General features: G+C 71.8%; 48 protein-coding genes and 1 pseudogene (1 of these 49 running past the window's edge). 6 read left to right on the top strand and 43 right to left on the bottom strand.

Translation table 11 applies throughout. The annotated features are described in order from the left end of the window. Positions 1 to 145 carry the 3' end of an SRPBCC family protein gene (locus tag AC3ET3_RS17805; protein ID WP_432157177.1) on the top strand. The gene continues 314 nt to the left of window position 1, outside the view, so 145 of the gene's 459 nt are visible here — the last part of the coding sequence; the start codon falls outside the window, past its left edge; the stop codon is at positions 143 to 145. Positions 146 to 344: 199 nt separating this feature from the next. Here the strand turns inward: AC3ET3_RS17805 and AC3ET3_RS17800 are convergent, their stop codons facing one another. The 5 genes from AC3ET3_RS17800 to rpe form a co-directional block, all read right to left on the bottom strand. Next, entirely contained in the window at positions 345 to 797 is a 453-nt protein-coding gene (locus tag AC3ET3_RS17800; protein ID WP_432137548.1) for an Lrp/AsnC family transcriptional regulator, read from the bottom strand. A gap of 17 nt (positions 798 to 814) precedes the next feature. After that, entirely contained in the window at positions 815 to 2275 is a 1461-nt protein-coding gene (locus tag AC3ET3_RS17795; protein WP_432137547.1) for an amino acid permease, read from the bottom strand. 379 nt (positions 2276 to 2654) lie between these two features. Further along, the gene (locus AC3ET3_RS17790) at positions 2655 to 4097 is read right to left on the bottom strand and encodes a GuaB1 family IMP dehydrogenase-related protein (RefSeq protein ID WP_432137546.1); all 1443 of its coding nucleotides are present in this window, start codon (positions 4095 to 4097) and stop codon (positions 2655 to 2657) included. A 435-nt stretch (positions 4098 to 4532) separates the two neighbouring features. Beyond that, the gene (locus AC3ET3_RS17785) at positions 4533 to 5576 is read right to left on the bottom strand and encodes a sugar-binding transcriptional regulator (protein ID WP_432137545.1); all 1044 of its coding nucleotides are present in this window, start codon (positions 5574 to 5576) and stop codon (positions 4533 to 4535) included. A 78-nt stretch (positions 5577 to 5654) separates the two neighbouring features. Next, positions 5655 to 6341: a ribulose-phosphate 3-epimerase gene (gene rpe / locus AC3ET3_RS17780; protein WP_432137544.1), complete on the bottom strand. Its 687-nt coding sequence runs from the start codon at positions 6339 to 6341 to the stop codon at positions 5655 to 5657. A 149-nt stretch (positions 6342 to 6490) separates the two neighbouring features. Here rpe and AC3ET3_RS17775 point away from each other — a divergent pair, with 149 nt between their 5' ends. Next, positions 6491 to 8629, top strand: coding sequence for an MMPL family transporter (locus tag AC3ET3_RS17775; RefSeq protein WP_432137543.1), 2139 nt, complete (start codon positions 6491 to 6493; stop codon positions 8627 to 8629). Positions 8630 to 8703: 74 nt separating this feature from the next. On the opposite strand, the gene AC3ET3_RS17770 is transcribed toward AC3ET3_RS17775, so the two are convergent. Beyond that, positions 8704 to 10131: an RsmB/NOP family class I SAM-dependent RNA methyltransferase gene (locus AC3ET3_RS17770; protein ID WP_432137542.1), complete on the bottom strand. Its 1428-nt coding sequence runs from the start codon at positions 10129 to 10131 to the stop codon at positions 8704 to 8706. Positions 10132 to 10251: 120 nt separating this feature from the next. Beyond that, positions 10252 to 11184, bottom strand: a complete 933-nt coding sequence (fmt, locus tag AC3ET3_RS17765) for a methionyl-tRNA formyltransferase (protein ID WP_432137541.1) — start codon at positions 11182 to 11184, stop codon at positions 10252 to 10254. A 249-nt stretch (positions 11185 to 11433) separates the two neighbouring features. On the opposite strand from fmt, the gene AC3ET3_RS17760 reads away from it, so the two are divergent. After that, positions 11434 to 11976, top strand: coding sequence for a hypothetical protein (locus AC3ET3_RS17760; RefSeq protein WP_432137540.1), 543 nt, complete (start codon positions 11434 to 11436; stop codon positions 11974 to 11976). Positions 11977 to 12687: 711 nt separating this feature from the next. Here AC3ET3_RS17760 and AC3ET3_RS17755 read toward each other — a convergent pair. The 14 genes and pseudogenes from AC3ET3_RS17755 to pyrR all read right to left on the bottom strand — a co-directional run. Continuing rightward, positions 12688 to 14790 (bottom strand): annotated as a pseudogene (locus AC3ET3_RS17755) (primosomal protein N'); the annotation flags it as partial. A gap of 108 nt (positions 14791 to 14898) precedes the next feature. Beyond that, positions 14899 to 16122: a methionine adenosyltransferase gene (gene metK / locus AC3ET3_RS17750; RefSeq protein WP_432137539.1), complete on the bottom strand. Its 1224-nt coding sequence runs from the start codon at positions 16120 to 16122 to the stop codon at positions 14899 to 14901. Positions 16123 to 16361: 239 nt separating this feature from the next. Further along, positions 16362 to 17564, bottom strand: a complete 1203-nt coding sequence (gene coaBC, locus AC3ET3_RS17745; RefSeq protein ID WP_432137538.1) for a bifunctional phosphopantothenoylcysteine decarboxylase/phosphopantothenate--cysteine ligase CoaBC — start codon at positions 17562 to 17564, stop codon at positions 16362 to 16364. A gap of 101 nt (positions 17565 to 17665) precedes the next feature. Next, positions 17666 to 17938 (bottom strand): DNA-directed RNA polymerase subunit omega, encoded by a 273-nt coding sequence (rpoZ, locus tag AC3ET3_RS17740; protein WP_009187588.1) that lies wholly within the window; start codon positions 17936 to 17938, stop codon positions 17666 to 17668. Positions 17939 to 17990: 52 nt separating this feature from the next. After that, positions 17991 to 18599, bottom strand: coding sequence for a guanylate kinase (gene gmk / locus AC3ET3_RS17735; protein WP_488187264.1), 609 nt, complete (start codon positions 18597 to 18599; stop codon positions 17991 to 17993). Between the two features lie 9 nt (positions 18600 to 18608). Then, positions 18609 to 18932: an integration host factor gene (locus tag AC3ET3_RS17730; RefSeq protein ID WP_003977346.1), complete on the bottom strand. Its 324-nt coding sequence runs from the start codon at positions 18930 to 18932 to the stop codon at positions 18609 to 18611. A 288-nt stretch (positions 18933 to 19220) separates the two neighbouring features. After that, positions 19221 to 20084 (bottom strand): orotidine-5'-phosphate decarboxylase, encoded by an 864-nt coding sequence (pyrF, locus tag AC3ET3_RS17725; RefSeq protein ID WP_432137536.1) that lies wholly within the window; start codon positions 20082 to 20084, stop codon positions 19221 to 19223. Continuing rightward, positions 20081 to 21187: a quinone-dependent dihydroorotate dehydrogenase gene (locus AC3ET3_RS17720; RefSeq protein WP_435612454.1), complete on the bottom strand. Its 1107-nt coding sequence runs from the start codon at positions 21185 to 21187 to the stop codon at positions 20081 to 20083. The genes pyrF and AC3ET3_RS17720 overlap by 4 nt, the downstream gene beginning before the upstream one ends. Positions 21188 to 21266: 79 nt before the next feature. Next, positions 21267 to 24584, bottom strand: a complete 3318-nt coding sequence (carB, locus tag AC3ET3_RS17715) for a carbamoyl-phosphate synthase large subunit (RefSeq protein WP_432137534.1) — start codon at positions 24582 to 24584, stop codon at positions 21267 to 21269. After that, complete coding sequence (gene carA, locus AC3ET3_RS17710) at positions 24577 to 25734, bottom strand: glutamine-hydrolyzing carbamoyl-phosphate synthase small subunit (protein ID WP_432137533.1); 1158 nt, start codon at positions 25732 to 25734, stop codon at positions 24577 to 24579. The genes carB and carA overlap by 8 nt, the downstream gene beginning before the upstream one ends. Next, complete coding sequence (locus AC3ET3_RS17705; RefSeq protein ID WP_435612453.1) at positions 25731 to 26309, bottom strand: PH-like domain-containing protein; 579 nt, start codon at positions 26307 to 26309, stop codon at positions 25731 to 25733. The genes carA and AC3ET3_RS17705 overlap by 4 nt, the downstream gene beginning before the upstream one ends. After that, the gene (locus AC3ET3_RS17700) at positions 26306 to 27592 is read right to left on the bottom strand and encodes a dihydroorotase (protein ID WP_435612452.1); all 1287 of its coding nucleotides are present in this window, start codon (positions 27590 to 27592) and stop codon (positions 26306 to 26308) included. The genes AC3ET3_RS17705 and AC3ET3_RS17700 overlap by 4 nt, the downstream gene beginning before the upstream one ends. Positions 27593 to 27596: 4 nt before the next feature. Next, the gene (locus AC3ET3_RS17695; RefSeq protein ID WP_432157181.1) at positions 27597 to 28592 is read right to left on the bottom strand and encodes an aspartate carbamoyltransferase catalytic subunit; all 996 of its coding nucleotides are present in this window, start codon (positions 28590 to 28592) and stop codon (positions 27597 to 27599) included. A 93-nt stretch (positions 28593 to 28685) separates the two neighbouring features. Continuing rightward, positions 28686 to 29258, bottom strand: a complete 573-nt coding sequence (pyrR, locus tag AC3ET3_RS17690) for a bifunctional pyr operon transcriptional regulator/uracil phosphoribosyltransferase PyrR (protein ID WP_432137529.1) — start codon at positions 29256 to 29258, stop codon at positions 28686 to 28688. A 311-nt stretch (positions 29259 to 29569) separates the two neighbouring features. Here pyrR and bldD point away from each other — a divergent pair, with 311 nt between their 5' ends. Further along, entirely contained in the window at positions 29570 to 30070 is a 501-nt protein-coding gene (gene bldD / locus AC3ET3_RS17685) for a transcriptional regulator BldD (RefSeq protein WP_432137528.1), read from the top strand. 42 nt (positions 30071 to 30112) lie between these two features. Here bldD and nusB read toward each other — a convergent pair whose 3' ends face one another. The 18 genes from nusB to AC3ET3_RS17595 all read right to left on the bottom strand — a co-directional run bounded on the left by nusB (position 30113) and on the right by AC3ET3_RS17595 (position 48961). Further along, a complete protein-coding gene (nusB, locus tag AC3ET3_RS17680; RefSeq protein ID WP_435612451.1) occupies positions 30113 to 30547 on the bottom strand; it encodes a transcription antitermination factor NusB in 435 nt (144 codons plus the stop codon). 2 nt (positions 30548 to 30549) lie between these two features. Further along, positions 30550 to 31116, bottom strand: coding sequence for an elongation factor P (gene efp, locus AC3ET3_RS17675; RefSeq protein WP_006131211.1), 567 nt, complete (start codon positions 31114 to 31116; stop codon positions 30550 to 30552). Between the two features lie 210 nt (positions 31117 to 31326). Continuing rightward, a complete protein-coding gene (locus AC3ET3_RS17670) occupies positions 31327 to 32433 on the bottom strand; it encodes an aminopeptidase P family protein (RefSeq protein WP_432139825.1) in 1107 nt (368 codons plus the stop codon). Positions 32434 to 32563: 130 nt separating this feature from the next. Further along, positions 32564 to 33487 carry a Pro-rich N-terminal domain-containing protein gene (locus AC3ET3_RS17665; protein ID WP_432139824.1) on the bottom strand — a complete coding sequence of 308 codons (924 nt, stop codon included), beginning with the start codon at positions 33485 to 33487 and terminating at the stop codon, positions 32564 to 32566. Between the two features lie 232 nt (positions 33488 to 33719). Beyond that, positions 33720 to 34811 (bottom strand): 3-dehydroquinate synthase, encoded by a 1092-nt coding sequence (aroB, locus tag AC3ET3_RS17660; protein WP_432139823.1) that lies wholly within the window; start codon positions 34809 to 34811, stop codon positions 33720 to 33722. Continuing rightward, positions 34808 to 35323 (bottom strand): shikimate kinase, encoded by a 516-nt coding sequence (locus tag AC3ET3_RS17655; protein WP_432139822.1) that lies wholly within the window; start codon positions 35321 to 35323, stop codon positions 34808 to 34810. Before AC3ET3_RS17655 ends, aroB begins: the two co-directional genes overlap by 4 nt. Then, positions 35320 to 36504: a chorismate synthase gene (aroC, locus tag AC3ET3_RS17650; protein ID WP_432158836.1), complete on the bottom strand. Its 1185-nt coding sequence runs from the start codon at positions 36502 to 36504 to the stop codon at positions 35320 to 35322. The genes AC3ET3_RS17655 and aroC overlap by 4 nt, the downstream gene beginning before the upstream one ends. Positions 36505 to 36667: 163 nt before the next feature. Continuing rightward, entirely contained in the window at positions 36668 to 37519 is an 852-nt protein-coding gene (locus AC3ET3_RS17645; protein WP_432139820.1) for a shikimate dehydrogenase, read from the bottom strand. Between the two features lie 20 nt (positions 37520 to 37539). Then, on the bottom strand, positions 37540 to 39339 hold the full coding sequence (gene mltG, locus AC3ET3_RS17640) for an endolytic transglycosylase MltG (protein ID WP_432139819.1): 1800 nt from the start codon (positions 39337 to 39339) through the stop codon (positions 37540 to 37542). A 125-nt stretch (positions 39340 to 39464) separates the two neighbouring features. Next, the gene (gene ruvX / locus AC3ET3_RS17635; protein ID WP_432139818.1) at positions 39465 to 39929 is read right to left on the bottom strand and encodes a Holliday junction resolvase RuvX; all 465 of its coding nucleotides are present in this window, start codon (positions 39927 to 39929) and stop codon (positions 39465 to 39467) included. Between the two features lie 2 nt (positions 39930 to 39931). Continuing rightward, positions 39932 to 42604, bottom strand: coding sequence for an alanine--tRNA ligase (gene alaS, locus AC3ET3_RS17630; RefSeq protein ID WP_432139817.1), 2673 nt, complete (start codon positions 42602 to 42604; stop codon positions 39932 to 39934). Beyond that, positions 42604 to 42966, bottom strand: a complete 363-nt coding sequence (locus tag AC3ET3_RS17625) for a hypothetical protein (RefSeq protein ID WP_432139816.1) — start codon at positions 42964 to 42966, stop codon at positions 42604 to 42606. Before AC3ET3_RS17625 ends, alaS begins: the two co-directional genes overlap by 1 nt. Positions 42967 to 42975: 9 nt before the next feature. Then, positions 42976 to 43401 carry a DUF948 domain-containing protein gene (locus AC3ET3_RS17620; RefSeq protein ID WP_432139815.1) on the bottom strand — a complete coding sequence of 142 codons (426 nt, stop codon included), beginning with the start codon at positions 43399 to 43401 and terminating at the stop codon, positions 42976 to 42978. 195 nt (positions 43402 to 43596) lie between these two features. Further along, complete coding sequence (gene rpsD / locus AC3ET3_RS17615) at positions 43597 to 44211, bottom strand: 30S ribosomal protein S4 (RefSeq protein ID WP_398863023.1); 615 nt, start codon at positions 44209 to 44211, stop codon at positions 43597 to 43599. A gap of 298 nt (positions 44212 to 44509) precedes the next feature. Continuing rightward, positions 44510 to 45865 (bottom strand): replication-associated recombination protein A, encoded by a 1356-nt coding sequence (locus AC3ET3_RS17610; RefSeq protein WP_432139814.1) that lies wholly within the window; start codon positions 45863 to 45865, stop codon positions 44510 to 44512. A 203-nt stretch (positions 45866 to 46068) separates the two neighbouring features. Next, on the bottom strand, positions 46069 to 46728 hold the full coding sequence (locus AC3ET3_RS17605; protein WP_435612450.1) for a vitamin K epoxide reductase family protein: 660 nt from the start codon (positions 46726 to 46728) through the stop codon (positions 46069 to 46071). Positions 46729 to 46968: 240 nt separating this feature from the next. Then, on the bottom strand, positions 46969 to 48231 hold the full coding sequence (gene hisS, locus AC3ET3_RS17600; protein WP_435612449.1) for a histidine--tRNA ligase: 1263 nt from the start codon (positions 48229 to 48231) through the stop codon (positions 46969 to 46971). 13 nt (positions 48232 to 48244) lie between these two features. Beyond that, the gene (locus tag AC3ET3_RS17595; RefSeq protein WP_435612448.1) at positions 48245 to 48961 is read right to left on the bottom strand and encodes an MBL fold metallo-hydrolase; all 717 of its coding nucleotides are present in this window, start codon (positions 48959 to 48961) and stop codon (positions 48245 to 48247) included. Positions 48962 to 49090: 129 nt separating this feature from the next. Between AC3ET3_RS17595 and AC3ET3_RS17590 the strand changes: the two genes are divergently transcribed. Together AC3ET3_RS17590 and AC3ET3_RS17585 are read left to right on the top strand one after the other, a co-directional pair. Continuing rightward, entirely contained in the window at positions 49091 to 49909 is an 819-nt protein-coding gene (locus AC3ET3_RS17590) for a peptidylprolyl isomerase (RefSeq protein WP_432139810.1), read from the top strand. 144 nt (positions 49910 to 50053) lie between these two features. Further along, positions 50054 to 51283, top strand: a complete 1230-nt coding sequence (locus AC3ET3_RS17585; RefSeq protein WP_432139809.1) for a DUF349 domain-containing protein — start codon at positions 50054 to 50056, stop codon at positions 51281 to 51283. A 107-nt stretch (positions 51284 to 51390) separates the two neighbouring features. On the opposite strand, the gene AC3ET3_RS17580 is transcribed toward AC3ET3_RS17585, so the two are convergent. From AC3ET3_RS17580 to secD, 4 genes are all read right to left on the bottom strand, one after another. Continuing rightward, complete coding sequence (locus AC3ET3_RS17580; protein WP_432139808.1) at positions 51391 to 53928, bottom strand: RelA/SpoT family protein; 2538 nt, start codon at positions 53926 to 53928, stop codon at positions 51391 to 51393. Between the two features lie 184 nt (positions 53929 to 54112). Next, entirely contained in the window at positions 54113 to 54661 is a 549-nt protein-coding gene (locus AC3ET3_RS17575; protein ID WP_432139807.1) for an adenine phosphoribosyltransferase, read from the bottom strand. Beyond that, positions 54658 to 55746, bottom strand: a complete 1089-nt coding sequence (gene secF / locus AC3ET3_RS17570) for a protein translocase subunit SecF (RefSeq protein WP_435612447.1) — start codon at positions 55744 to 55746, stop codon at positions 54658 to 54660. The genes AC3ET3_RS17575 and secF overlap by 4 nt, the downstream gene beginning before the upstream one ends. Before the next feature lie 2 nt (positions 55747 to 55748). After that, positions 55749 to 57533 carry a protein translocase subunit SecD gene (gene secD, locus AC3ET3_RS17565; RefSeq protein ID WP_435612446.1) on the bottom strand — a complete coding sequence of 595 codons (1785 nt, stop codon included), beginning with the start codon at positions 57531 to 57533 and terminating at the stop codon, positions 55749 to 55751. Between the last annotated feature and the right edge of the window lie 138 nt (positions 57534 to 57671).

The raw sequence follows: 57671 nt of genomic DNA, 5'->3' as shown, positions 1-57671 counted from the left end.
GGGGCGCACACTCCTGCGGGCCGAGACGCGGGCGGTCTTCCCCGGGCCGCTGGGCCGGCTCTACCGGCTGCTGGTGATCGGGACGCGCGGGCATGTGCTGGCGGTGCGGCGCCTGCTGGCCGAGGTCCGCCGGCACGCGGAGTGAGCCCGGCGCGCGGAACGCGCGCGGTGACGGTTGCCGCTCCGCGCGGTACGGCCCGGCTCAGCGGGTGGCACACGGCCCACGGGAGGGGGCTCGGCACCGCTCACCAGCTCGGCACGGTGCACCGCCCCCGGCCCTGCGCTGCCGGCCCGCGCGGCACCCGGCCCATGCGGCGAGCAGCCCCCCGCGACGGCCGGCCCGCTCAGGTGGGCGAGCCGGAGGAGTAGCGGCGCAGCAGCGGTGAGAGCACCAGCACGGACCTGGTGCGCTCCACGAACGGCTCACCGGCGATGCGCTCCAGCACCCGTTCGAAGTGCCGCATGTCGGCGGCGAAGACCTGGGCGACGGCGTCCGCGTCCCCGGTGACGGTCGACGCGGACACCACCTCCTGGTAGCGCTCCAGGCCCCGCTGGATGGTCTCCGGCGAGGTGTTGCGCCGGCAGTAGATCTCGACGAACCCCTCGGTCTCCCAGCCGAGCGCCGCCGGGTCGACGCGGACGGTGAAGCCGGTGATGGCGCCGGTCGCCCGCAGCCTGTCCACGCGCCGCTTGACGGCGGGCGCGGACAGGCCGACCATCTGCCCGATGTCCGCGTAGGAGCGGCGGGCGTCCTCGGCGAGGGCGTGCACGATGCGTTCGTCGAGATCGTTCAGCACGGTGGGTCGATCACTTCTCAGATGTTCGCGAGTCGGGAACGGCGGTGGCCGTACACGAAGTAGAACACGAGCCCGACGGCCATCCAGACACCGAAGACCACCCAGGTGACGGCGGAGAGGCTGGCCATCATCCAGACGCAGAAGGCGAAGCCCACCGCCGGCAGCAGGGGCGACAGCGGCACCCGGAAGGTGCGCGGCATCTCCGGGCGGGTCCGGCGCAGCACCACGACGGCCACGTTGACGAGCGCGAAGGCGAACAGCGTGCCGATGCTGGTGGCGTCGGCGAGCTGGCCCAGCGGAACGGCCGCCGCGAGCACTCCGCAGAACAGGGACACGATGACCGTGTTGTGCCGGGGCGCACCCGTCTTCGGGTGGACCTTGCCGAACACCTTGGGCACCAGGCCGTCGCGGGACATCGCGAAGAGGATGCGGGTCTGGCCGTACAGCACGGTCAGCACGACGCTGGCGATGGCGACGACCGCGCACAGGGCGAGCACGGTGCCCCAGACCGTCTGGCCGGTGACCTCGCTCATGATCTTGGCGAGGGCGGCCTCGGAGTCGCCGAACCGCTGCCAGGGCTGGGCGCCGACGGCGACGGCCGCGACGAGGACGTACAGCGCGGTCACGATGACCAGCGAGAGCATGATCGCGCGGGGCAGGTCGCGCTGCGCGTTCTTCGCCTCCTCACCGGCGGTGGAGGCGGCGTCGAAACCGATGTACGAGAAGAACAGCGTCGCACCGGCCGCGCTGACGCCGGCCATGCCCAGCGGCATGAAGTGGTCGTAGTTGCCGGAGCGGAAGCCCTGCACGCCGATCGCGCAGAACAGCACCAGCGCGGCGATCTTCACGACGACCATGACGGTGTTGGCGCGGGCGGACTCGCGGGCGCCGCCGAGCAGGAAGGCCATGGCGAGCAGGACCACGATCAGCGCGGGCAGGTTGAAGACACCGCCGTCACCGGGCGGCGCGGACAGCGCGTCGGGGATGGTGACACCGATCGTGCCGTCGAGCAGCTCGTTGAGGTACTCGCCCCAGCCGACGGCGACGGCGGCCACCGACACGCCGTACTCCAGGACCAGGCACCAGCCGCAGATCCAGGCGATCAGCTCGCCCATCGTTGCGTATGCGTACGAGTAGGAGGAGCCGGCGACGGGGATGGTGCCGGCCAGTTCCGCGTAGGACAGGGCCGAGAACAGGGCGGTCAGACCGGCGATGACGAAGGACAGGGTGACCGCCGGGCCGGCCTTGGGCACGGCCTCGCCGAGCACCACGAAGATGCCGGTGCCGAGGGTGGCGCCGATGCTGATCATCGTGAGCTGCCACAGCCCCAGGGAGCGCCGCAGGGACCCTCCCTCCCCCTGGCCACCCTCGGCGACCAGGCGTTCCACGGGCTTGCGGCGCATGAGGCGGGCGCCGATCCCGGGGGACGGCGGGGTGGACAGGGGGCGCTGCTGCGGGGGTGCGCCTTGGTCGAGCACGCGCTGACTCCTTCGTCGCTGCGGTCGGGCGACGGGGACCGGTGGACACTGCGGGAACCCACCGAGCGGGGTCCCCGCCACGCCACGTACAGCGCAGAACCCTATGAGCTGGGACGTTGCCCCTGTAATGCAGCAACCTTGCGCGTATCCGCATGATCATTGCGTTCATCGCCAGGTCGCGGACATTCGTTGCACGGGGGCGATGGAGCGTTGCGGATGCCGACGGACCGGACGCCGGACGAGACCAGGGCGTCCGTCCCGGACACGCCGACGGCCCCCGTCCTCCACCGGAGCGGGAGGGACGGGGGCCGACGGGAGGAGCGGAGGCCGCCTCGGAGGGACTGGCCCTCTCGGGACGGACAGAGGCCGTCGCGGAGGGTCAGTTCCAGCTGGCGTGCAGGGGCTTGCCCTCGGCGTAGCCGGCGGCGCTCTGGATGCCGACCACGGCCTTCTCGGCGAACTCCTCGAGGGAGCCGGCCCCGGCGTAGGTGCAGGACGAGCGGACGCCCGCGATGATCGAGTCGATCAGGTCCTCGACGCCGGGGCGGGCCGGGTCGAGGAACATGCGGGAGGTGGAGATGCCCTCCTCGAACAGGGCCTTGCGGGCGCGGTCGTAGGCCGACTCCTCGGACGTGCGGTTGCGCACCGCGCGGGCGGACGCCATGCCGAAGGACTCCTTGTACGCACGGCCCTGGGCGTCGTGCTGGAGGTCGCCCGGCGACTCGTAGGTGCCCGCGAACCAGGAGCCGATCATGACGTTGGAGGCCCCGGCGGCCAGTGCCATGGCGACGTCGCGCGGGTGCCGGACACCGCCGTCGGCCCAGACGTGCTTGCCGTACTTCCTCGCCTCGGCAGCGCACTCCAGCACCGCGGAGAACTGCGGCCGGCCGACGCCCGTCATCATCCGGGTGGTGCACATGGCGCCCGGGCCGACCCCGACCTTGATGATGTCCGCACCCGCGTCGACCAGGTCCTTGACGCCTTCGGCGGAGACGATGTTGCCGGCGACGATCGGCACCTGCGGGTCGAGCGCCCGGACCACCTTGACGGCGCTGATCATCGACTCCTGGTGGCCGTGCGCCGTGTCGATGACGAGGGTGTCGACGCCCGCGTCGAGCAGTTGCTTGGCCTTGCCCGCCACGTCGCCGTTGATGCCGACGGCGGCGGCGACGCGCAGCCTGCCGTTCCGGTCGACGGCCGGCGTGTAGAGGGTGGCGCGCAGGGCGCCCTTGCGGGTGAGGATGCCGGCGAGCCTGCCGTTCTCGTCCACGGCCGGGGCGTAGCGCCGGTTGGCGGTGTCGAGGGTGTTGAAGGCCTCGCGGGGGTCCATGCCGGCGTCGATCAGCAGCAGGTCCTTGGACATGACCACTTCGAGCTGGGTGAAGCGGTCGACGCCGCTGAGGTCCCGGTCGGTGACCACGCCGACGGGCCGGCCGTCCTCGTCCACCACGACACCGGCGTTGTGCGCGCGCTTGGGCAGCAGGGCCAGCGCGTCGGCGACGGTCTGGTGCGGGGCGAGCACGATGGGGGTGTCGAGGACGAGGTGGCGGCTCTTGACCCAGGCAATCACCTCGGTGATCACCTCGAGGGGGATGTCCTGCGGGATCACGACGAGTCCGCCGCGCCGCGCGACGGTCTCCGCCATCCGCCGCCCGGCGATGGCCGTCATGTTGGCGACGACCAGCGGGATCGTGGTCCCCGTGCCGTCCGGGGAGGAGAGGTCCACGCCCTGACGCGAGCCGACCGCGGAGCGGCTCGGCACCATGAAGACGTCGTCGTACGTCAGGTCGTAGGCGGGCTGGATGTCGTTGAGGAAACGCACGTGCTGCACATCCCAGTCGATCAGAGGTGACCCCCTGACAGGTGTGCCAGGGGGAAAAGAGCACGTACTTCAGTGTCCCATGGCCAGGGGCCCGGCATACCCCGTCATAACATCCAGGCTGGTCAGGACCCCTCTAGGAGGAACCTCCAAGGGCCGGCGCCACCGAACGGCCGCGATGTCGCCCCGTCCGCCCGGGACCCGCGCGGTCGCGGCGGAGCGGCCGGACCCGCCGGGGAGCGGGTCGGCCCCCGTACCACGTCCCGCCGGCCCCGCAGGCCGTACCGCGTCCCGCCGGCCAGCCCGGCCCCCGTACCGCGTCCCGTCGGCCCGCCCGGCAGGACGGGGCCGCACCGGAGCGCCCGGCGGTCGAAGCGCGGCAGCGCGCCGGCGGTGCTGCCACGGCCCGTCCGGTCCAGCGGAACCCATCACACACCGTCAGGCGCCGTCCGGGTCAGCCCGGTTGAGCGCGGGACGGGGGGTCGAGCCGGCCGCCATCAGGAAGTCGGCGGCGGAGGTGTCCGTCACCAGGCTGGTGACGAGCCCCGACCGCAGGACGGCGTCGATCGCGGGAGCCTTGCGCTGCCCGCCCGCGATCGCGACGACCTCCGGAACACGGCGGAGCTGCTCCGCCTTCACGGTGATGCAGCGCTCCCCCAGGTCCCGCCCGATCCGGCGTCCTTCGGCGTCGAAGAGGTGCGCGGCCATCTCGGCGGCGACACCGAGCGAGGCGTAGTGCGCCCGTTCCTCGTCGCTGAGCATGTCGTGCACCGTCGAGATGCCCGGCTCCCAGGAGCCGATGGAGACGCAGGCGACCGTGACCTTGTCGAAGTACTCGAAGGCCCGGGCGATCCCGGTCTGGTGGCGCAGGGCGGCCGCGGTGGCGGCGTCCGGCAGCAGCATCGGCGCGTAGATGGGGTGGGCGTCCCCGCCGGACACCTGGGCGGCGCGGCGCACGGCCTCGACCGAGCCGCGCTCGGAGGTCCCGGCGTCGTACACGCCCGTCAGCTGCACGACCGTGCAGGGCGGCAGCCGGTCCAGCGCCGCCGCCATGTGGATGGTGGACCGGCCCCAGGCCAGCCCGAGCACGTCCCCCTCGTTGACCAGCTCGCCGAGCAGGTCGGCGGCCACCTCCCCCAGGTTCTCCGGATCCGGGGTCTCCTCCGCCTCGGCCGGGGACTCCACCACGACGGCGTGCCGGAGACCGTAGCGGGCGCGGAGCGCGTCGGAGCGCTCCGCGTCCAGTTCGGCCGGCACGCGGATCTCGATCCGTACGAGATCCCGTTCCAGGGCCGTCTCCAGCACCCGCGCCACCTTGAACCGGCTGACGCCGAACTCCTCCGCGATCTGGATCTTGGATTTGCCCTCTAGGTAGAAGCGGCGGGCCATGGCCGCCGCCTGCACCAGCTCAGCGGGTCCCATCCGCATGGCTGACCGGCCCGCCGACATACCCGACACGGCGATCTCCTCACTGCTGTTCACATTCTGGATTCGCCGTTCATCCTCGCAGATTCGGCGCCGTCGATCAGCCCTGGTGGGAGCCGTTCACTTTGCTGTGGCTCAGTGGTCGCACGCCCAGCTCGCCCCGGCGGTCGCCGCCTCCGCCCGCGCGCGCAGGGCGCGCACCGCCTCCGCCGGGTCCTCGGCACCGTACACGGCGGAGCCGGCGACGAAGACGTCCGCGCCCGCCTCGGCGCACCGCTCGATCGTCGAGGCGGAGACCCCGCCGTCCACCTGGAGCCACAGCTGCAGGCCGTGCTTGCTGATCAACTCGCGGGTACGGCGGATCTTCGGAAGCATGATGTCGAGGAACGCCTGGCCTCCGAATCCGGGCTCGACCGTCATGATCAGCAGCATGTCGAGTTCGGGGAGGAGGTCCTCGTACGGCTCGATGGGCGTCGCGGGCTTCAGGGCCATGGAGGCGCGCGCGCCCTTCGCCCGGATCTCCCGGGCCAGCCGCACGGGAGCGGCGGCGGCCTCGACGTGGAAGGTGACAGAGGAGGCACCGGCTTCCACGTACTGCGGAGCCCAGCGGTCGGGGGCCTCGATCATCAGGTGGCAGTCCAGCGGGGTGTCCGTCGCGCGGGCCAGTGATTCCACGACCGGAACGCCGAGCGTGAGGTTCGGGACGAAATGGTTGTCCATCACGTCGACGTGGAGCATGTCGGCTCCGGCGACCGCCGTCGCCTCGTCCGCGAGGCGGGCGAAGTCGGCGGACAGGATGCTGGGGTTGATCTGCGCGGCCATGTGCCAAGCCTGCCATGTCCCCGAGGGGTCCGACGCATCGGGCTCCGGCGGTACTGTCGTGCGGCGACCGCGGGTCGTCGGTGGCCTGGCGCACCGGCGCACCGGAGCCGCGCGTGTCCCGGTCCCGCGCCCCTCCCAGGGAGTTGCTCATGAGGCGTCTTGAGGCGTGGAAGCAGGCTTCGGTCGGGTTCGTGTGCGGGCGGCGGTCGAAGTGGGTCGTCGTCGGGTTGTGGGTGGTGGTGCTGCTCGTCGCGGCGCCTTTCGGGGCGAAACTGAACGACGCGCAGGACAACGACGCGCAGTCGTGGCTGCCGGGGTCCGCGGAGTCCACCCAGGTGCTGGAGGCGTCCGAGGAGTTCCGGCCGGAGCAGATCCCGGCGGTGGTGGTGTACGCCCGCGACAGCGGCCTCACCGCCGCGGACCGGGCGCGGATCGCCGAGGACGTACGGCAGCTGCGGACCCTGGAGGACCACGGCGTGCGCGGCGACGAGACCCGCGGCCCGGTCTTCGACCGGCCCGCCGATCCGCGCGCCGCCCAGGTCTTCGTACCGATCACCATGGACGCCAGCGGCTGGCAGCGCATCGCCCCCGCCGTCGACTCCATCCGCGCCGAGGTCGACGACGGCGCGCCCGGGTTGTCCGTGCACATCACCGGACCGGGCGGTACGTCCGCGGACTTCGCCGAGGCGTTCGAGGGCATCGACTCCACGCTGCTGTTCGCCGCGATGGGCGTGGTGATCGTGATGCTGCTGATCACCTACCGCAGTCCCACGCTGCTGCTGGTGCCGCTGCTCGGGGTGGTGGCCGCCCTGTTCACCGCGCAGGCGCTGATCTACCTCCTCGCCCGGCACGGCGGCCTGACCGTCAACGGCCAGAGTGCGGGCATCCTCACGGTGCTGGTCTTCGGCGCGGGCACCGACTACGCGCTGCTGCTGGTCGCCCGTTACCGAGAGGAACTGCGCCGCCACGAGGACCGGCACGAGGCGATGCGGCTGGCGCTGCACCGGGCGGGTCCCGCGGTGCTCGCCTCGGGCCTCACGGTCGTGCTGAGCATGCTCGTCCTGCTGGTGGCCGAGATGAACTCCACGCGCGGTCTCGGTCCCGTCGCGGCCATCGGCGTGACCGTCGCCCTGCTGGCCATGCTCACGCTGTTCCCGGCGCTGCTGCTGGTCTTCGGCCGCTGGATCTTCTGGCCGGTGGTACCGCACTACGGGACACCCGACCCCACGGAGCGCGGGCTGTGGGCGCGCATGGGCCGCCGGATCGCCCGCCGCCCGCGTCTGGTGTGGGGTGTCACGGCGGCGGCCCTGGCGGCGCTGTCCCTCGGTCTGTTCCAGCTGCGGGCGGAGGGCATCCGCAACGCCGACGCCTTCACCGACAAGCCCGACTCGATCGTCGGCCAGGAGGTGTCCGCGCGGTACTTTCCGGCCGGCACCGGCGATCCGCTGGTCATCGTCTCCGACGTCGGCAAGGCCGAGCGGGTGGGCCGTGTGGTGGCCGCGGATCCGGGCGTCGTGCCGAGCAGCATCCGGGTGCCGCCGGGTGCGGCGCCGGAGCACGACGGCCGGGTGCTCCTGGAGGCGACCCTGACCGACCCCGCCGACAGCGCCGCCGCGAAGGCGACCGTGGACCGGGTGCGCGACGCCGTGCACGCCGTGCCCGGCGCCGACGCCCAGGTCGGCGGCGGCACGGCGGCCCTGCTGGACATGGACAGGGCCCAGACCCACGACAACTATCTGGTCATCCCGCTCGTCCTGGCGGTGGTGCTGCTGGTGCTCGCGGTCCTGCTGCGCGCCCTGGTGGCCCCGTTGCTGCTGATCGGCACGGTCATGCTGTCCCTGGCGACGGCGCTGGGGCTGAGTGCGCTCGCCTTCCGGTACGTCTTCGACTACGCGGGCGAGGACGTGGCCTTCCCGCTGTTCGTCTTCGTGTTCCTGGTGGCCCTGGGCATCGACTACAACATCTTCCTGACCACCCGGATCCGTGAGGAGGCGATCCGCCAGGGCACCCGGCCGGGCGTGGTGACCGGGCTCGCCGCCACCGGCGCGGTGATCACCTCGGCGGGCCTGGTCCTGGCGGGCACCTTCGCCGCCCTCGGCACGCTGCCCATGGTCGGTTTCGCGGAGATCGGCTTCGCGGTCGCCCTCGGTGTCCTGCTCGACACCTTCATCATCCGCTCGGTCCTGGTCACGGCCCTCTTCCTGGACACCGGGAAGAAGGTGTGGTGGCCCCACCCGCTGGCACGGCGCGACGGGGCCGCCCGGCAGGACGCCCGGCAGGACGCCTGACAGGCGCCGCCACCAGGGCCTTCACCCGGTCGAGCACCCGGCGCGCCGGTCACCACCCTCCCCGGACAGAACACCTAGCCGGTCCGCCGGATCAGCGCCAGGTACATCGCGTCGGTCCCGTGGAGGTGCGGCCACAGCTGCACGTCGGGGCCCTCCCCCAGCTCCGGCACGCCCGGCAGCAGGGGCCGCGCGTCGATCAGGTCGGTCCCGGGGTACTGCTTGAGCACGTCCGCGACGACGGCCCGGGTCTCCGCGAGGTGGGGCGAGCAGGTGGCGTACCCGACGACGCCGCCGACCCGTACGGCCTCCAGTGCGGAGCGCAGCAGGCCGCGCTGCAGCGGGGCGAACCCGTCGAGGTCCTCCGGCCGGCGCCGCCATCTGGCCTCGGGCCGCCTGCGCAGTGCGCCGAGCCCGGTGCAGGGCACGTCCACCAGCACTCGGTCGAAGGAGCCGGGCCGCCACGGCGGGCGGGTGCCGTCGGCGGCGATGACCTGGTAGGGCCCCGGGTTCCCGGCGAGGGCCCGCGCGACCAGTCCCGCCCGGTGCGGCTGCTTCTCCGAGGCGAGCAGGGTGGCCCCGCGCGCGGCGGCGAGTGCTCCCAGCAGCGCCGCCTTGCCGCCGGGCCCCGCACACCCGTCGAGCCATCGCTCGTCGGGCCCTTCGAGGGGCGCGTCGGCCAGGGCCAGGGCCACCAGCTGGCTGCCCTCGTCCTGGACGCCGGCCCGGCCCTGCCGTACGGCCTCGACGGCGCCGGGCTCGCCGCCCTCGGTGAGCCGTACCGCGTACGGGGACCAGCGGCCGGGGGCAGCGGCGTCCTCGTCCAGCAGTTCTTCGGGGGTGGCGCGGCCGGGACGGGCGACCAGGGTCACCTCGGGCCGCTCGTTGTCCGCCGCCAGCAGCTTCTCGATGCCGGCCCGGCCGCCGCCGAGGGAGTCCCACAGCGCGGAGACGACCCAGCGGGGGTGCGAGTGGACGACGGCGAGGTGCTCCTCGGGGTCCTCGTCGTAGGGCGGCGCGACCCGGGCCAGCCAGCCGTCGAGGTCGTCCTGGGCGATCTTGCGCAGTACGGCGTTGACGAACTTGGCGCGCCCGTCCCCGAGCACCACCCGCGCCAGTTCCACGGTCGCGGAGACGGCGGCGTGGGCCGGGATCCGCGTCCCGAGCAGCTGGTGCGCCCCGAGGCCGAGCACGTCCAGCACCGGCGGGTCGACCTCCCGCAGGGGCCGGTCGACGCAGGCGGCGATGATCGCGTCGTACGTCCCCTGCCGCCGGAGCGTGCCGTACACCAGCTCGGTGGCCAGCGCCGCGTCCCGGCCGTCGAACCGCTCGGGGCCCTCCTGCTCGCGTGCCTTGCGCAGCAGCGGCGGCAGCACGAGGTTGGCGTAGGCGTCCCGCTCGTCCACCGCGCGCAGCGCCTCGAAGGCGAGGATGCGCACGGGGTCCTTCTGGGGCCGGCGGTAGGGCTTGCCGGGGCGGCGGGGACGGCGGGACTGATCGCTCACGAAAAAGGTGCTCCGGATCGCAGAACGGACTGGGCACCCAGCGTACGCCGGGCCTCGCGTGCCCCGTCGCGGTGCCCTGGCCCGCGCTCGCCCCACCGGAGCACAGGCGGGTCGCCGGCCCTAGCTGCCGACGTGCTCGCCCTCGGCGATGCGCACGCCGCGCGCCCAGTCGGCGGCCCGCATCGGCTTCTTGCCCTGCGCCTGCACCCACACCAGCTCCACGGCGTACGACCCGGTGCCGGCATGGACGCTGTTCTTGCCGACGGCGAGCTGCCCGGGAGCGAGGTCGGTCCGCTCGGGGACCGGGGTGACCTGGATCAGCTTGAGCCGCTCGCCGCGGAAGACGGTCCAGGCGCCGGGGGCCGGAGTGCAGCCGCGTACCACCCGGTCGACGCGCAGCGCCGGGGCTGTCCAGTCGACCTGGGCGTCCTCGACGGTGATCTTGGGGGCGAGGCTGATGCCCTCGCCCGGCTGCGGTACCGCCTTCAGGGAGCCGTCCTCGATGCCGTCCATGGTGGCGGCGAGCAGTCCGGCACCGGCGAAGGCGAGCCGGGTCAGCAGGTCGCCGCTGGTGTCGGTGGGCCGGATCTCCTCGGTGACGGTGCCGTAGACGGGCCCGGAGTCCAGACCCTCCTCGATGAGGAAGGTGGAGGCGCCGGTGATCTCGTCGCCCGCCATGAGGGAGTGCTGCACGGGCGCGGCTCCGCGCCAGGCGGGCAGCAGCGAGAAGTGCAGGTTCACCCAGCCGTGCGCGGGGATGTCCAGGGCGACCCGGGGCAGCAGGGCCCCGTAGGCGACGACGGGGCAGCAGTCCGGCGCGATCTCCCCGAGCCGCTCCAGGAAACCGGGGTCGCGCGGCCGGGCGGGCTTGAGCACCTCGATCCCGGCCTCCTCCGCCCGCTGCGCCACGGGCGACGCGATGAGCCGACGGCCCCGCCCCGCGGGAGCGTCGGGACGGGTGACGACGGCGGCCACCTCGTGCCGCCCGGAGGCGATCAGAGCGTCCAGAGCGGGAACGGCGACCTCGGGGGTACCGGCGAAGACAAGCTTCATGGAAGAGCACGGGCCTCTCGGACGGAAGGACGACGGGCGACACACCAGTTTATGATCCCCGGCACACGACCGGGGCCCCGGCCGGAGCCGGGAGGCACCGACCGGCGCCGGGAGGCCTCGTGGGGATGCCCGGCCGGGGGGCGTATGCATATGCCCATACGCCCCCTACCGTGACCAACACGAGCGGACGGGCGTTGGTCAAGAAAGAGTTGACCTCTTTCTCCCAACGCCGGTTCGAGAGGCTTGTTCATGGCCGACCACGCAACCCACGACGCCCAGGCCCGGGCCAGCCTGCACTTGCTGGTGCGGGACATCGAGCGGGTCCGCCGGCAGGTGGACGCGCTGCGTACCCTCACCGCCCAGCTGGGCAACGTCTACCGCCCGCGCCGCTCCGGCCCGTCCACGGGCTTCGTCGTCTACGGACGCGCGCCCGCTCCCACCGTCCGTCTCGCCCAGGAGCTGCGGGACAGCGTCGAAACCCTGGTCACCGCGGCGGTGGACTTCGACCGCTCGCTCGGCTTCTCGTGGGACGCCGTGGGCTCGGCCCTGGGCGTCACCAAGCAGGCGGTGCACCGGCGTTACGGCGCCCGGCGTGCCGCGGCCCAGGCGCCGGCCGAGCCGGACCGGACCGCGGAGCCGTCCAGCGCCCGCACGGTCAACGTGGGCACCGGCATCTCTCCGGTCCCCACCGTCCCCGCGGCCCGCTCCATGCCCACCCAGCCGACGGCGGGCAGCCCGGCCCTGCGCGACGACGTCAGGCCGACCGCGCTCCCCGGCCCCCGCAACGGCTGACCCGAGCAGTCCCCGACCTCACCCGCCCTCCCGGCTGACCGGGAGGGCGGTCCCCTCCCGGCTGACCGGGAGGGCGGTCCCCTCCCGGGCGCCCACCGCGAGAAACGCCCTCCCCGCCGAAGGGGATGCTGCGCCCGAAGTGCCCGCACCGGACCGGGAACCCACGCTCGAGACACTCCCGCCGGCCCCGGCGCACCAGCGCATGCACGGGCCGCAGCACCTGCACCTCCAGACACCCGCACCGGCAGCGGCACCTGCACCCGCACCGGCCGCAGCACTCGCATCCCAGACACACCCGCACCGGCCCGGCGCCTGCGCCCCCCACACCGGCAGCAGCACCCGGACCCCGGACACCCGCCCCGGGCCACACGACCGGCCGGAGACGCCGCACGGGCTCCAACCCCTGTGCCGGCGGCGCCCACGCCGCCACCGGTGCCGTCGCCCGCCCCCGAGCCGGGAACCGCCACTCCGGGACGGAAACCGCCACTCCGGCCACCACCCGCCCCGGCACCGCCGCCCGCCCCCGCCCCGTCACCCGATGTCCGGCGGATCCACCCGCACCCACACCCGCGCCGCCTCACCCCCGGCACCCGCACCCGCACCGGAACCCGCGGCCGGTGTCCCCGCACCGGTACCGGCACCCGCGGACCACCCGCCCCGACGACCACCCCCGACGCCCGTGTCGGCGCTCCGGACGCCGGCCGTGGGGCCTCCGCCTCCCCGGGCCGTGCGGGCCGCCTGAGCGGCCTTCAGGGCGGCGGCCAGGGCGGCGCCCCGTCCCGGTGGCACACGGATCAGGGCGCGCTCCCACTGTTCGCCGGGGGGCGGGGCGCCGGGCCGCCGGGGCCGGCCGGCCGGAGTGACCGGGAGCGGGACCGGCCCCAGCACCTCCGCCTCGGGCGGCAGCTCCACGGTGTCGAGGAACCCGGCGACCGCGTCCCCGGCCCCCGACACCGCCGCCATCCGCGAGACGGGTGGAAAGCCGAGCTCGGCGCGGTCCGCCAGCTCGCGCACCGCGTGTCCTACCGGATCCCAGCGCACCAGCGCCTGCACCGGCCGCAGCGTCGGCTCGGCCACCACCACCACGTTCCCGCCGGCGTCCTGCGGCCGGACCAGGGCTGCGGCCGCGATCCACCGGCGCAGCGCGTCCTCCCCGGCCCGCAGGTCGGGCCGTCCGAGCATGGCCCAGCCGTCCAGCAGCAGGGCCGCCGCGTACCCGCCCTCGGCCACGGGCTCCGCTCCGGGAGTGCTGACGACCAGCGCGGGGGTGTCCGGCACGGTGTCCAGCACGTGCTCCCGTCCCGAGGTGCGCACCGGCACGGCCGGGAAGGCGCGCCCCAGTTCCTCGGCGGTGCGCCGCGCGCCCACGATCTGGGCCCGCAGCCGGAAGGCCCCGCATTCCGGGCAGTGCCAGTCCGACTCCCCGCGTCCGCACCAGCCGCACGCCAGGGCGCCCGCGTCCCGTGCCTCCAGCGGGCCGGAGCAGTGCCGGCACCGGGCCGGCTCCCGGCAGCGGGCGCAGGCCATGCGCGGCACGTAGCCCCGCCGGGGCACCTGCACCAGCACCGGCCCGCCGCGCAGCCCGTCCCGGACCGCCTGCCAGGCCAGGGTCGGCAGCCGGGCGGCACGCGCCGCCTCGTCCCGCGCCAGGTCCTGGTCGCCGACCGTGCGCACCAGCGGGGCGGCCCGCCGGATCTCGTCCCGTGAGGCGACCAGCGGCCGCGCCCACCCGCTCTCCACCAGTTGGGCGGCCTCGACGGTGCAGCTCCAGCCGCCCGCCAGGAAGGCGCAGCCGTCCTGTGCGGCCCGCAGCAGCAGCACGTCGCGAGCGTGGGGCTGCGGCGCGTGCGGCTCGCTGTGGCTGTCGTCGCCGTCGTCCCACACGACGACCAGTCCGAGGTCGCGGACGGGCGCGAACATGGCGGCCCGGGTGCCCACGACCGCCCGCACCGACCCCCGTCGCACCGCGAGCCACTCCCGGTAGCGCTTCTCGGGCCCGGCGTCGGCGGTCAGCAGCGCGTGCCGCCCCTCCCCCAGCAGCGCCGTGAGGGCGGCGTCGACCCGCGCCGCGGCCCGCCCGTCCGGCACGACGACGAGCGCGCCGCGTCCCGAGGCCAGCGTGGCGGCGACAGTGCGGGCCAGTTCGTCGCTCCACCGCGGCCCGGGCAGCGCGTGCCACACGGCGCGCGGCGCGCCGCCCGAGGCGAGCGATTCGAGGAACGCCGTGCCGTGTTCGTACCGCGCCCAGGAGCCCGGTTGCGGAGCGGGCGGCGGCGGCAGCGGTGCGGGGGAGGGCCGCTGCTCGGCCCGTGCGTTGCGCGGCGGTACGGCCAGTTGCAGCACGTCGGCGAGGCTGCCGGCGTAGCGGTCGGCGACGGCGCGGGTGAGGCGCAGCAGCTCGGGGCCGAGCACCGGTTCGGGTGAGACCACCTGGGCGAGCGCGGCGAGCGGTCCGGAGTAGTCGCTCTCGGCGATCCGCTCGACGAGGAACCCGTCGATGAGCCCACCGCCCTCGCGCCGGCCTTCGCGGACGCGGTGCCGGCCGGCCCCGAACCGTACCCGTACCCGTACCCCCGGCTGCGCGTCGGCGTCCAGTTCGGCCGGCACTGCGTAGTCGAAGTAGCGGTCGAGGTGGAGTACGCCCTTGTCGACGAGCACCCGGGCCACCGGGAGCCGCTCCGCCAGCGCGGCCCCCCGCCAGGTGCGCGGCTTGGCGCGGGGTGCCTTGGCCTTGCGCAGGCTCTCCCGGATCAGCGCGAGCTGCTCGGGCGGCGCCCCGTCCGCGCCGTCACCGGTGCCGTTGTCGCTGCTCACGCTTGCATTCTTACCAAACGCCACTGACATCGGGTGCCGGGCGGAGCGGGCCGTGGAACGCCGAGGCCCGGCACCCCGAAGAGTGCCGGGCCTGCGAGGCTGCGGGGCCTAGAGTCCGGCGGCCTGGCGCAGGGCCTCCACGCGGTCCGTGGTCTCCCAGGTGAAGTCGGGCAGCTCACGGCCGAAGTGGCCGTAGGCGGCGGTCTGTGCGTAGATCGGGCGGAGCAGGTCGAGGTCGCGGATGATCGCGGCCGGGCGGAGGTCGAAGACCTCGTCGATGGCCTTCTCGATCTTCTCGGGGTCGACCTTGTGGGTGCCGAAGGTCTCGACGAACAGGCCGACGGGCTCGGCCTTGCCGATCGCGTAGGCGACCTGGACCTCACAGCGGGAGGCCAGGCCCGCCGCCACCACGTTCTTGGCGACCCAGCGCATGGCGTACGCCGCCGAGCGGTCCACCTTGGACGGGTCCTTGCCGGAGAAGGCGCCGCCGCCGTGGCGGGCCATACCGCCGTAGGTGTCGATAATGATCTTGCGGCCGGTCAGGCCGGCGTCACCCATCGGGCCGCCGATCTCGAAGCGGCCGGTCGGGTTGACCAGCAGGCGGTAGTCGTCGGTGTCGAGCTTGATGCCCTCGTCGAGCAGCGCCTTCAGCTCCGGTTCCACGACGAACTCGCGGATGTCGGGGGCCAGCAGCGAGTCCAGGTCGATGTCGCTGGCGTGCTGGGAGGAGACCACGACCGTGTCGAGGCGGACCGCCTTGTCACCGTCGTACTCGATGGTGACCTGGGTCTTGCCGTCGGGGCGCAGGTAGGGGATCGTGCCGTTCTTGCGCACGTCCGACAGGCGCTTGGACAGGCGGTGCGCCAGGAAGATCGGCAGCGGCATCAGGGTGGGCGTCTCGTCGGTGGCGTAGCCGAACATCAGGCCCTGGTCACCGGCGCCCTGCTGGTCCAGCTCGTCTCCCTGGTCCCCTCGGGAGGCACCTTCGACGCGCGCCTCGTAGGCGGCGTCGACGCCCTGCGCGATGTCCGGGGACTGCGCGCCGATGGACACCGACACGCCGCAGGAGGCGCCGTCGAAGCCCTTCTTGGAGGAGTCGTAGCCGATGTCGAGGACCTTGTTGCGCACCAGCGTCGCGATGTCCGCGTACGCCTTGGTCGTGACCTCGCCGGCCACGTGCACCAGACCGGTGGTGATCAGCGTCTCGACGGCGACCCGGGAGGTCGGGTCCTCGCGCAGAAGCGCGTCGAGAATGGTGTCGCTGATCTGGTCAGCGATCTTGTCGGGGTGACCCTCGGTCACGGACTCCGAGGTGAACAGGCGACGGGACACAACGCTCCCTGTGGTTGCAGCGGCTGCTGGCTGATCATTGGCGGACGCGACGGAGGCTGCGCCCGGCGTCGTCCGGGAACAGTTTATCGGTCGTGCCCGACCACGGGTCCCCCTGTCTCGCCTCTCGGGAGCGCTGTGACCTGCGGCACGGGCATTGTGTCAATGCTGTCTGCCGTTGGCCAGGGCCGCCACACCGAAAGCGGTGAGACCGGGGGGATCCTCGGAGCCGCATCAAAAGGTCACCCCAGCCGCCGTGTCACCAGGTCCCACACGATTTCGGCCAGGGCCTCCTTGGGTCCGTGCGGCACGGGGGTCTCGGTGCCGTCGGCGCCCAGGACGACCGCCTCGTTGTCCTCGGCGCCGAAGGTCCTGCGCTCCCCCACCTCGTTCACCACCAGCAGATCGCAGCCCTTGCGCTCCAGCTTGCGCCGCCCGTTGGCGAGCACGTCGTCGGTCTCGGCGGCGAAGCCGACGACGACCTGGCCGGGGCGGGCACGGTCGGCCGAGAGCTCCGCGAGGATGTCCGGATTCCGCACCAGAACGATCGGCTCCGGCTCTTCGCCGTCCCTCTTCTTGATCTTTCCGGTGGCGTAGACGGCGGGGCGGAAGTCGGCGACGGCGGCGGCCATCACCACCGCGTCGGCGTCGGCGGCGGCCTTGAGGACGGACTCGCGCAGTTGCACGGCGGTGCCGACCTGGACCACGTCGACCCCGGCCGGATCGGGCAGGCCGGTGTTGGCCGCGATCAGCGTGACCCGGGCGCCGCGGGCGGCGGCGGTGCGGGCGAGGGCGTAGCCCTGCTTGCCGGAGGAGCGGTTGCCGAGGAAGCGCACGGGATCGAGGGGTTCCCTGGTGCCGCCTGCGCTGACCACGACGTGCCGGCCGGTGAGGTCGGGTCGGCGGACTCCCCGGGCGAGGACCCGGCGGCAGGTGTCGAAGATCTCGGCCGGGTCGGGCAGCCGGCCCTTGCCGGTGTCGACGCCGGTGAGCCGGCCGACCGCCGGCTCGATCACCAGGGCACCGCGGCGGCGCAGCGTCGCCACGTTCTCCTGGGTGGCCGAGTGCTCCCACATCTCGGTGTGCATGGCGGGGGCGAAGACGACCGGGCAGCGGGCCGTGAGCAGGGTGTTGGTCAGCAGGTCGTCGGCGATGCCGTGGGCGGCCCGGGCGAGCGTGTCGGCGGTCGCCGGGGCGACGACGACCAGGTCGGCGTGCTGGCCGATCCGCACGTGCGGCACCTGGTGGACATCGTCCCAGACCTCCGTCGAGACGGGGTTGCCGGACAGGGCCGACCAGGTGGCCGCTCCGACGAAGTGGAGCGCCGAGGCGGTGGGCACGACGCGTACATCATGACCGGACTCGGTGAATCTGCGCAGCAGCTCGCACGCCTTGTAGGCGGCGATTCCGCCGCTGACCCCCAGAACGACCTTCGGCTTGGCCACCGTCTCTCCCCGGCCTCGGAAACATACGACTCCACTACACACCACAGGCCCGGCAGTCGCGCTGCCGGGCCTGTGGAAAAAGCTACTGCGAGCCGATCGTATTACTGCACCGGGCCCTCGATGGCCTCGGACGTCAGCAGACCCGCGTTGATCTCCCGCAGGGCGATCGAGAGCGGCTTCTCGTGGACGTGGGTGTCGACGAGCGGACCGACGTACTCGAGGAGGCCCTCGCCGAGCTGCGAGTAGTACGCGTTGATCTGGCGGGCCCGCTTGGCCGCGTAGATCACGAGGCTGTACTTCGAGTCGGTGGCCTCGAGGAGCTCGTCGATCGGCGGGTTGATGATGCCCTCGGGCGCGGAGATGGAAGAGGACACGCTCTACCTTCCGATGGGTGGGAAAAGATCGATCGTGATCACATGCTCGCGATCACACAACATCCATCAAGGCTAGCAGCTCGCGCGCCACATCCTCGACGGAGGTGTTGACCAGGGTCTCGTCGAACTCCGGCTCGGCCGCCAGCTCGACCTTGGCCGCGTCCAGACGGCGCTCGATGACCTCGGGCGCCTCGGTGCCCCGCCCGGTGAGTCTGCGCACGAGCTCTTCCCAGGAGGGAGGGGCCAGGAACACCAGCTGGGCCTCGGGCATGGACTCGCGGACCTGCCGTGCGCCCTGGAGGTCGATCTCCAGCAGGACCGGCTCACCTGCCTCCAGCCGTTCCAGCACGGCACGGCGGGGCGTGCCGTAGCGGTTGCCGGCGAACTCGGCCCACTCCAGCAGCTCGCCGTTGGCGATCAGCTTGTCCATCTCGTCGTCCGTGACGAAGAAGTAGTGGACTCCGTGCCGCTCGCCGGGGCGGGGCTTGCGGGTCGTCGCCGACACCGAGAGCCAGACCTCGGGGTGTTCCTTGCGCATATGGGCGACGACCGTGCTCTTGCCGACCCCGGAGGGGCCGGAGAGCACGGTCAGCCGCGGACGTTCACTCATGCAGCGATTATTCCAGCAATCCCGGAGTGCCCGGGACTCCCTTCCCGGCAGTGCCCGGGATCAGGAACCGGTGCTGCCGAACTCACGCTCCAGGGAGGCGATCTGGTTGGAGCCGAGGCCGCGCACGCGCCGGCTCTCGGAGATGCCGAGTCGCTCCATGATCTGCTTGGCGCGGACCTTGCCCACGCCCGGCAGGGACTCCAGCAGGGCGGAGACCTTCATCTTGCCGATGACGTCGTTCTCCTGGCCCTGCTTGATGACCTCGTGCAGGGAGGCGCCGGAGTGCTTGAGTCGATTCTTGACCTCGGCCCGCTCCCGGCGAGCCGCGGCGGCCTTTTCGAGCGCGGCTGCGCGCTGTTCGGGGGTAAGGGGCGGAAGAGCCACGCCTACGTCACCTCGGATGTCGAACTGTCGGATACGGACCGGTGAGGAACCTAGTCGCCCCACACCTGGGGAGCCACGAGCAACACGCTTGCCCGCCGACTCACGTCGGAGACTAGCGGTCAAGTCCGCCAGAGTCAGCGAGAACAGAGGAAAAGTCCTGGTCAGCCTCCGTCAGGACGGACATTTAAGACATATTGCCCCGGATTTGAGGGTGTATTCAGACTCGGGTCACCACGAGGCCGCCCGTCCGCCGGCCCGAGCGGCCGGTCGAACGGGCGGTCGAAGGGGTCAGGCGGACGCCACCGCGTCCCGCACCTCGTCGGCGAACCGGTCCGCGGCGTCACGCAGAGCGACCACGTCGGGACCGTGCCGCAGCACACCGCGGCTGACGTTCGGCACCACGTTGCGCACGGCCGCGCCGAAGACCCGGGGCAGATCGGCCGCCGTCGCCCCCTGGGCGCCGATACCGGGCGCCAGCAGAGGTCCGTTGATGTCCAGGTCGTACGACGACAGGTCACCCAGCGTGGCGCCCACCACCGCGCCGAAGGACCCCAGGGGCCGGTCGTCCCCGTTCTCGGCGGCCAGATGACGCAGCACGGTCGCGCCCACGTCCGGGCCGCCGCGGTCGTCCCCGCGCACCGCGTGCTGCACCTCGCCGCCCTCCGGGTTGGAGGTCAGCGCCAGCACGAACAACCCGGCGCCGGTCTCGCGCGCCAGCGACACCGCCGGTGCCAGTGATCCGTAGCCGAGGTACGGGGAGACCGTCAGCGCGTCCGAGAAGAGCGGGGCGTCCTCACGCAGGAAGGCCTCGGCGTACGCGGCCATGGTCGAGCCGATGTCGCCGCGCTTGGCGTCCATCACGACCAGCGCGCCGGCCGAGCGGGCCTGGGCGACCGACTCCTCCAGCACGGCCACGCCCCGGGAGCCGAAGCGCTCGAAGAAGGCGCTCTGCGGCTTGAGCACGGCGACCCGGTCGGCCAGCGCCTCCACGACGGTGCGGCTGAACCGCTCCAGGCCGGCCACGTCGTCGTCCAGGCCCCACTGGGCCAGCAGGGAGGCGTGCGGGTCGATGCCCACGCACAGCGGCCCACGCTCGTCCATGGCACGGCGCAGCCGGGCACCGAAGGGTTCCAGGACCGTCCTGCCGGTCATCGGGGCTTCCTCACGTCGGCGCCGACCGCGTCGGCGAGGGTGGCGTACGGGCTGTTGCGCAGGCGCGCGGCCAGGCCCTTGTGGACGGCGCGGCCCCAGAAGGGACCCTCGTAGACGAACGCGCTGTAGCCCTGGACCAGCGTGGCGCCCGCCAGGATGCGCTGCCAGGCGTCCTCGGCGTTCTCGACGCCGCCGACGCCCACCAGGGTGATGCGGTCGCCCACGCGCGCGTACAGGCGGCGCAGGACCTCCAGGGAGCGCTCCTTGAGCGGGGCGCCGGACAGCCCGCCGGCCTCCTTCACCAGCGCGGGGTCGGAGGACAGTCCGAGCCCCTCGCGCGCGATGGTGGTGTTGGTGGCGATGATGCCGTCCAGCCCGAGTTCGACGGCCAGGTCGGCGACGGCGTCGACGTCCTCGTCGGCCAGGTCGGGAGCGATCTTCACCAGGAGCGGGACGCGGCGGCCGGGGACCGCGCGGTCGGCCGCCTCGCGCACGGCCGTCAGCAGCGGCCGCAGCGCCTCGGTCGCCTGCAGGTCGCGCAGGCCCGGCGTGTTGGGCGAGGACACGTTGACGACCAGGTAGTCGGCGTACGGTGCCAGCCGCTCGGCCGACTTCACGTAGTCCCCGACGGCCTCCGCCTCGGGGACGACCTTGGTCTTGCCGATGTTGACGCCCACGACGGTGCGGAAGACGGGCGTACGGCCGGCCAGACGGGCGGCGACCGCCAGTGAGCCGTCGTTGTTGAAGCCCATGCGGTTGATCAGCGCCCGGTCGGCGACCAGGCGGAACAGCCGCTGCCTGGGGTTGCCGGGCTGCGGCTCGCCGGTGACCGTGCCGATCTCGACGTGGTCGAAGCCCAGCATGGACATGCCGTCGATGGCGACGGCGTTCTTGTCGAAGCCGGCGGCGAGCCCGAAGGGACCGTGCATGCGCAGGCCGAACGCCTCGGTGCGCAGTTCCCGGTAGCGGGGGGCCAGCGCGGCCGCGACGAAGGTGCGCAGCACGGGGACGCGGGCGGCCAGCCGGATCCAGCGGAAGGCGAGGTGGTGGGCCCGCTCCGGGTCCATCCGCCGGAAGACCAGGCGGAAGAAGAGCTTGTACATCAGTATGTCCTCGTCGAAAAGCTGTGGGAGAGCCTCATGAAGAGGGGGACACCGTTTCCGGTGTCCCCCTCTTCGGCTGCTAGTCGCGGGCCGCGGTCAGGTGTTCCGCGTGTTCCTGGAGTGAACGGACGCCCACCTCGCCGCGGTTCAGGGCGTCGATGCCCTGGACGGCGGCGGCGAGCGCCTGGACCGTGGTCAGGCACGGCACCGAGCGGGCGACGGCCGCCGTACGGATCTCGTAGCCGTCGAGGCGGCCTCCGGTGCCGTACGGGGTGTTGACGATGAGGTCGACCTCGCCGTCGTGGATGAGCTGGACGATGGTCCGCTCACCGTTGGGTCCGGTGCCCTCGGACTGCTTGCGCACCACGGTGGCGTTGAGGCCGTTGCGCTTGAGGACCTCGGCGGTGCCCGAGGTGGCGAGCAGTTCGAAGCCGTGGGCGACCAGCTCGCGCGCCGGGAAGATCATCGACCGCTTGTCGCGGTTGGCGACCGAGATGAAGGCCCGGCCCTTGGTCGGCAGCGCGCCGTAGGCGCCGGCCTGCGACTTGGCGTACGCCGTGCCGAAGACCGAGTCGATGCCCATGACCTCGCCGGTGGAGCGCATCTCCGGGCCGAGGACGGTGTCCACGCCGCGGCCGGAGGTGTCCCGGAAGCGGCTCCAGGGCATCACGGCCTCCTTGACGGAGATCGGCGCGTCCAGCGGCAGCTCGCCGCCGTCGCCGCTCTTCGGCAGCAGGCCCTCCTCGCGCAGCTGGGCGATGGTGGCGCCGAGCGAGATCCGGGCGGCGGCCTTGGCCAGCGGCACCGCGGTCGCCTTGGAGGTGAAGGGCACGGTGCGCGAGGCGCGCGGGTTGGCCTCCAGCACGTACAGGATGTCGCCGGCCATCGCGAACTGGATGTTGATCAGGCCGCGCACCCCGACGCCCTTGGCGATCGCCTCGGTGGAGGTGCGCAGGCGCTTGATGTCGAAGCCGCCCAGGGTGATCGGGGGCAGCGCGCACGCCGAGTCGCCGGAGTGGATGCCGGCCTCCTCGATGTGCTCCATGACGCCGCCGAGGTACAGCTCCTCGCCGTCGTACAGGGCGTCGACGTCGATCTCGATGGCGTCGTCCAGGAAGCGGTCGACGAGCACCGGACGGGTGGGGCTGATCTCGGTCGACTCGGCGATGTAGGCGGCCAGGCGGGTCTCGTCGTAGACGATCTCCATGCCGCGCCCGCCGAGGACGTACGACGGGCGGACCAGCACCGGGTAGCCGATCTCGTCGGCGATCGCCTTGGCCTCGGCGAAGGTGGTGGCGGTGCCGTGCTTGGGCGCCGGCAGACCGGCCTCCTTCAGCACCCGGCCGAAGGCACCCCGGTCCTCGGCCGCGTGGATGGCCTCGGGCGAGGTGCCGACGATCGGCACGCCGTTGTCCTTCAGCGCCTGGGCGAGACCCAGCGGGGTCTGGCCGCCCAGCTGCACGATCACGCCCGCGATCGGGCCGGCCTTGGCCTCCGCGTGGACGATCTCCAGCACGTCCTCCAGCGTCAGCGGCTCGAAGTAGAGCCGGTCGGAGGTGTCGTAGTCGGTGGAGACGGTCTCCGGGTTGCAGTTGACCATCACCGTCTCGTACCCGGCGTCGGACAGCGCGAAGGAGGCGTGCACGCAGGAGTAGTCGAACTCGATGCCCTGGCCGATGCGGTTCGGGCCGGAGCCGAGGATGATGACGGCCGGCTTCTCGCGCGGCTCGACCTCGCTCTCCTCGTCGTAGGAGGAGTAGAAGTACGGCGTCTGCGCGGCGAACTCGGCGGCGCAGGTGTCGACCGTCTTGTAGACCGGCCGGATGCCGAGGGCGTGCCGCACCTCGCGCACCACGTCCTCGCGCAGGCCGCGGATCTCGGCGATCTGCTGGTCGGAGAAGCCGTGCCGCTTGGCCTCGGCGAGCAGCTCGGGGGTCAGCTCGGCGGCCGCCGCGAGGTCGTCGGCGAGCTCCTTGATGAGGAACAGCTGGTCGACGAACCACGGGTCGATCTTGGTGGCCTCGAAGACCTCCTCGGGGGTGGCGCCCGCGCGGATGGCCTGCATGACGGCGTTGATGCGCCCGTCGGTGGGCCGGACGGCCTCGCGCAGCAGCTCTTCCTTGTCCCCGCCGGAGCCGGGCTCGCCGACGAAGGTGAACTGGCTGCCCTTCTTCTCCAGGGAGCGCAGCGCCTTCTGGAAGGCCTCGGTGAAGTTGCGGCCGATGGCCATGGCCTCGCCGACCGACTTCATGGTGGTGGTCAGGGTGGAGTCGGCCTGCGGGAACTTCTCGAAGGCGAACCGGGGCGCCTTGACGACCACGTAGTCGAGCGTGGGCTCGAAGGAGGCCGGGGTCTCGCGGGTGATGTCGTTGGGGATCTCGTCGAGGGTGTAGCCCACGGCGAGCTTGGCGGCGATCTTGGCGATCGGGAAGCCGGTCGCCTTGGAGGCCAGCGCCGAGGAACGCGACACGCGCGGGTTCATCTCGATGACGATCACGCGGCCGTCCTCGGGGTCGACCGCGAACTGGATGTTGCAGCCGCCCGTGTCGACGCCGACCTCGCGGATGATCGCGATGCCGACGTCGCGCAGTACCTGGTACTCGCGGTCGGTCAGCGTCATCGCGGGCGCGACGGTGATCGAGTCGCCGGTGTGCACGCCCATGGGGTCGAAGTTCTCGATGGAGCAGACGACCACGACGTTGTCGTGCTTGTCGCGCATGAGCTCCAGCTCGTACTCCTTCCAGCCGAGGATGGACTCCTCCAGGAGGACCTCGGTGGTCGGGGAGAGCGTGAGGCCCTGGCCGGCGATGCGGCGCAGCTCGTCCTCGTCGTGGGCGAAGCCGGAGCCGGCGCCGCCCATGGTGAAGGAGGGCCGCACGACGACCGGGTAGCCGCCGAGCTGCTCGACACCGGCGAGCACCTCGTCCATGGAGTGGCAGATGACGGAGCGGGCGGACTCGCCGTGCCCGGTCTTCTTGCGGACCTCCTCCACGACCTCCTTGAACCGGTCGCGGTCCTCGCCCTTGTGGATCGCCTCGACGTTGGCGCCGATCAGCTCGACGCCGTACTTGGCCAGGACACCGTTCTCGTGCAGCGAGATGGCGGTGTTCAGGGCGGTCTGGCCGCCCAGGGTGGGCAGCAGGGCGTCGGGGCGCTCCTTGGCGATGATCTTCTCGACGAATTCCGGGGTGATCGGCTCGACGTAGGTCGCGTCGGCGATCTCCGGGTCGGTCATGATCGTCGCCGGGTTGGAGTTGACCAGGATGACGCGCAGGCCCTCGGCCTTGAGCACGCGGCACGCCTGGGTGCCGGAGTAGTCGAACTCGGCGGCCTGGCCGATGACGATCGGGCCGGAGCCGATGACCAGGACGGACTGGATATCGGTGCGCTTAGGCACGCTGGCCCTCCATCAGGGATACGAAGCGGTCGAACAGGTAGGCGGCGTCGTGCGGGCCGGCTGCCGCTTCGGGGTGGTACTGGACGGAGAAGGCCGGCTGGTCGAGCAGCCGCAGCCCCTCCACGACGTCGTCGTTGAGGCAGACGTGGGACACCTCGGCGCGGCCGAAGGGCGTCTCGCTGACCTGGTCGAGCGGCGCGTCCACGGCGAAGCCGTGGTTGTGGGCGGTGACCTCGACCTTGCCGGTGGTGCGGTCCTGGACCGGCTGGTTGATGCCGCGGTGGCCGTACTTCAGCTTGTAGGTGCCGAAGCCGAGGGCGCGGCCGAGGATCTGGTTGCCGAAGCAGATGCCGAACAGGGGCGTCCCGCGCTCCAGGACGGCCCGCATCAGCGCGACGGGGCCGTCGGCGGTGGCGGGGTCGCCGGGTCCGTTGGAGAAGAACACTCCGTCCGGGTTCACGGCGTACACGTCGTCCGCGGTGGCGGTCGCGGGGAGCACGTGGACCTCGATGCCGCGCTCGGCCATGCGGTGCGGGGTCATGCCCTTGATGCCGAGGTCGACGGCGGCGACCGTGAACCTCTTCTCGCCGACCGCGGGGACGACGTAGGCCTCCCGGGTGGCGACCTCCTCGTAGAGGCTCGCGCCCTTCATGTGGGGCTGGGCCTGCACGCGCGCGAGGAGCTCGCTCTCGGCGGCGACGGCCTCGCCGGAGAAGATCCCGGCGCGCATCGATCCGCGCTCGCGCAGGTGGCGGGTCAGGGCGCGGGTGTCGATGCCGCTGATGCCGACGACGTCCTGGCGGACCAGTTCGTCGTCCAGGGAGCGCTCGGCGCGCCAGTTGGACGGCACGCGCGCGGGATCGCGCACCACGTAGCCGGAGACCCAGATGCGGCGCGACTCGTCGTCCTCGTCGTTCCAGCCGGTGTTGCCGATCTGCGGAGCGGTCGCGACGACGATCTGGCGGGCGTAGGACGGGTCGGTGAGGGTCTCCTGGTAGCCGGTCATGCCGGTGGAGAACACCGCTTCGCCGAAGGTCTCCCCCACGGCCCCGTAGGAACGGCCGCGGAAGACCCGGCCGTCCTCCAGGACGAGTACGGCGGGAGCCACCTTCTGCCTCTGCGAGGCGGATCCCCTGGTGGAGGTCGTCATCGTTCGGCGCCTTCCGTAGATTCCGTCTTGTTGTCGATCATGGAGTTGATGGCGTCGACCCACTCGGTGTGCTCGGCCGCGTGGTCCGAGCGGAAACCGGAGTCGATCAGCTTGCCGCCGTGGGCCCAGGTGACCACGAGCAGTCCGCCCTCGGTCAGGACCTTGCCGGCGATGCCCTTGTCGAGCCGGGCCTCGCGCAGCGCGGCCGCGGGGACGAAGAAGTCGCGTGCTCCGGGGCGTACGACGTCCAGTCCCGCGTCCGTCAGGGTGAGCTCGGCCCGGCTGCGGGTGCCCAGGCCGTGCGCCACGATGCGGTCGAGCCACTGCCCTGCGGTGGTGGAGCCGTGGTAGCGGCCGGTCGTGCTCAGTCTCGCCTCGCCGGGCTCGGCGGGCGCGGCGGGCAGGTCCGGAAGGTCGCCCTGGAGCGTTCCCCGCCATTTCCAGCCCTCGCGCATCAGCCAGTACACGAGCGCGACGAACAGGGCGAGTCCGACGACCCAGCCCAGGCGGGCGGCCCAGTCGGTCACTTCGGCCGATTCCTTCTCGGCCGCCAGCAGGAGTGCAGCAGATGTCACGTGAGCTTCCCGTCGACGAGCGTGGCCTTGCCCCGGAGCCACGTGTGCGTCACACGGCCCGGCAGCTCACGCCCCTCGTACGGGGTGTTGCGGCTGCGCGAGGCGAAGCCCGCGGGGTCCACCTGGCCACGGTATGCCGTGTCGACGAGCGTGAGGTTGGCGGGCTCACCAGCCGAGACGGGACGGCCGTGGCCCCGGGCCCGGCCGATCTCGGCGGGCTTGAAGGACATGCGGTCGGCGACCTGGGCCCAGTCCAGCAGGCCCGTCTCGACCATGGTCGCCTGGACCACTGACAGCGCCGTCTCCAGGCCGACCATGCCCATGGCGGCGGCGGCCCACTCGCAGTCCTTGTCCTCGTGCGGGTGCGGGGCGTGGTCGGTGGCGACGATGTCGATCGTGCCGTCGGCGAGGGCCTCGCGCAGCGCGAGCACGTCGCGTTCGGTGCGCAGCGGCGGGTTGACCTTGTAGACCGGGTTGTAGGTGCGCACCAGCTCGTCGGTGAGGAGGAGGTGGTGCGGGGTGACCTCGGCGGTGACGTCGATGCCGCGGGACTTCGCCCAGCGCACGATCTCGACCGACCCCGCGGTCGACAGGTGGCAGATGTGGACGCGGGAGCCGACGTGCTCGGCGAGCAGGACGTCCCGGGCGATGATCGACTCCTCGGCCACCGCGGGCCAGCCGCCGAGACCCAGCTCGGCGGAGACGACGCCCTCGTTCATCTGGGCGCCCTCGGTCAGCCGCGGCTCCTGCGCGTGCTGGGCGACGACCCCGCCGAAGGCCTTCACGTACTCCAGCGCCCGGCGCATGATCACCGCGTCGTCGACGCACTTGCCGTCGTCGGAGAAGACGGTCACGCCGGCCGCCGACTCGTGCATGGCACCCAGCTCGGCGAGCTTGCGCCCCTCCAGGCCGACGGTGACGGCGCCGATGGGCTGCACGTCGCAGTAGCCGTGCTGCTGGCCGAGCCGGTAGACCTGCTCGACGACGCCGGCGGTGTCGGCTACGGGGAAGGTGTTGGCCATGGCGAAGACGGCGGTGTAGCCGCCGGAGGCGGCGGCGCGGGTGCCGGTGAGGACGGTCTCGGAGTCCTCGCGGCCCGGTTCGCGCAGATGGGTGTGCAGGTCGACCAGGCCGGGCAGCAGCACCTTGCCGTCGGCCTCGACGACCTCGGCGCCGTCCCCGCTCAGCCCGGTGCCCACCTCGGCGATGGTGTCCCCGTCGATGAGCACGTCCTGCGGCGCGCCCCCGAGCACCTTGGCACCACGGATCAGGGTCTTGCTCATGGGGTCACTTCTCCTCGGGACGGTTCGGGGTCACGGCGGGGACGTTCTTCGAGTCGATCACGGCGCCGCCGAGCAGCAGGTACAGGACCGCCATCCGGATGGACACGCCGTTGGCGACCTGCTCGACGACGGTGCAGCGGTCGGAGTCGGCGACCTCGGCGGTGATCTCCATGCCGCGCACCATCGGGCCGGGGTGCATCACGATGGCGTGCTCGGGCAGCCGGGCCATGCGGTCGCCGTCCAGGCCGTAGCGGCGGGAGTACTCGCGCTCGGTGGGGAAGAAGGCGGCGTTCATGCGCTCGCGCTGGACCCGCAGCATCATCACCGCGTCGCACTTGGGCAGCGTGGAGTCGAGGTCGTAGGAGACCTCGCACGGCCAGGTCTCGACGCCGACCGGTACCAGGGTGGGCGGGGCGACGAGGGTGACCTCGGCGCCGAGGGTGTGCAGCAGGTCGACGTTGGAGCGGGCGACCCGGCTGTGCAGGATGTCGCCGACGACGGTGACGCGCCGGCCGGCCAGGTCCTGGCCGAGGCCGGCGTCCCGTCCGACCAGCCGGCGCCGCATGGTGAAGGCGTCCAGCAGGGCCTGGGTGGGGTGCTGGTGGGTGCCGTCGCCCGCGTTGACGACGGCGGCGTCGATCCAGCCGGAGTTGGCGAGGCGGTAGGGGGCTCCGGAGGCGCCGTGCCGGATGACGACGGCGTCGACGCCCATGGCCTCCAGCGTCTGCGCGGTGTCCTTCAGGGACTCGCCCTTGGAGACGCTGGACCCCTTGGCGGAGAAGTTGATGACGTCCGCGGACAGGCGCTTCTCGGCGGCCTCGAAGGAGATGCGCGTGCGGGTGGAGTCCTCGAAGAAGAGGTTGACGATCGTGCGGCCGCGCAGGGTCGGCAGTTTCTTGATGGGCCGGTCGGCCACCCGGGCCATCTCCTCGGCGGTGTCGAGGATCAGGACGGCGTCGTCGCGGGTGAGGTCGGCGGCCGAGATGAGATGACGCTGCATCTGTCAGGCTCCGTAAGGCAGTTCATTCGGGAGATTCGGGGCATGCCGGGGCGCGTGACGGCATGCGGCGGCGGCCGCACGCGCGGGAGGCTGCTACTGGGCGGCCGGCTTCACACCGAGCAGCACGGTGTCACGACCGTCCTCCTCGGCGAGCTGGACCTTGACCGTCTCCCGCAGCGACGTGGGGAGGTTCTTGCCGACGTAGTCGGCGCGGATGGGCAGTTCGCGGTGGCCGCGGTCGACCAGGACGGCGAGCTGCACGGCACGCGGGCGCCCGATGTCGTTCAGCGCGTCGAGGGCGGCGCGGATGGTGCGGCCGGAGAACAGCACGTCGTCGACGAGGACGACCAGCTTGCCGTCGATGCCGTCACCGGGGATCTCGGTGCGGGCCAGCGCGCGCGGCGGCTGCAGACGCAGGTCGTCGCGGTACATCGTGATGTCGAGAGACCCGACGGGCACCTTGCGGTCGGTGACCTGTTCGAGCTTGGCGGCGAGCCGCTGGGCGAGGAACACGCCCCGGGTCGGAATGCCGAGGAGTACCACGTCGTCGGCGCCCTTGGCGCGCTCGACGATCTCGTGGGCGATGCGGGTCAGTACCCGCGCGATGTCGGGGCCTTCGAGAACGGGCCTCGCGTCGGACGCTTGCGGATCAGCGTGCTTGTCCATACGAAACGGACCTCCTTCTCCGCCTCACGGGACGGACCTTAAAGGACGTCGGGATTGCGCCACCCACGGTATCAGGCGCACGGCACCCGCCGGATCCAGCCCCCGACACTCGCACGGTCACCCGTTCGGGCCCGCACGATCACACCCCTGGCGTAACCGGCCACCGCCGGCACGGAAGAGTCGGTGTGGACCATTCGGCTTGACGCAGAAGAATCACGCTGCGTAACCTCACAATGAGTTACCAGCCGCGCGGCGTGGATCGACAAGCATGGATCGACACCAGCCGCGTCGACACAGTGCCGGGGAGCTATATGTCCAGCGAATACGCCAAACAGCTCGGGGCCAAGCTCCGGGCGATCCGCACCCAGCAGGGCCTTTCCCTCCACGGTGTCGAGGAGAAGTCCCAGGGACGCTGGAAGGCGGTCGTGGTCGGTTCGTACGAGCGCGGCGACCGCGCCGTGACCGTGCAGCGCCTCGCCGAGCTGGCGGACTTCTACGGCGTTCCGGTGCAGGAGCTGCTGCCGGGCACCACCCCGGGCGGCGCCGCCGAGCCTCCGCCGAAGCTGGTGCTGGACCTGGAGCGGCTGGCCCACGTGCCGGTCGAGAAGGCGGGTCCCCTGCAGCGCTACGCGGCGACGATCCAGTCCCAGCGCGGCGACTACAACGGCAAGGTGCTCTCGATCCGCCAGGACGACCTGCGCACCCTCGCCGTGATCTACGACCAGTCGCCGTCGGTCCTCACCGAGCAGCTGATCAGCTGGGGCGTACTGGACGCGGACGCGCGCCGGGCCGTCTCCCACGAGGAGGTCTGACCGCCGAGCGGTTGAGCAGAAACGTACCGTCGGGGTGGTCACTCAGGCCTCTTCGCGGCGAAGCGTCGGCTTGAGTTCCTTCAGCCGGCCCAGCAGGCCGTTGACGAACGAGGGCGACTCGTCCGTGGAGAACTCCTTCGCCAGCTGCACCGTCTCGTCGAGGACGACGGCGTCCGGGGTCTCGTCGACCCAGATCAGCTCGTAGGCCCCGAGGCGCAGCAGGTTGCGGTCGACGACCGGCATGCGGTCCAGCGTCCATCCCACCGAGTACTGGGCGATCAGCTCGTCGATGCGCCGCGCGTGCTCGGCGTAGCCCTCGACCAGCTGCATCGTGAACTCGCTCACCGGCGGCTGCCGGGTGTCGTTCCTCGACAGCCGGACCCAGTCCGCGAGGACGGTCAGGACGTCGGCGCCGCGCTGGTCGCCCTCGAAGAGGATCTGGAAGGCGCGCTTGCGGGCCGTGTTCCGGGCAGCCACGGTTAGCTGTTCACCCGGCCGAGGTAGTCGCTGGTACGGGTGTCGACCTTGATCTTCTCACCGGTGGTGATGAAGAGCGGAACCTGGATCTGGTGGCCGGTCTCCAGGGTGGCGGGCTTGGTGCCACCGGTGGAGCGGTCGCCCTGGACGCCGGGCTCGGTCTCCTGGATGGTCAGCTCGACGGCGGCCGGCAGCTCGACGAAGAGCACCTCGCCCTCGTGCTGCGCGACGGTGGCGGTGAAGCCCTCGACGAGGAAGTTGGCGGCGTCGCCGACGGCCTTGCGGTCGACCATCAGCTGGTCGTAGGTCTCCATGTCCATGAAGACGAAGTAGTCGCCGTCCATGTACGAGAACTGCATGTCGCGCTTGTCGACAGTGGCCGTCTCGACCTTGACACCGGCGTTGAAGGTCTTGTCGACGACCTTGCCGGAGAGCACGTTCTTGAGCTTGGTGCGCACGAAGGCCGGGCCCTTGCCGGGCTTGACGTGCTGGAACTCGACGACGGACCAGAGCTGGCCGCCTTCGAGCTTGAGCACCATGCCGTTCTTGAGGTCGTTCGTGGAAGCCACGGTTGCGGAATCTCCTGGACTGACGTGGACGACCCCGGGGCCCGCACTGCCGACGGCGCCGGGGGTGTACGGGTGCGTTCCCGCGTCGTTCGGTGCGTGCTCTCGGTCGGCCGGGGGTAGGTCCTCGTAGCGGAGCTACCAGGGCCTTCGGCCGGTGCGGCGAGAGTGCGTGCCGGGCGGCGCGGGGATGTGCCTGTACTTCCCCGGATCCTAGAGCGCGAGCAGCTCCTTGGTCGTGATGGTGAGTAGCTCGGGTCCGCCGTCCGCCTCGGGGCGGACGACGAGCGTGTCATCGATCCGGACACCGCCCCGTCCCGGGAGGTGGACCCCCGGTTCGACGGTGACCGGCACGCAAGCGTCCAGTTTACCCATGGCCGCGGGGGCCAACTGCGGGTCCTCGTCGATTTCGAGTCCCACCCCGTGCCCGGTCAGTACCGGCAGGGCCGCCCCGTACCCCGCGGAGTCCAGCACATGCCGGGCGGCGCGGTCCACGTCACGGCAGGCCGCGCCGGGCGCCAGCGCCTCGCGGCCGGCCCGCTGAGCGGCGAAGACCAGGTCGTAGAGCTCGATCTGCCAGTCGGCGGGGGCCGTTCCGATGACGAACGTACGGCCGATCTCGCAGCGGTAGCCGCGGTACGTCGCACCCAGGCAGACGGAGAGGAAATCCCCCTCCTCCACCCGGCGGTCGGTGGGCCGGTGGCCGCGGCGGCCGGAGTTCGGGCCGGTGCCGACGGAGGTCGCGAAGGCCGGGCCGTCCGCGCCGTGGTCGACCAGGCGGCGCTCCAGCTCCAGCGCGAGATGGCGTTCGGTGCGGCCGACGAGGATCGACTCCAGCAGTTCCCCGAGCGCCTGGTCGGCGATCTCGGCGCCGATGCGCAGGCAGGAGATCTCCTCCTCGTCCTTGACCACCCGCAGCTGCTCCACCGCCTGGCCCAGGTCGGCCAGGCGCAGCCGTGGGGCGACCGAGCGCAGGGCGCGGTGGCGGGCGACCGTGAGGTGGTGCTCCTCGACCGCCAGGGAGTCGAGGTCCCGCCCGGCGAGCAGGCCGGCCGCGGCGACCGCCGGGTCGCCGCCGGCACCGGGCAGGGTGTGCACGGGGAGGTTGTCGTCGGGGCGGCCGTCGAGGCCGCGGGCGTCCGGGGGTCCGGTGCAGACCAGGACGTCCTCGTCGGCGGTGAGCAGCAGGGCGGCGCCCTCGGGGGCCGCGCCGGCCAGGTATCTGACGTTGGCGGGGCGCGAGACGAGCGCTGCCGCGCTGCCGGCCGCGGTGCAGCGTTCTTTCAGCCGGGCTCGGCGGGATGCGTACATCTCTGACATGTGTCGAGCGTAGGAGCCGTGGGCGATTTGTGCCGGTTGGGAAGGGCCGGTGGTGTTCCGGCACTCCGTCGGTCGGGGTGTGGGGGCGACCGGTGGCACCGAGCCTCGCAGGTGGGACCGTTTCTGCTCGTCACCACTTCGGGGGGCTGGCGATGGCCCTCGCCAATACCTCGTCCAGCACCCGGGCCGTCGCGGGCACGTCCATCTGGGAGTTGTCGATGATGGGGAGGCCCGAGCCGTACCAGCCGGCCATGCGGCCGTGGATGCGGGCGACCTCCTCGTCGGTGAGGCGGCGGTTGCCGGAGCGTTCCGCGTTGCGCTCCAGGACGACTTCCAGCCCGGGGAGCAGGACCACGGGGAGCAGACCGGGACCCACATGGCGTTTCCAGCCGCCGAGGCCGACGGCGGGCCGGTCGGGGAAGATCGCGTCGTCGAGAATGCAGGAGATGCCGTTGGCGAGGAAGTTGCGCGCTGCGAAGCCGCAGGTGCGTCGGGCCAGGCGGTACTGCGCCTCGGAGTGGTCGTTCCAGCCGCGCTGGGGGTCGGCGAAGCCGGAGCGGACCCACTCGCGGACGTCGTCGAGGCTGACGTGTGCGGTGGGCACCCGGCGGTGGTCGGCCCAGTACTTGGCGACGCTGGTCTTGCCGGCCCCCGCGGGGCCGATGAGCAGGACCGCCAGCGTGGTGGTCGCCGGGTCGGGGGCGGCCGGGGCGGGGGGTGCGCTGGGCATGCCGACCGGGCCGCCGGGCGGCAGCGGGAGGTGACCGGTGGTCTCGGGCGGCGGGGGTCCCTGCGCGGCCGGGTGGTGGACGACGGGCGGCACCGGGGGGTGCGGGCCGGGCTGGTGCGGGGCCGGGGGCGGCGGGGGCTGCGGCGCGGGCGGAACGGGGCCGCGCGGGGCGCCCGCGAACCCCGGCGGCGGGGCGTGGGCGGGCCGGGGCTGGATGCCCGGCTGGTGCGGACCCGGGTGGTGTGCGGCCGAGGACCAGTCGGCGGCCGGCCCGCGCCCCGGCTGATGGGGCGGCGGCAGCGGAGAACCCACTGCGTGCTGCATCCGGTGCCACTCCGTCTCGTCGTACTCGGCTCGCCGCAGGCGTCGGCAGTGCGGGACTCTCCCGCCTCCCACAGCGTAAAGGGCGCCGGAGACGCCCCTGTCGGAACCGTACCTTCCCAGGCCGTCGAATGATGAACGGCCAAAGGAGGCCGGAAGTGCCCCCGGTGAGGGGTGAGTTCGGGCGGCCGGGCCGCGCGGGCCCGGCCGCCCGGTGGCTGTGCGGTCCGCCGTCCTACTGGCCGACCTCGCCGTACGCGGCGAGGAGGACGGCCGGGTCGGGACCCTCCAGCACGGTCGGCTTGGCCAGGCCGTCCAGCACGATGAAGCGCAGCAGGTCGCCGCGCGACTTCTTGTCGACCTTCATCGTCTCCACCAGCTTGGGCCACTGGTCGTAGCGGTAGTGCAGGGGCAGCCCGACCGCTTCGAGGATCGTGCGGTGGCGGTCGGCGGTGGCGTCGTCCAGCCGGCCCGCGAGCCGGCCGAGTTCGGCGGCGAAGTGCATGCCGACGGCGACCGCGGCGCCGTGCCGCCAGCTGTAGCGCTCGTTCTTCTCGATGGCGTGGGCCAGGGTGTGCCCGTAGTTGAGGATCTCCCGCAGCCCGGATTCCTTCAGGTCCGAGGAGACGACGTCCGCCTTGACCCGGATGGAGCGTTCGATCAGCTCGGCCGTGTGCGGGCCGGCGGGGGTCCGGGCGGCCTCGGGGTCGGCCTCGATGAGGTCAAGGATCACCGGGTCGGCGATGAAACCGGCCTTGATGATCTCGGCGAGCCCGGAGACGTAGTCGTGGACCGGGAGGGAGTCCAGCGCGGCCAGGTCGCACAGCACCCCGGCCGGCGGGTGGAAGGCGCCGACGAGATTCTTGCCCTCGGCGGTGTTGATGCCGGTCTTGCCGCCGACGGCCGCGTCCACCATCGCCAGCACGGTGGTGGGGACGGCGATCCAGCGGACCCCGCGCAGCCAGGTGGCGGCGACGAAGCCCGCCAGGTCGGTGGTGGCGCCGCCGCCGACGCCCACGACGACGTCGGTGCGGGTGAACCCGGACTGGCCGAGCGCCTTCCAGCAGTAGGCGGCGACCTCGGCGGTCTTGGCCTCCTCCGCGTTGGGCACCTGGATGGCGACGGCCTCGTAGCCCTGCTCGGCGAGGTCGGCGCGCAGCGCCTCGCCGGTCTCCGCGAGCGCCTCGGGGTGGATGACCGCGACCCGCTTGGCCCGGTCGCCGATCAGTCCGGCCAGCTCACCCAGCAGCTGACGCCCCACCAGTACGTCGTAGGGGTCGCTGCCCGCGCTGCCGCCGACGTGGATCCGCGTCACCGACTCGCTCATGCTTCCTTCAACTCCAGTGCGTCCAGGACGGCCCGGGTGACATCCTCGGGGGTGCGGCCGTCCGTGGCCACCACGGCCGTGGCGACCTGCTCGTACAGATGGCGGCGGGCCTCCATGAGTTCCCGCCACTGCTTGCGCGGGTTGACCGCGAGGAGCGGGCGGGCCACGCCCAGGCCGGTGCGCCGGACGGCCTCCTCGACGTCCATCGAGAGGTAGACGACCCGGCGGCCGGCGAGCAGCGCGCGGGTGTCGGCGTCCAGGACGGCTCCGCCGCCGAGCGCCAGCACCCCGTCGTGCCCGGCGAGGGCCTCCCGCACGGCTTCCTTCTCCAGGGCCCGGAAGGCGGGCTCGCCCTCCTCCACGAAGATGTCGGACACGGGCCGCCCCTGCGCGACGACGATGTCGTCGTCGGTGTCGCGGTAGCCCACGCCCAGACGCTCGGCGAGGAGCCGGCCCACGGTGGACTTGCCCACGCCCATCGGGCCGACGAGGACGATCAGCGGACCGCTCACCGGATGTGCAGGTGGTCGAGGTAGGAGGTGACGTTGCGGCGGGTCTCGGCCACGCTGTCGCCGCCGAACTTCTCCGCCACCGCGTCGGCCAGCACGAGCGCGACCATGGCCTCGGCGACGATGCCGGCGGCCGGCACGGCGGAGACGTCGGAGCGCTGGTGGTGGGCCTGGGCCTCTTCCCCGGTGGTGACGTCCACGGTCCTCAGCGCGCGCGGGACGGTCGCGATCGGCTTCATCGCGGCGCGCACGCGCAGCAGTTCGCCGGTGCTGAGGCCGCCCTCGGTACCGCCCGCGCGGCCGGAGACGCGCCGGATGCCCTCGGGGGTGCCCACGATCTCGTCGTGCGCCTTGGAACCGGGCACCCGCGCCAGCTCGAAGCCGTCGCCGACCTCGACGCCCTTGATCGCCTGGATGCCCATGAGGGCGCCGGCGAGACGGGCGTCCAGCTTGCGGTCCCAGTGCACGTGCGACCCCAGGCCGACCGGGACGCCGTACGCCAGGACCTCGACCACGCCACCGAGGGTGTCGCCGTCCTTGTGGGCCTGGTCGACCTCGGCGACCATCGCCTTGGACGTGTCGGCGTCCAGGCAGCGCAGCGGGTCGGCGTCCAGCTTCTCGACGTCGGCCGGCGTCGGGTACACCCCCTGCGGGGCCTTCACCGAGCACAGCTCGACGACGTGGCTGACGATCTCGATGCCGGCCGTCTCCTTCAGGTACGACCGGGCGACGGCGCCGAGCGCCACGCGGGCCGCGGTCTCCCGGGCGGAGGCGCGTTCCAGGATCGGGCGGGCCTCGTCGAAGCCGTACTTCTGCATGCCGGCGAGGTCGGCGTGACCGGGCCGGGGGCGGGTCAGCGGGGCGTTGCGGGCCAGGTTCTCCAGCACGTCGGGGTCGACCGGGTCGGCCGCCATGACCTGCTCCCACTTCGGCCACTCGGTGTTGCCCACCATGATCGCGACCGGGGAGCCCAGGGTGCGTCCGTGCCGGACGCCGCCGAGGAAGGTCACCTCGTCCCGCTCGAACTTCATCCGCGCACCGCGTCCGTAGCCGAGCCGGCGCCTCGCGAGATGGTCCGCCACCATGTCGGTGGTGATCGGCACGCCGGCGGGAAGGCCCTCCAGCGTCGCGACGAGTGCGGGCCCGTGGGACTCCCCCGCGGTCAGCCAACGCAACCTGCTCAACGGTGCTCCTCCGTGTCCTCGCGTACGGCAACGGCTCGACCGGGCGTCGGCCCGGGTCCGTCTCCTACGATCCTCCCATGTCCGGCACGCCCTCCGGCCTCCGGTCCACAAAGCGGACGGCGGTCCGGCCGGCGCCCCGCGTTGCGGCAGCCGTGAGCGGTCCTCAGCGGGCGGCGAGCGCCTGCTCGCCCGCCTTGCGCATGACCTCGACCGGTGCGGGGGCGCGGCCGGTCATCTGCTCGACCTGGAGCACCGCCTGGTGCACCAGGAGATCGAGGCCGCTGACGACCGCGCCGCCGTACATGGACCAGCGGGCGGCGAGTGCGGTGGGCCACGGGTCGTACAGCACGTCGAAGAGGGTGGCGGGGCGTTCCGGCACGGCGTGGGCGAGGGCGTCGGTGGTGCCGGCCGGGGTGGTGGCGATCACCAGCGGCGCGCGCAGCGCCTCGGCGGCGTCGGACCAGTCCGCCGTGCGCACCTCGACGTCGAGCCGCTCCCCCCACTGCCGCATCTCGGCGGCCCGGGCCGCGCTGCGGACGTAGGCGACGACCTCGCCGGTGCAGACGCGGGCGAGTGCGGCGAGCGCGGAGGAGGCGGTGGCTCCGGCGCCGAGCACGGCCGCCGACTCGACCTGTTCGACGCCGCGTTCGCGCAGCGCGGCGATCATGCCGGGGATGTCGGTGTTGTCGCCGACGCGGCGGCCGTCCCCGGTGAACACCAGGGTGTTGACCGCCTCGACGGAGGCCGCGGTCTCGCTGATCTCGTCGAGCAGCGGGATGACCGCCCGCTTCAGCGGCATGGTCAGCGACAGGCCGGCCCACTCGGGGCCGAGCCCGTCGACGAAGCCGGGAAGTGCCGCCTCGTCGGTCTCGAAGCGGTCGTATGTCCAGTCGGTGAGTCCCAGCGCCTGGTACGCGGCACGGTGCAGCACCGGGGAGAGGGAGTGGGCGATGGGGCTGCCGAGCACGGCGGCGCGGCGGCGCCGGGCGGGGTGGTTCCCGGGTGTGTCGCTCATCAGTGGTCTTCCGGCTCTCGTCAGTTCCCGGTGTTCGCGTTGAACTTGTCCCTGAGCCGCTCGGCCTCGGCCAGGGTCTTGGCGAACTCCGTCTTGTTCATGCCGTCCGTCGCCACGAAGTAGAGCCAGCCCTCGTGGGTGGGATCCATGGTGGCGGCGAGCGCCTCTTCCCCGGGGTTGCCGATCGGCCCCGGCGGGAGGCCGGTGTGGGTGTAGGTGTTGTACGGATCCGGGTTGCTGTTGATCTCGGACGTGCTGATGTGGATGTTGCTCTCGTTGCGCAGGTAGTTGAACGTCGAGTCGAACTGCAGCTTCCGGTTGGTCTCGGTGTTGTCCGGCTTGAGCCGGTTGTAGATGACCTCGGCCATCTTGCGGTAGTCGTCGTGGGTCTTGCCCTCGGCCTGGACGAGGCTGGCGACCGTGATGACCTCCAGCGGGTTCTCCAGCTTCAGCTGCTCGGCCTTGGCGTCGAGGTCGAGCTTGCCGTAGGCCGCGGTGGCGCGGCCGACCATCTCCTTGAGCACCGCCTCGGGCTTCATGCCCTTGGCCGCGGGATAGGTGCCCGGGTAGAGGAAGCCCTCCAGCGGGTCCTTGATGTCCTCGTCGCTGTTGGCCCAGCTCGGCAGCCCGAGGTTCTTGTAGCCTGCCTCGGCGATCTTGCGGGTGGCGCCGGCGGAGAGGCCGAGTTTCTCGTCGATCGCCTTGTAGACCTGGATGTTGCGCTGGCCCGGGGTGACCATCACGTTGGCCTGGCTCTTCGGGTCGAGCATCATCGAGATCGCGCTCCTGGCGGACATCTGCTTGTGCAGGATGTACGCCCCGGCCTGGATCTTCTTGCCCTCGGGGTCGGCCGCGAACGCCGCGACGAAGGCGTCGACGCTCTTGACGACCCCGGCCTCCTTGAGGGCCCGGCCGATCTGGGCGCCGCCCGCGCCCTTGGGGATGGTGACGCTGACGCTCTGGGAGGTGCCGTCGCCCGAGTAGTCCGGCGCCGCGCCGTAACGGTCCTGGTAGAACTGGTAGCCCACGTACGTCACCCCGGCGAGGCCGCCGCCGAACACCAGCAGCACGACCAGGCAGGCGCAGCCGTTGCGGCGTTTCTTGGTGCCCTTGCCGCCTTTGGCGCCCTTGCCGCCGCGCCGGTCGCCGCGGCCGCGCCGGTTGCCCGGCGGTTCGTCGTCCTCGGTGTCGTCGGCGTCGTCGTCGCCGCCCGCGAAGAAGGCGTGCTCGCCCTGGTCGGGGCCGGGGTCCCAGTCGGGTTCGGGCTCGGGTTCGGCGCGTCGGCGGGCCGGTGGCTCCGGGGGCGGGTACGCCTCGGGGGTCTGGTAGAAGTCGGGCTGCTCGCTGCCGTAGGCGGCGGGCTGCCGGCCGTAGGGGTCGCCGGGGTCGGCCGCGTACGGAACCTGAGCGTGCGTTCCCGTGCCGTCCCAGCCGCCGCCCTGGGGGTAGTCCGGCCGGCCCTGCTGCCCCTGGCCGCCCTGGGGAGCCTGCTGCTGCCCGTACTGCTGATCGTACTGTTCGAATTGCTGGCCCTGGCCGGGGTACTGCTGCTGATGCTGCTGGGGGGCGTACTGCTGGCCGTAGGGCCGGCCGTACTCGTCGTACTGCCGGCCGTCCTGGCCGTAGGCGGACTGCTGGGCGCCGGTGCCCCAGTCACCGTACTCCTGGTACTGCGGCTGCTGCGGGTAGTGCTGCGGCCGGTCGCCGTAGGCAGACTGGCGGCCCGTGTGGGCCTGCTGCCCGTCCCATCCGCCGTCCCCGAACAACGGGTCCTCGGGAGGCCACGGTTCGGAGCCGGGGCTCCGGCCATACTCAGTCATCGATCCCCTAGAGCCGCGAGGCGGCGGTCGCCCGGCCGGTGCGGATCCTGGCTTCCGTTCCGCCTCTTTCTGTGCGTCGGCTGTTCGAACACCGGCGCATCGCGCGGAACGTTACCGTATCGCGATCAGATGACCAGTTCGACGCCCTCGCCGGGTGGTCTTCCTGACACCCGTTCGGATTCCAGTGCCTGCTGAAGGATGATCACTGCGGCGGCCTGGTCGATGACGGAGCGTCCCTTCTTGGCCTTCACGCCCGACGCCCGCAACCCCTGCCCGGCCGTCACGGTCGTCATCCGCTCGTCGACGAGACGCACCGGAACCGGGGCGACCCCCCTGGCGAGTTCCTGCGCGAAGCCGCGGACCTTGACCGCGGCCGGGCCCTCGCCCCCCTTGAGGGAGCGAGGGAGACCGACCACGATCTCGATCGGCTCGTACTCCTCGACCAGTTGGCGCAGCCGACGGTGGGCTGCGGGCACGTCCCGGCCCGGCACCGTCTCCACCGGCGTGGCGAGGATCCCGTCGGGGTCGCACGAGGCGACCCCGATGCGGGCGTCCCCGACGTCGATCGCGAGCCGGCGGCCCCTGCGCATCGTCACTTCGCGGTCTCGGCCACGAGGCGCTCGACGGCGTCGACGGCCTCGCCGAGGGCGGCCGGGTTCTGGCCGCCGCCCTGGGCGACGTCCGGCTTGCCGCCACCGCCGCCGCCGAGCGTCTTGGCGGCCGTGCGGACCAGGTCACCGGCCTTGAGGCCGCGCTCGCGGGCGGCGTCGTTGGTGGCGATGACCGTGAGCGGCTTGCCGTTGTTGACCGTGAACAGGGCGACCACGGCGGCCCGGCCGCCCTGGATGCGGCCGCGCACGTCGAGGACCAGCCGGCGCAGGTCGTCGGGGGTCGTGCCGTCCGGCACCCGGCCCGTGACCACGGCCACCCCGCGCACGTCCTTGGCGGACTCGGCGAGACCGGCGGCGGCCTGCAGCACCTTCTCGGCGCGGAACTTCTCGATCTCCTTCTCGGCGTCCTTCAGCTTGCCGAGCATGGCGGAGACCTTCTCCGGGAGTTCCTCCGGGCGGCCCTTGACGAGCTCCTGGAGCTGGGCGACGACGGTGTGCTCGCGGGCCAGGAAGTTGTAGGCGTCGACGCCGACGAGGGCCTCGATGCGGCGCACGCCCGAGCCGATCGACGATTCGCCGAGCAGCTTCACCAGACCGAGCTGGGCGGTGTTGTGGACGTGCGTGCCGCCGCACAGCTCCTTGGAGAAGTCGCCGATGGTGACCACGCGGACGCGCTCGCCGTACTTCTCGCCGAACTCGGCGATGGCGCCCTGCTTCTTGGCCTCGTCGATGCCCATGACCTCGGCGTGCACGTCGAGGTCGCGGGCCAGCACCTCGTTGATCTTCTGTTCGACGTCCGTCATCACGGCCGTCGGCACGGCCGACGGCGAGCCGAAGTCGAAGCGGAAGCGGCCGGGCTGGTTCTCCGAACCGGCCTGGGCGGCCGTCGGGCCGAGGGCGTCGCGCAGGGCCTGGTGGGTCAGGTGGGTGGCCGAGTGGGCGCGGGCGATGGCCTTGCGGCGCAGGTTGTCGATGGTGGCGTGGGCCGTGGCGCCGACGGTGACCTCGCCGACCTGGACGACGCCCTTGTGGACGTAGACGCCCGGGACCGGCTTCTGGCAGTCGCGGACCTCGATGACGGCGCCGGAGTCGACCTTGATGCGGCCGGTGTCGCCGATCTGGCCGCCGCCCTCGGCGTAGAACGGGGTGCGGTCGAGGACGATCTCGACCTCGTCGCCCTCGGTGGCGGCCGGGGAGGACACACCGTCGACGAGGATGCCGACGATTCTCGACTCGCCCTCGGTGTCGCCGTAGCCGATGAACTCGGTCTCACCGGCGGCGTCGGCGATCTCGCGGTAGGCGCCCATGTCGGCGTGGCCGGTCTTCTTGGCCTGGGCGTCGGCCTTGGCGCGCTCCCGCTGCTCCTTCATCAGGCGGCGGAAGCCGTCCTCGTCCACGGACAGCCCCTGCTCGGCGGCCATCTCCAGGGTGAGGTCGATCGGGAAGCCCCAGGTGTCGTGGAGCAGGAACGCCTTGTCGCCGGGCAGGACGGTGGAGCCGGTGGCCTTGGTCTCGGTGACGGCGGTGTCGAGGATGTTGGTGCCGGCCTTCAGCGTCTTCAGGAAGGCGTTCTCCTCGGCGAGGGCGACCTTCTCGATGCGCTCGCGGTCGGTGATCAGCTCGGGGTACTGCTGACCCATCATGCCGATGACGACGTCGATGAGGTCCTTGACGACCGGGCCGGTGGCGCCGAGCAGGCGCATGTTGCGGATGGCGCGGCGCATGATGCGGCGCAGGACGTAGCCACGGCCCTCGTTGCCGGGGGTGACGCCGTCGCCGATGAGCATCACGGAGGTCCGCATGTGGTCGGTGACCACGCGCAGGGAGACGTCCGAGGCATGGGCGTCGCCGTAGGCCACGCCGGTCAGTTCGGTGGCCTTCCTGATGACGGCCATGGAGGTGTCGATCTCGTACATGTTCTGCACGCCCTGCAGAATCATGGCGAGGCGCTCCAGGCCGAGGCCGGTGTCGATGTTCTTGCTCGGCAGCTCGCCGAGGATCTCGAAGTTGTCCTTGCCGATGCCCTCGCCGCGCTCGTACTGCATGAAGACGAGGTTCCAGATCTCCACGTACCGCTCGTCGTTGACGGCGGGGCCGCCCTCGACGCCGAACTCGGGGCCGCGGTCGTAGTTGATCTCGGAGCAGGGGCCGCAGGGGCCGGGGACGCCCATGGACCAGTAGTTGTCCTTCATGCCCAGGCGCTGGATCCGCTCCCTGGGCACGCCGACGACCTCGTGCCAGATGCGCTCGGCCTCGTCGTCGTCCTTGTAGACGGTGATCCACAGGCGCTCGGGTTCGAGGCCGTAACCGCCCTTGTCCTGGGGGCTGGTGAGCAGCTCCCAGGCGAGCTTGATGGCGCCTTCCTTGAAGTAGTCGCCGAAGGAGAAGTTGCCGCACATCTGGAAGAAGGTGCCGTGCCGCGTGGTCTTGCCGACCTCTTCGATGTCGGGGGTGCGCACGCACTTCTGCACGCTGGTGGCACGGTCGAACGGCGGCTTGACCTCACCCAGGAAGTAGGGCTTGAAGGGCACCATGCCGGCGGGGACCAGGAGCAGAGTCGGGTCGTCCGCGATGAGCGACGCCGAAGGGACGACGGTGTGCCCGCGCTCCTCGAAGAAGCTCAGCCAGCGGCGGCGAATCTCGGCCGACTCCATCAGTGGTCCTCATTCCGGTTGTACGAGTGCTTCGGTTGCGGTGAAAGGGGTGGCTCGATGTACTTCGGTGTGCTGCGGTCGTTCTCGATGGCGCTGTGGCGCCGGGGAGCGGGAAGTTCCGGGTTGTCGTGGATGCCCAGCGCCTCCCCCAGCTCGGCCTCCCTCCGCGCCATGTTGTCGCGGACGTCGACGGCGAAGCCGACCGCGCGGTCCTTGAGCCGGTGCCCCGTCTCCAGCGCCTTGTTGGCCGCGGTCGCGGCGAGGCTCTCGGGGGTGAGCTGCCTCAGCTTGCGGTTGACCTTGGTGGTGGCCCAGACACCGGCGGCGACGCCCGTGCTGAACCAGAACGTACGGCGGAACATCGCTGGCTCTCAGTCCCTCTTCCCACGGGCTCGGGAGACCGTCCGGCCCACGATCACGGTGCGCCGGGACGTCTTGGCGGGCGCGTCCTCCCTGCGGCCGCCGAGGGCGCGGCGGACGCCGTACCCGAACGCGGCGACCTTGACCAGCGGGCCGCCGAAGGTGGAGGCGACGGTGGTCGAGAGGGCGGAGGCGTTGGAGGTGACCTCCTGGACGTCGGAGGCGATCGCGTCGACCCGGTCGATCTGGGTCTGCGCGGAGCGCACGGCCGCGGAGGCGTCGGCGAGCAGCGGTACGGCCTGGTCGGTCACGTCCGCCACCAGCTTGGTGGTCGCCCTGAGCGTCTGGGCCAGCCTCACCAACGCGACGGCGAGGAAGGAGACCAGGATCGCCCAGAAAACGGCCACGAGGATTCCGGCCACCTCTCCACCGGACACCGCGCACCTGCTCTCTGAAGTGTGTGCAAACCCTAGGGTGCGAGCCTATCGCGACCGGCGTGGCACTCCGCACCGCATTACGGGCCCGCGGGGAGCAGGCCGCTCGCGGGTACGCGAGAGCCCGCCGCCCCGCCCGCCCGGGGAGGGCGGGGGGACGGCGGGCTCGGGCGCGGAAGTGCTACGACCGTCGAAGGATCAACGGGCGTAGTACTCGACGACGAGCTGCTCGTCGCAGATCACCGGGATCTCCTTGCGGTTCGGCTCGCGGTCCAGGCGGAACGCCAGGGCCTTGAGGTTCACCTGGAGGTAGCGCGGGGTCTCGCCGTCGGGGGCGAAGCCGCCCTCGCGGGCGATCGAGAAGAGGGTCTTCTCGCGGCTGCGCTCGCGGACCATCACGACGTCGTCCGGCTTGACGCGGAAGGACGGCTTGTCGACCTTCTGGCCGTTGACCTCGATGTGGCCGTGCACGACCATCTGGCGGGCCTGGTAGATGGTGCGGGCGATGCCCGAACGCAGGACCAGGGCGTCGAGACGGCGCTCCAGCTCCACGATCAGGGCCTCACCGGTCTTGCCCTGGACCTTGGACGCGCGCTCGTAGGCGCGGACCAGCTGGCGCTCGGAGATGTCGTACTGCGCGCGCAGACGCTGCTTCTCCAGCAGACGGACCTTGTAGTCCGAGTTCTGCTTGCGGCCACGGCCGTGCTCACCCGGCGGGTAGGGGCGGGCCTCGAAGTACTTGACGGCCTTCGGGGTCAGCGCGATGCCGAGGGCACGCGACTTCTTGACCTTGGGGCGGGACTGGTTCGCCACTTGTCTCTCATTTCCATGGTTCTCGGCTCGTCAGGGTTGAGGGAGGTCGCATCCGCAGCCGGGGAAACCCGCCGGGTCCGTTGCCGGTCCTGGTGGGCAGCCGCTCCCCTGGTCTGGGCACATACGTGCAGCACGCGAGTGGCCCACCGGCCGGTCCCGTCCTGCGACGGGTGGTGGTGGGCTGCCCGCGACACCGTTCGACGGTGCGCGACGCTCCTGGAACCCCTTGCGGGGGTCCGGCTGGATGTCCCGCTCTGACAGCGCGGGACTCAGCACTCCGGCCGAGTTTACAGGGTGGTCAGGGCCGCTTGCGACCGAGGTGCGTGCGGGTCCATTCCACGGCGTCCGCGTAGCGCGCCTCGGCACCGTGCCGGGTCGGGGTGTAGTACTCGCGGTCCTTCAGGGCATCCGGCGCGTACTGCTGCTCGGCGATGCCCTCCGCGAGGTCGTGCGGATACACGTACCCCTGGGCGTGGCCCAGTTTCGCCGCTCCCTTGTAGTGCCCGTCGCGCAGATGCGGCGGCACGGGTCCGGCCAGTCCCTTGCGTACGTCGTCCAGGGCGGCGCCGATCGCGGTGGTGGCGGAGTTGGACTTGGGGGCCAGGGCGAGGGCGATGGTGGCGTGGCTCAGGGTGAGGGCGGCCTCCGGGAAGCCGATCATGGCGACGGCCTGGGCGGCGGCCACGGCTGTGGGCAGGGCGTTCGGATCGGCGAGGCCGATGTCCTCGCTGGCGGAGATCATCAGGCGGCGCGCGATGAACCGGGGGTCCTCGCCGGCCTCGATCATGCGGGCCAGGTAGTGCAGGGCGGCGTCGACGTCAGAGCCGCGGATGGACTTGATCAGGGCGCTGGCGACGTCGTAGTGCTGGTCCCCGTCGCGGTCGTACTTCACCGCCGCGCGGTCGACGGTCTCCTCCAGCGTGCCCAGGGCGATCTCGGTCTCACCCTTGTCGAGCGCGGCGCCGGCGGCGGCCTCCAGGGCGGTCAGGGCGCGGCGGGCGTCTCCCCCGGCGATGCGCAGCAGATGGTTCTCGGTGTGCTCGGGGAGGGTGACGGCGCCGTTGAGTCCGCGCTCGTCGGTGAGGGCGCGCCGCAGCAGCCCGCGGACGTCATCGTCGGTGAGGGGTTCCAGGGTGAGCAGCAGGGAGCGGGAGAGCAGCGGGGAGATCACCGAGAAGTACGGGTTCTCGGTCGTCGCCGCGATCAGGGTCACCCAGCGGTTCTCGACGGCCGGGAGAAGGGAGTCCTGCTGGGCCTTGCTGAAGCGGTGGATCTCGTCGAGGAAGAGGACGGTCTCCTTGCCGTAGCCGCCGCTGGCCCGGCGGGCGCCGTCGATGACCGCGCGGACCTCCTTGACGCCGGCGGTGATCGCCGACAGTTCGACGAAGCGCTTGTCGGTGGCCTTGGAGACCACGTACGCCAGCGTGGTCTTGCCGGTGCCGGGTGGTCCCCACAGGATCACGGAGGACGGTCCGGCGGGGCCGCCCGCGCCCTCGCCGACCAGCCGGCGCAGGGGGGAGCCCGGCTTCAGCAGGTGCTGCTGGCCGACGACCTCGTCGAGCGTGCGCGGGCGCATGCGCACGGCGAGCGGACTGGCCGCCGGGTTCTTCTCCTGGCGTTCTTCGGCTGCGGCGGTGAACAGATCGGGCTCCACGCTGAAACCCTAGAACACCGCACCGACAACCCCCTCGGGAGCGCCGGCCGGTCCGCTCGCGTACGTCAGCGATGCGCTCGCGTACGTGAGCCGATGCGCTGGCGTACGTGAGCCGATGCGCTCGGGCCGCCGGCCGGTCGGCGCGGGTTCTCGGACGGCCGTCAGCGGGTCCGCTCGGGCCGTCAGCCGGTTCGCTCGGGCCGTCAGCTGGTCCAGAAGTCCCACCAGCGGGTCAGGATCAGCATGCCGATGATGCCGATGTGCAGCAGCGGCAGTACCCAGGTGAAGTCGCCGAAGAAGTTCCTCAGCCAGGGCGGCGCGGGCAGGAAGCGGTTCCTGACGTTGAACGAGGTCACGTACCAGAACATGATGATCGTGGCGACCCAGGCCAGGGAGCACCACAGGCACAGGGCGTTGATCCGGTACAGCGACTGGAACATCAGCCAGGCGCAGAAGCTGACGCCGAACAGGCAGCCGGCGTTGAAGGTGAGCCAGTACCAGCGCGGGAAGCGGGCCCGGGCGAGCAGGCTCATGCCGACGCCGATCACGATGCCGTAGGCCACCAGGCCGAGCATCGGGTTGGGGAAGCCGAAGACGGAGGCCTGGTCGGACTCCATGACACTGCCGCAGGACACCACCGGGTTCAGGCTGCAGCCCGGGGTGAAGGTCCTGCCCTCGACCTTGGCCTCGAGGAGCTTGAACTTGTCGATGGTGATGACCCACGCGGCGAGCAGTCCGGCCGCACCGGTGATCACCAGCAGCAGCGCGAAGGCTCTGCTGACGCCCACCGTCCGCGGAACGGCCGCCTCGCCGTGCTCCGGCTCGGGCTCCGTGGAGACGTCTTTCACTGTCGTCTTGCTCATCAGGCCGATTCCGTCTGCTTGAGAGTTGGACCTTCTTCGGGCAGGGGCCATTGTGCCGTACGAGGCTGTGCCCCCGCCGTTGACCGGAGATAAGGAGCCATCCCCAACGCCCCTTGCCTCACTCACGATCGTCTCTCCGCGGCCCGTCGGGTGGGAACCGTCTCCGCGGATGAATCGGCACGCACCCGGTTGACGGACGGGGGCGTCGAGGGCCCCGGCCCTCGCCGCCCCCGCGCCCGCTCAGCCCAGCCGGGACTCCAGTTCCGCCACGATCTCGTTGACGCCGACGGCCGTCTGCTCGCCGGACTCCATGTCCTTGAGCTGGACGACGCCCTCGGCGAGGTCGCGCTCGCCGGCGACGACCGTGTAGCGGGCGCCGCTGCGGTTGGCGCTCTTCATGGCGCCCTTCAGGCCCTTGCCGCCGTAGGCGAAGTCCGCCGCGACACCGAGCTTGCGCAGTTCGGTGACCTTGGCGAACAGCAGCCGGCGGGCCTCGTCGCCGAGCGCCACGGCGTAGACCGAGGTGGTCGAGGGCAGGTCCAGCTCCACGCCCTCCGCCTCCAGCGCCAGCACCGTGCGGTCGACGCCGAGCGCCCAGCCGACGGACGGCAGCGCCGGGCCGCCGATCATCTCGGACAGGCCGTCGTAGCGGCCGCCGCCGCCCACCGCGGACTGGGAGCCCAGGCCGTCGTGGACGAACTCGAAGGTGGTGCGGGTGTAGTAGTCGAGGCCGCGGACCAGCTTGGGGTCGTCCTCGAAGGCGACGCCGGCGGCCGTGATCAGGTCCCGGACCTCCTCGTGGTACGCCTTGCAGGCGTCGCACAGGTAGTCCCGCAGCAGCGGGGCGTCACCGAGCTGCTTCTGGACCGACTCGCGCTTGTCGTCCAGGACGCGCAGCGGGTTGATCTCCGCGCGGCGCAGCGTGTCCTCGTCGAGGTCGAGGCCGCGCAGGAAGTCCTGCAGCGCCGCCCGGTACACCGGACGGCATTCCTTGTCGCCCAGGCTGTTCAGCAGGATGCGGAAGTCGCGCAGGCCGAGCGAGCGGTACGCCTGGTCGGCCAGGATGATCAGCTCGGCGTCCAGCGCCGGGTCCTCGGCGCCGATCGCTTCCGCTCCGACCTGCGAGAAGTGGCGGTAACGGCCCTTCTGGGGGCGCTCGTAGCGGTAGTACGAGCCGGAGTACCAGAGCTTGACGGGGAGGTTGCCGCTCTTGTGGAGATTGGCCTCCAGCGCGGCGCGCAGCACGGACGCGGTGCCCTCGGGACGCAGGGCGAGCTTGTCGCCGCCCTTGGTCTCGAAGGCGTACATCTCCTTGGTGACGATGTCGGTGGACTCGCCGACCCCGCGCGCGAAGAGTTCGACGTTCTCGAAGCCGGGGGTCTCGATGTAGCCGTAGCCGGAGTTACGCAGGGGCGCGGCGATCGCCTCGCGGACCGCGAGGAACCTCGCGGAGTCGGGCGGCAGCAGGTCGTAGGTGCCCTTGGGGGCCTTGAAGGTGCTCACGGAAGGTCTCTCGTCACATTCCTCGTCGGGGAGCCTCGGCGGCGCCGCGTCCTTGGGCGTCCGCCGTCACCTGCCGCAGATAGGCGTTGGTGGCGCGCTCCTGGCCGATGGTCGTCTGGGGGCCGTGGCCGGACAGCACCACGGTGGAGTCGTCGAGCGGCAGGCACACGCGGGCCAGCGACTCGAGCATGTCCGCCATGGATCCGCCCGGCAGGTCGGTGCGTCCGACGGAGCCGGCGAACAGCAGGTCCCCGGAGAAGAACACCGACGGGATGTCGGCGCTCTCGGGCAGCCTGAAGGTCACCGACCCCCTGGTATGGCCCGGCGCGTGCGCGACGGTCAGCTCCAGACCGGCCAGTTCCAGCTTCGTGCCGTCGGTCAGCTCCCGGACGTCGTCCGGTTCCCCGATGGTCAGCTCACCCATCAGCTGCATGCCGATGGACCGGCCGAGCGCCTTCTCCGGGTCGCTCATCATGTAGCGGTCCTCGGGGTGGATCCAGGCCGGCACGTCGTGTGCGCCGCACACGGGGACGACCGAGGCCACGTGGTCGAGGTGGCCGTGGGTGAGGACGACGGCGGCGGGCTTGAGCCGATGCTTCTTCAGTGCTTCCTCGACTCCTGGGGCGGCCTCGTGGCCCGGGTCGATGATCACGCACTCCTCACCGGCGGCGGGGGCGACGAGGTAGCAGTTCGTCCCCCAGGCACCGGCAGGGAACCCGGCAATGAGCACGATCGTCCTTCGTTTGTGTCGATACGGGTGGCTACGGCTTCCGTCCGAGCCTACCGGCGCTGCCGATTCCTCAGCGAACCCATATACGGTACGGGGCACACACAGACGGACGTACAAGGAGACAACCCGGTGGTCACCCAGGAACAGCGGCGGCGGCAGCTCGCCCGGGAGAAGTTCTTGCGGCAGCAGCAGCGGCGCACCGAGGCGCGTCGGAAGGCCAAGGTCCGCAACTCGGTCATCGCGTCGGTGCTCGGCGTGGTCCTGGTGGGCAGCCTGGCGCTGTACACGACCGGGGTCATGAAGGACGACAAGGACGACAAGGCCAACGCGAGCGCGACGGCCGAGGCCAGTCCCAGCCCCAGCGCGGTCGAGGACCCCTGCGAGAAGCCCGCCGCCGGCGAGGTCAAGAAGCAGACGTGGCAGAAGGAACCGGCGCTGTCGATCGACAAGTCGGCGAAGTACACCATGAAGCTGTCGACGACGTGCGGCGAGATAGACGTCGCGCTGAAGGCGTCGGCGGCCCCGCACACCGTCAACTCGTTCGCCTTCCTGGCCGGAAAGGGCTACTTCGACCACACGAAGTGCCACCGGCTCACCACCATGGGCATCTACGTGCTGCAGTGCGGCGACCCGACGGCCACGGGCACCGGCGGCCCCGGCTACAAGATCGCGGACGAGAACCTGAAGGACGCGGCCCTGAAGAACAACACCTACCCGGCGGGCACGGTCGCGATGGCCAACAGCGGCCCGAACACCAACGGCAGCCAGTTCTTCCTGGTGTACGAGGACAGTGAGCTGCCGCCCAACTACACACCGTTCGGTACGGTGTCCGCCGAGGGCATGAAGGTGCTGAAGAAGATCGCCGCCGCGGGCGAGAACACGGGGGCCGGTGACGGGGCCCCGAACGCGACCGTGGTGATCGACAAGGCGACGGTCACCAAGTCCTGACCACCGGCGCGACCAGCAGCGGAATTTCGGTCGCGCTGGATGCGGACAGGCGGCCCGCCGGTCGCCTATGTTGGCCGTGACGAAACTGTGGACGATGCCCGGGGGAGCTGAGGCCCCCCGCAGGCATCATGTGGAGGAGGCGCTGTGAGCAGCGACCCGTGGGGCCGCGTCGACGAGGCGGGGACCGTGTACGTGCGTACGGCCGACGGCGAGAAGGTCGTCGGTTCCTGGCAGGCCGGCTCCCCTGACGAGGCGCTGGCCTACTTCGAGCGCAAGTACGAGGGCCTGGTTGTCGAGATCGGCCTCCTCGAGAAGCGTGTCCGGACGACCGATCTGTCGGCGAAGGACGCCCAGGTCGCCATCGACCACCTGCGCGAGCAGGTGGACGCACATCACGCGGTCGGCGACCTGGACGCGCTGCGGGCCCGTCTGGACAAGCTGGTGTCGACGGTCGAGGCGCGGCGCGAGGAGCGCAAGGCGCAGCGGGCCAAGCAGTCCGACGAGGCCCGGCGGGCCAAGGAGGAGCTGGTCACCGAGGCCGAGCAGCTGGCCCAGTCCGATCAGTGGCGGGCCGCCGGAGAGCGGCTGCGGGCCCTGGTGGACACCTGGAAGGGACTCCCGCGGCTGGACCGCAAGTCCGACGACGAGCTGTGGCACCGCTTCTCGCACGCGCGCTCGGCGTTCTCCAAGCGCCGCAAGGCCCACTTCGCCCAGCTGGACGCGCAGCGCGAGGAGGCCCGCCGGATCAAGGAGCGGCTGGTCGCCGAGGCCGAGTCGCTGTCGGGTTCGACGGACTGGGGTCCGACGGCCGCCCGGTACCGCGAGCTGATGGCCGAGTGGAAGGCCGCCGGCCGCGCCCAGCGCGAGCACGAGGACGATCTGTGGAACCGCTTCCGCGGGGCCCAGGACGTGTTCTTCGCGGCGCGCAGCTCGGTGTTCGCCGAGCGGGACGCGGAGCAGGCGGAGAACCTGAAGCTGAAGGAGGAGCTGGCCGAGGAGGCCGAGAAGCTGCTCCCCGTCGGCGACCTGAAGGCGACGCGGGCCGCGTTCCGTTCGATCAACGAGCGGTGGGAGGCCATCGGCCACGTTCCGCGGGACGCCCGGCCGAAGGTCGAGGGCCGGATGCACGCCGTGGAGCGGGCGATCCAGGACGCCGAGGAGACCGAGTGGCGCCGGACCAACCCGGAGGCGCGCGCACGTGCCGAGGGGCTGACCGGCCAGCTCCAGGCGGCCGTGGACAAGCTGACGGGCCAGATCGAGCAGGCTCGGGCCCAGGGCAACGCCTCGAAGGCCGAGAAGCTGGAGCGTGAGCTGGAGGGCCGCCAGGCCCTGCTGGACCAGGCGCTGAAGGGTCTGCAGGAGTTCGGCGGCTGACGCCGGCCGGACAGACGGCGGAAGGCCCCCGTACCCGAGGTACGGGGGCCTTCCGCCGTCTGCCGCTGTCCTGCTGAGGTCCTTCTGCCGTCCTCCCGGCGTCCCGGCTACGGCTTGCGCGCCGAGGTCACCCGGTACACGTCGTAGACGCCCTCCACGCCCCGTACGGCCTTCAGGACGTGCCCGAGGTGCTTGGGGTCGCCCATCTCGAAGGTGAAGCGGGAGATGGCCACCCGGTCGCGGGAGGTCTGGACGGCCGCGGAGAGGATGTTGACGTGCTGGTCGGACAGGACACGGGTGACGTCGGACAGCAGCCGGGAGCGGTCCAGTGCCTCGACCTGGATGGCGACCAGGAAGACCGAGGACTGGGTGGGGGCCCACGCGACGTCGAGGATCCGCTCGGGCTCGCGGGACAGTGAGTCCACGTTGACGCAGTCGCTGCGGTGCACCGATACGCCGTTGCCCCGGGTGACGAAGCCGATGATCGGATCGCCGGGGACGGGCGTGCAGCAGCGGGCCAGCTTCACCCAGACGTCGTCGACGCCCTTGACGACCACGCCGGGGTCGTTGTTGCTGCGCCGCTTGCGGCCGCGGCCGCGGGACGGCGGGACCGCCTCGTCGATCTCCTCGGTGGCGGCCTCCTCGCCGCCGAGGGCCTGGACCAGCTTCTGCACGACGTTCTGCGCGGCCACGTGGCCCTCGCCGATCGCCGCGTACAGGGAGGAGATGTCCGGGTAGCGCATCTCGTGCGCCAGGGTGACCAGGGAGTCGCCCGTCAGGATGCGCTGGATCGGCAGGTTCTGCTTGCGCATGGCGCGGGCGATGGCGTCCTTGCCCTGTTCGATCGCCTCGTCGCGGCGCTCCTTGGAGAACCAGGCGCGGATCTTGTTGCGGGCCCGGGGCGATTTGACGAAGCCCAGCCAGTCGCGGGAGGGGCCGGCGCCGGACGCCTTGGAGGTGAAGACCTCCACCAGGTCGCCGTTGTCCAGCGTGGACTCCAGCGGTACGAGGCGGCCGTTGACCCGTGCTCCTATGGTGCGGTGGCCGACCTCGGTGTGGACGGCGTACGCGAAGTCGACCGGGGTCGCCCCGGCGGGGAGCGCTATGACATCACCCTTGGGGGTGAAGACGAAGACCTCGTTGCGCGAGAGGTCGAAGCGCAGGGACTCCAGGAACTCGCTGGGGTCCTCGGTCTCCTTCTGCCAGTCCAGGAGTTGCCTGAGCCACGCCATGTCGTTGATGGCGGCCGAATCCTTGCCGGCCTTCCCGGCCGGCTTGGGGCCGTCCGTGCGCACCTTGGACGCCCCGGCGACGGCCTCCTGCTTGTACTTCCAGTGCGCGGCGATGCCGTACTCGGCGCGGCGGTGCATGTCGAAGGTGCGGATCTGCAGCTCGACCGGCTTGCCGTTGGGGCCGATCACCGTGGTGTGCAGCGACTGGTACATGTTGAACTTGGGCATCGCGATGTAGTCCTTGAACCGCCCGGGAACGGGGTTCCAGCGGGCGTGGACCGTGCCCAGCGCGGCGTAGCAGTCGCGGACGGTGTCCACCAGGACGCGGATGCCCACCAGGTCGTAGATCTCCGCGAAGTCACGGCCACGGACGATCATCTTCTGGTAGACGCTGTAGTAGTGCTTGGGACGACCGGTCACGGTCGCCTTGATGCGGGCGGCGCGCAGGTCGGCCTGGACCTCGTCGGTCACTATGGCCAGGTACTCGTCACGCTTCGGTGCCCGCTCGGCCACCAGCCGTACGATCTCGTCGTACATCTTGGGGTAGAGGATCGCGAAGGCGAGGTCCTCCAGCTCCCACTTGATGGTGTTCATGCCGAGGCGGTGGGCGAGCGGCGCGTAGATCTCCAGGGTCTCGCGCGCCTTCTTCTCCTGCTTCTCGCGCTTGAGGTAGCGCATGGTGCGCATGTTGTGCAGGCGGTCGGCGAGCTTGATGACCAGGACGCGGGGGTCCTTGGCCATGGCGACGACCATCTTGCGCACGGTCTCGGCCTGCGCGGCCTCGCCGAACTTGACCTTGTCGAGCTTGGTGACGCCGTCGACGAGGAGGGCGACCACGTCGCCGAAATCGCGGCGCAGGTCGTCCAGGCCGTACTCGGTGTCCTCGACCGTGTCGTGGAGCAGGCCCGCCATCAGGGTGGCCGGATCCATGCCCAGCTCGGCGAGGATGGTGGTGACCGCGAGGGGGTGCGTGATGTACGGGTCGCCGCTCTTGCGCTTCTGGCCGCGGTGCCAGCGCTCGGCGACCTGGTAGGCCCGCTCGATCTGGCGGAGCGTGGAGGTCTCGATCTTGGGGTCGTTGCTGCGCACTATCCGCAGCAGTGGCTCCAGGACCGGGTTGTAGGGGTTCGCGCGCTGGACGCCGAGCCGGGCGAGGCGGGCACGGACGCGGTTGGAGGAGCCGGAGCGGACAGGCGGCTGCGCGGCGGCCGGACGGCCGGCGGCGGTGACCGCGGGGTGCTCGGGAGGGGCCGGCTTGGGGCGGGGGCGCTCGGCCGGCTTGTCGACGGGCGGGGTACGGCCGTGTTCGGCCGTACCGCGGGTGTCGTTCTGCGCGTGCGACGCGGGCTTCGCCGCGGGGGCCGAGGCGGACTCGGGCTTGGCGGCGGTCAGGTGCTGGGCCTCGTCTGGCAAGAGGACTCCTCGTGCGCGATCCGGGTCCCCCGGTCAGGCTCCGGAGCACCCATCGTAGCGAGCCTGCGCCCCAGGATCGCCTTCAGGCCGATGTGAGGGCCTTGTACCGGAGAAACGCAAGGGGCGGGCTCCGGATTCCTCCGGGCCCGCCCCGATGCGGTCTGTCAGTCGGACGGCCAGCTTGTCACAGGGTCAGCAGGGATTCCAGCGGTGCTCCCTTGAGCGCCGTCTCCAGGCGGGGACGGCCCGCCAGGAAGCCCAGCTCCATGAGCACGGCGACGCCCGCGACCTCGGCGCCCGCGCGGTGGATGAGCCGGATCGACGCCTCGGCGGTGCCGCCGGTGGCCAGCACGTCGTCGACGATCAGGATGCGGTCGCCCGGGGCGAGGTCCTCGGCGTGCACCTCGATCTCCGCCGAGCCGTACTCCAGGTCGTAGGCCTGGCTGAGGGTCGCTCCGGGGAGCTTGCCCGCCTTGCGCACGGGGATGAAGCCGAGCCCGGCCCGGACGGCGACCGGGGCGCCCAGGATGAATCCCCGGGCCTCCAGGCCGACCACCTTGGTGGCGCCGGTGCGCTCGGCGATCTCCACGAACGCTTCGGTGAGGACGGCGAACGCGGACGGGTCCGCGAGGAGCGGGGTGATGTCCTTGAACATCACACCCGGCTCGGGGTAGTCCGCGACGTCCCGGATACGGCTGAGGAGCAGCGCCGCGTTGTCCACGAAGTCGGTCATCGGCGCTTCCCTGAGGGTCGGCCCCGGCCCCGGCCCCGCGGTCCGACCACGGCGGGGGCCGCATCGGCCCGGGCGTCGTCGGCGTCGGCCGGCGAGGAGCCGTACTCGGCCTCGGCGGCTGCCTGGGCGCGCTTGGCGAGGACGCGCTTGCGCAGCGCCTTCAGCTGCGGCTCGCGCTCCTTGAGGTCGGCGACGAGCGGCGTGGCGATGAAGATCGACGAGTACGCGCCGGCCGCGAGACCGACGAACAGCGACAGCGAGATGTCGTTGAGCGTGCCCGCGCCGAGGAAGCCGCCGCCGATGAAGAGCAGGCCGGCCACCGGGAGCAGCGCGACCACCGTGGTGTTGACCGACCGCACCAGGGTGCTGTTGATCGAGCGGTTGGCGACGTCGCTGTAGGTGAAGCGGGTCTGCTTGGTGATGTCCTTCGTCTGCTCCTTCAGGGAGTCGAAGACGACGACCGTGTCGTACAGCGAGTAGCCGAGGATGGTCAGCAGACCGATCACCGTGCCGGGGGTGACCTCGAAGCCGACCAGGGCGTAGATGCCGACGGTGATGGTGATGTCGTGGATCAGGGCGACGAGCGCCGCCACGGCCATGCGCCACTCGAAGGCGATGGCCAGGTAGATCACGACGAGGACCATGAAGATCGCCAGACCCTGCCAGGCCTTGTTGGCGATCTGGTCGCCCCAGCTCGGACCGACCAGGTCGGCGTTGATCTGCTCCGCGTCGACCTTGAAGTCCTCGGCGAGGGCCGTCTTGATCTTGTCGGACTGCTGGGTGTCCATGCCGGCGATCTGGATGCGCAGCGTGTCGTTGCCGAGCCGCTGGACGACGACCTCGTGGCCGGAGGCGTCGTGCGCGTACTCCTCCGCCTGGGAGACCGAGACGCTGGTCTTGGGCGTGGTGAAGACGGCGCCGCCCTGGAAGTCGATGCCCATGTTCAGGCCGCGCACCGCCAGGCCGACGAAGGCCGTGATGGTGATCAGGATCGAGATGCCGTACCAGAGCTTGCGGTGGCCGATGAAGTCGTAGCTGACCTCGCCACGGTGCAGTCGGGCGCCGAGGTTGCCGAGTTTCGACATCGCTACGCCTCCTTCGTCTCGACGGGGCCGGCGGCGGGTCCGGCGGGGCGGCGGGTCCGGCGCAGCGGCGGCTTGGCGCCGAGGCTCTTGGGGTCGAGGCCGGACCACTTGTGACCGCCGGAGAAGAACGGGCGGCGGGCGAGGATCGTCATCAGCGGCTTGGTGAAGAAGAAGACCACGACGACGTCGAGGACGGTGGTCAGACCGAGGGTGAACGCGAAGCCCTGGACCTTGCCGACGCTGACGATGAACAGCACGGCGGCGGCGAGGAACGACACGAAGTCGGAGACCAGGATGGTGCGCCGGGCGCGCGGCCAGGCCCGCTCGACGGCGGGGCGCAGGGTGCGGCCCTCTCGGATCTCGTCCCGGATGCGTTCGAAGTACACGATGAACGAGTCCGCGGTGATTCCGATGGCCACGATGGCACCGCACACGGCGGGCAGGTTCAGCGCGAAGCCGATGGCCGGGCCGAGCAGCGACATGATCACGTAGGTGAGTGCGGCGGAGACCAGCAGCGAGCAGATCGCGATGAGCGACAGCCCCCGGTAGTAGGCCACCAGGTAGATCACGACCAGGGCCAGGCCGATGGCGCCCGCGAGCAGACCGGCGCGCAGCTGCTCACCGCCGAGCGCGGCGGTCACCGTGGTCACGCTCTGCTCCTTGAAGGAGAGCGGGAGGGCACCGTAGGAGAGCATGTTGGCGAGGTTCTGGGCCTCGTCCTGGGAGAAGCTGCCGGAGATCCGGGCCTCGCCGCCGGTGATGGCGGAGCTCACGTACGGGCTGGAGACGACCTCGCCGTCCAGGACGATGCCGAACTCGTTCTGCGGGGGCTGGTTCTGCGCGAGCTTGCCGGTGACGTCGGCGAACTTGTCGGCGCCCTTGCCGGTGAAGGTCATGTTGACCTGCCAGCCCGACGCGCCCTGGGTGTCGAAGACCGCCTGGGCCTTCTTCACCTCGGTGCCGTCGACGCCGGCCGGACCGAGCAGGTACTTGTACCAGGTGCCGTCGACCTCGCCGCAGGCGACGATGGTGTCGGTGGGCTTGGTGCCCTCCGCGGCCTTCCTGCGGGCGGCCTCGTCGGTGCAGTCCAGGGCGGCGTACTTGGTCTGGAGGGCGGCGGCGTCGGTGGCCGTGGAGTCTCCGGCGCTCGCGGACGGCGAGGGGCTCGCGGCGCCGGAGGCGCTCGCGGAGGCGGACGGCGAGGCGGTGGCCTTCAGCGCGTCGGTGACGGGGCGGCCCTGCGAGGTCGCGGAGGCCGACGGGGAGCCGGTGGCGGACGGGGACGACGACGGCGTCGCCTCCTCGCCCGTGGCCGAGGCGCCCGGCGACGGGCTCGCGGAACCACTGGCGGACCCGCTCGGGGACGCGCTCGGGGCGGCGGCGCCGGTGGCCTCCTGGGACAGGACCGGGCGGAAGTACAGCTTGGCGGTGGTGCCGACCTGTGCCCGGGCCTCCTCGGAGTTGGTGCCCTTGGGGATGTTCACGATGATGTTGCGATCACCCTGGGTCTGCACCTCCGCCTCGGAGACGCCCAGGCCGTTGACCCGGCGGTGCATGATCTCCACCGCGGTGTCCATGTTGGCCTTGTTGATCGCGGATCCCTGGTCGGCCTTGGCCTCGAGCGTGATGCTCGTGCCGCCGGCAAGGTCGATGCCCAGACGCGGGGTGGTCTGGCCGGTGGCGAACATGCCTCCGGTGAGCCCCACGATGGCGATCAGGATCAGGGCCAGCGAGCGCCATGGCTTGCTCTGGGCGCTCGCGCTCCGGCCCTTTTTAGGTGCTGCCACCTTCTCGTACTCCCTCTCGGGCCGCTCCGCACCGGATCAGCGGGCGGGCGGCCATGACTGGTGTCGGGACCCCTGCGAGATCGGCAGGGTCCGGGGGGGGGGGGGGGGGGGGGGGGGGGGGGGGGGGGGGGGGGGGGG

The sequence above is a fragment of the Streptomyces sp. bgisy159 genome (assembly GCF_057707805.1).
This window is presented reverse-complemented; position numbering and strand designations above follow the sequence as displayed.

Coding starts and splice junctions, on each gene's coding strand:
- rpe (WP_432137544.1), bottom strand. CDS start 6,341: ATGGCCGCGCAGATCAACCCCAGCATCCTGTCCGCCGACTTCGCCCGC.
- AC3ET3_RS17775 (WP_432137543.1), top strand. CDS start 6,491: ATGAGGCGTCTTGAGGCGTGGAAGCAGGCTTCGGTCGGGTTCGTGTGC.
- fmt (WP_432137541.1), bottom strand. CDS start 11,184: ATGAAGCTTGTCTTCGCCGGTACCCCCGAGGTCGCCGTTCCCGCTCTG.
- AC3ET3_RS17760 (WP_432137540.1), top strand. CDS start 11,434: ATGGCCGACCACGCAACCCACGACGCCCAGGCCCGGGCCAGCCTGCAC.
- pyrF (WP_432137536.1), bottom strand. CDS start 20,084: ATGACCGGCAGGACGGTCCTGGAACCCTTCGGTGCCCGGCTGCGCCGT.
- AC3ET3_RS17720 (WP_435612454.1), bottom strand. CDS start 21,187: ATGTACAAGCTCTTCTTCCGCCTGGTCTTCCGGCGGATGGACCCGGAG.
- carA (WP_432137533.1), bottom strand. CDS start 25,734: ATGACGACCTCCACCAGGGGATCCGCCTCGCAGAGGCAGAAGGTGGCT.
- AC3ET3_RS17700 (WP_435612452.1), bottom strand. CDS start 27,592: ATGAGCAAGACCCTGATCCGTGGTGCCAAGGTGCTCGGGGGCGCGCCG.
- AC3ET3_RS17695 (WP_432157181.1), bottom strand. CDS start 28,592: ATGCAGCGTCATCTCATCTCGGCCGCCGACCTCACCCGCGACGACGCC.
- pyrR (WP_432137529.1), bottom strand. CDS start 29,258: ATGGACAAGCACGCTGATCCGCAAGCGTCCGACGCGAGGCCCGTTCTC.
- bldD (WP_432137528.1), top strand. CDS start 29,570: ATGTCCAGCGAATACGCCAAACAGCTCGGGGCCAAGCTCCGGGCGATC.
- AC3ET3_RS17670 (WP_432139825.1), bottom strand. CDS start 32,433: ATGTCAGAGATGTACGCATCCCGCCGAGCCCGGCTGAAAGAACGCTGC.
- AC3ET3_RS17665 (WP_432139824.1), bottom strand. CDS start 33,487: ATGCAGCACGCAGTGGGTTCTCCGCTGCCGCCGCCCCATCAGCCGGGG.
- aroB (WP_432139823.1), bottom strand. CDS start 34,811: ATGAGCGAGTCGGTGACGCGGATCCACGTCGGCGGCAGCGCGGGCAGC.
- AC3ET3_RS17645 (WP_432139820.1), bottom strand. CDS start 37,519: ATGAGCGACACACCCGGGAACCACCCCGCCCGGCGCCGCCGCGCCGCC.
- mltG (WP_432139819.1), bottom strand. CDS start 39,339: ATGACTGAGTATGGCCGGAGCCCCGGCTCCGAACCGTGGCCTCCCGAG.
- ruvX (WP_432139818.1), bottom strand. CDS start 39,929: ATGCGCAGGGGCCGCCGGCTCGCGATCGACGTCGGGGACGCCCGCATC.
- alaS (WP_432139817.1), bottom strand. CDS start 42,604: ATGGAGTCGGCCGAGATTCGCCGCCGCTGGCTGAGCTTCTTCGAGGAG.
- AC3ET3_RS17625 (WP_432139816.1), bottom strand. CDS start 42,966: ATGTTCCGCCGTACGTTCTGGTTCAGCACGGGCGTCGCCGCCGGTGTC.
- AC3ET3_RS17605 (WP_435612450.1), bottom strand. CDS start 46,728: ATGAGCAAGACGACAGTGAAAGACGTCTCCACGGAGCCCGAGCCGGAG.
- AC3ET3_RS17575 (WP_432139807.1), bottom strand. CDS start 54,661: ATGACCGACTTCGTGGACAACGCGGCGCTGCTCCTCAGCCGTATCCGG.
- secF (WP_435612447.1), bottom strand. CDS start 55,746: ATGTCGAAACTCGGCAACCTCGGCGCCCGACTGCACCGTGGCGAGGTC.